Origin of the sequence: Streptomyces sp. TS71-3, from assembly GCF_018327685.1 — a bacterium.
Classification (GTDB): Bacteria; Actinomycetota; Actinomycetes; order Streptomycetales; family Streptomycetaceae; genus Streptomyces.
The window spans coordinates 3,681,542-3,737,427 of record NZ_BNEL01000003.1 but is presented as its reverse complement, the minus strand read 5'-3'; the positions used below and the strand labels follow the sequence as shown (position 1 = coordinate 3,737,427).

Sequence of the window (55,886 nt, the reverse complement as noted above, 5' to 3'; positions counted from 1 at the left end):
CGAAGCCTACCGGGCCATCCTCGGCGGCGGCCTGGTCTCGCGGGCCATGCTGGTCAGCGTCGGCATCACCGTCGTCGGCACCGCGCTCAGCCTGGCCGCGTCGATCTCCCTCGCCTACGGCCTCAGCAGGCCGGGGAGCTGGGGGCACCGGCCGGTCCTGCTGCTGCTCGTCCTTTCGCTGCTGTTCGTGCCCGGTGTGATCCCGAGCTATCTGCTGGTCAAGGAGCTCGGCCTGATCGACAGCTACTGGTCGCTGATCCTGCCCACCATGATCAACGCCTTCAACGTGATCGTGCTGCGGTCGTTCTTCACGAGCCTGCCCGCCGAACTGATCGACGCGGCGCGCATCGACGGCGCCGGCGAGTGGCGGATCCTGACGCGGGTGGTGCTGCCGCTGTCGAAGGCGTCCGTCGCGGTGATCGGACTGTTCTACGCGGTGTCGTACTGGAACGCGTTCTTCAACGCGATGGTCTACATCAACGACTCCGCCAAGTGGCCGATGCAGCTCGTGCTGCGCACCTACGTCGTCAACAACGCCGCGATCAGCCAGGGCCAGACCGCCGACCCGGGGGCCGTCCTCCCGCCGACGGTCTCCCTCCAGGCTGCCATCCTCGTCCTGTCCATCCTCCCGATCGTCGTCATCTACCCCTTCCTCCAGCGGCACATGGGCAAGGGCGTGATGATCGGCGCGGTCAAGGGCTGATCCGCGTCCGGCGGAAGAGTAAGGAGTGCTGGTCCATGGGTGCGTACCTCACCCGCAGAAACCTGCTCGGCGCGGGGCTCGGGGCAGCAGCCGCGGCAGGCCTCGCCTCGTGCGGCGACGGGGGGCCCGCGGTGCCCCTCGCCGACAACAAGGACGTGCGGCTGCCCGACCACGTCCCGTACAGGGGCGTCCACGCCGACCTGCCCGCCACCGACGCGGGCGTGCTCGCCGGGTACTACCACTACCCCCGGGATCCGGTGCCGGCGTCCCCCGGCGGCCCGCCCGCCGAGGGCCCGCCGATCCGGATCATGACGCTGACGTTCCTGCCGGTGCCGCCGCCGGCCGCGAAGAACCCGCTCTGGCGGGGGCTCAACGAGAGCGTGGGCACGGAGCTCGACTACGAGATCGTGCCCGTCGCGGACTACCCCACCAAGTTCTCGCTGACGGTCGCCGGCGGGCAGCTGCCCGACGCCATGCTCGTCCTGCCCACGGCCCCCGAGCAGCCGCCGATGCTCCACGCGCTCTGCGAGGACCTGTCCCCGTACCTGTCAGGCGGCGCGGTGCGCGAGTACCCGTACCTCGCCAACATCCCGCCCGCCTCCTGGCGCACCACCGTCTACGCGGGCGGGCTGTACGGGCTGCCGATGCCGCGGCTCAACAGCGGCTCCGCGATGTTCTACCGGGCCGACATCCTCCGGCAGAAGGGCCTCGACCCGCATCCGGCCGACTTCCGGGAGTTCCTGAAGCTGTGCAAGGACCTCTCCGATCCGCGGCACGCCAGGTACGCCAACGGCGATCCGGTCGTGACCCTGTACTTCGTCCTGGAGATGCTGCACGGCGCCAACCTCTGGCGTGAGCGGGGCGGTCGGTTCACCTGGTGGATGGAGGAGAGCGACATCATGCACCGGGCCCTGGACGCCATGCGCCAGCTGGTCAGGGCCGAGACGGTGCACCCCGACGGCTTCACGACCCAGGGAAAGTTCAAGGACTGGTTCGGCAACGGCCAGATCGCCATCAACTACGACGGCCAGACCGGCTGGAACGGCTACCTGACGCAGTACGGTGCCACCAGCCCTAAGTTCGACGTCGACGCGATGGTCGCGCCGGGCTTCGACGGCGGGCCCGGCAGCCACTGGTCCGGCCTCTCCAACTACGCGATCCTGGCCGTCAAGAAGGCACCCAAGGAGCGGATCGAGCAGATACTCCGCGCGTTCAACCTGCTGGCCTCGCCGTTCGGCACTGACCACTACCTGCTGCGCAAGTTCGGTGTGCGGGGCCACGACTTCGCCTACAAGGGCTCCGACCCGATCCCGACTCCCTCCGGCACCCTCGACTCCGGCCTGCCGACCGCGTTCACCACCGACGCCCCGCAGAGCCTCTACTACCCCCAGGATCCCGGCGTCGTGCGCCGGCAGCACGACTTCCAGAAACGGGCCGTCGCCGTGCTGGTGCCGAACGCCGCCGAGGGCCTCTACTCGGAGACGGACGTCACGCTGGGCGGCACGGCGAAGGACAACCTCATCGAGGGGCCGCTGAAGGGCTACATGCGGGGCAACACGGACTGGGGCGAGTTCCAGGACGCGGTGCGCAACTGGCGGAGGACCGTCGGCGACAAGATGCGTGCCGAGTACGAGAAGTACTGGGAGAGCCTGCACGCGTGAACGCCGGGAGCGCCCGGGCGGTTCGGCGCGTGCAGGTGCCGGTCGCGCCCGGGCTCGCCGCGCCGGTCCGCCGTTCAGGGGCACTTGAGTGCAGGTACGGGGCACGCCAGGACCCCGGCCCGGGTCCGCGGCGGCCGCCGCCTCAGCCGGCACCGGGCCCGGGGCCGGGCGGCTCCGGTGCCGTCGCGGCCAGGCGGGCGAGGGCGGCGGCCTCCGCGCTGCCCTCCTCGGCGCTGAAGACGTGCACGACGAGGCCGGTCTCCCCGGGCGCGACCGGCACGTGCAGGGTCTCGAAGTCCAGGTGCAGCAGCCCGGCCACGGGGTGCCGCAGCCGCTTGCGGCCCGCGCCGCACATCACGACCTCGCCGGTGTCCCAGATCCGCCGGAACTCGGCGCTCCGCGCGGACAGCTCGGTGAGGAGCGCCGCCAGCTCGGCGTCGTCGGGGAAGCGGCCCGCCGAGACCCGCAGCATGCCGACGGCCTCCGCCGCCCTCTCCGGCCAGTCGGGGAACAGGCTCCGGGAGGCAGGGTCGAGGAAGAGGAACCTGGCCTGGTTGGAGTCGCGGCGGACCGGCTCGGTCAGGCCGCCTATCAGCTCGGCGCCCAGCGCGTTCCAGGCCACCACGTCGAGCCGGTGGTTGGTGGCGAACGCGGGCAAGCCCGTCATGGCGGCCATCAGCCGCCGCAGCAGCGGGCTCACGCGGGCGCTGGGCGTGGGGCCGCTGCGGTCGGCGGTCAGCGTGGCGAGGTGCCGGCGCTCGGCCGCGTCCAGTCCGAGCGCCCCGGCCAGTGCCTCCAGCACCTCGTGGGACGGCTGGGTGGCGCGGCCCTGTTCGAGGCGCACGTAGTAGTCCACGCTGATCCCGGCGAGCTGGGCGAGCTCCTCGCGGCGCAGGCCCCGCACCCGCCGGCGGCGGCCGCCCGTGAGCCCCACGTGCTCCGGCGCGACCCGTCCGCGGCGGGCCTTCAGGAAGCTGCCGAGCGCGCGCCGGGCGTCGCCGAACCCGTCGACCGCCGGCGTGCCGCCGTGGCCCGGCGTCCGCGGGGCCCGGTCGTCGGCGCCGGTACTCCCGGTGCCCGCCGCTCCGCCGCCGTCGGCGTTCGGGCCGCGGCCACCCGGGCCTGTCGTGCGTTCGAGGCGGTCCACGGTCTCCATGAGCTCCAGTATGGGTGGTCCGCGCAGTACCAGGATCCGGGTTCCACCGGTCGAACGGGGTTCTGGCTCCCCCCTCGGCGCCCGGGAGAGCGTGACGCCATGACAGAAGCCACACCGAGGAAGAACGTCCTTCTCGTCTCGGTCCACCCGGAACCCCGTTCGCTCAACGCCGCCCTGACCGCCTTCGCCGCCGGCGAACTGCGTGCGGCCGGCCACCAGGTGCAGGTCTCCGACCTGTACGCGATGAAGTGGAAGGCGGCCGTGGACGCCGACGACTTCTCCGGCCACGCCCCGGACCGGCGGCTGGACGTGCTGGCGGCGCAGAGCGCGGCCACCCTGTCCGGGCGGCTGGCGCCGGACATCGCGGCGGAGCAGGAGAAGCTGCTGTGGTCGGACGCGGTGATCCTGCAGTTCCCGATGTGGTGGTTCTCGGTGCCCGCGCTGCTGAAGGGCTGGATCGACCGGGTCTTCACCTTCGGGTTCGCCCACGGTCCGACGCTGCCCCCGCCGTACAGCGAGGGGACGCTGGCCGGTCGGCGCGCCCTGGTGTCGATGACCGCGGGCGCCCGGGGGACCGCGTTCTCCGACCGGGGCATCCACGGCCGGCTCCAGGACCTCCTCCACCCCCTCCAGCACGGCCTGTTCTGGTTCACCGGCATGGCGCCCCTTCAGCCGTTCGTGCTGTACGAGACCGCCGACATGTCCGGCGAGCGATTCGCGGCGGCCAAGGAGGCGTACCGCGCCCGGCTCCAGGGGCTGTTCACCGACGAGCCGGTGCCGTTCCGGCGGCTCGACGGCGGTGACTACGGCCATGACATGCGGCTGCGGGCCGGCGCGGAGACGCCCGGCGCGGCCGGCTCTGACCTCCACCACCGCCCTCGCGACTGACCTGCACGCACCGCCCCTACCGGCCCGTTCCCCGCACCGGCCCCGCCCGCTCCGTCACCGACGCGAGCGGACGGGGCCGGCGCCCGTCCCGGCGCCATCTGCCCGCCCACCGACTCCCGGCCGTCCACCCTGGCGCCTGACGCCGCCAGGGCCCTTCCACCGCCCCCTTCCGGCGGCAAAGGCCGTGCGCACCCCCTTCCCGCCTGAAAGGGCAAATGGTAAGACAGCTAGACGCGCGACAGCAGATCTGGCCGAAAGGAAGGGCAATGCGGACCCGAACGTGCGGCGTGGCCTGCGTTTTCTCTCTTCTGCTCGTGACCGGCTGCGGGGCGGGCGCGGCCGACTCGGGCCAGATCCGAGTGGCCGACGTCTCCTCCCAGGCGGCGCAGAAGGTGTACGACGACATCCAGTCACGACCGCGGGCGCAGCAGCGTGCCAAAGCCGTGCAACTGGCCAAGGACGAGGGGACGCTGAAGGTCTACACATCGCTGACCGACAACGTCGCCGCCGTCGTCCAGAAGAAGTTCCAGAAGCAGTTCGGACTCAAGATCTCGATGTTCCGGGCCAACTCCGAGACGATCCTCCAGCGCATCTTCCAGGAGTCGCAGGCGAGGAAGCTGGACGCCGACGCGGTGGAGAGCGACTTCCTGGAGATGACCGAGCTCGGCGAGCAGAACATCCTGGCCGACTACAGCGGACCGGGCCTCGCCAAGGTCCCCTTCTCGGGCCGCTTCAAGGGCTGGACCGCCGACCGGTTCAACGTCTTCCTGCCGGCCTGGGACACCGACCTCGTCAAGAGCGCCGACATCCCGCACAGCTGGGAGGACCTGGCGGACCCGAAGTACCGGGGCAAGCTCACCCTCGAGCCCACGGACAGCGACTGGTACGAGAACGTCTCGCACTACTGGCTGACGCACGGCAAGTCCCGGCAGCAGGTCGACGCGCTCTGGAAGGGCATCGTCGCCAACGGCAAGGTGACCAAGGGCCACACCACGATCATGTCGCTGCTGGGGGCGGGCCAGACGCCGCTGGACTCGATGAACTACACGTACATCACCCAGCAGGCCGAGGCGAAGGGCGCCCCGGTCTCGTACCGGCTGCCGGACGGCACCAACCCGATCCCCGCCTTCCCGCGCCCCAACGGCGTCGGCATGCTCAAGGGCGCCCAGCACCCGGCGGCCGCCTGGCTGTTCTACGACTGGATGCTGAACGAGGGCCAGAAGGTCCTGGTCTCCCAGCGCATGACGCCGTCGACGAAGGTGCCGGGCGACACCAGCCTCAAGGGCCTCAACCTCGTGCCCTTCGACGTGAAGACCCTCGCCACCTCCAGCGGCTCCTGGGACAAGCGGTACGACGAGCAACTGCGCGGGGTCCTGGCGGACGGCTCGTAACCCGGTTCCCCCCTCCCGCCCCCACGTTCCTTCCGCACGCTCCTGCGCACCCTGAGGTGATCATGTGACCGTCACGACCGACCTGTCCGCCGGGCCCTCGATGCCGGTTCCGGTGTCCGACGAGCCGGCCCGCCTGCGCCGGCTGCTCTCGCCCCAGATCCTCGTCGTGGGCGGTGCCATGCTGGTCGTCGGCTTCCTCGCCCTCGTCCCGCTCGGCTACCTCCTGCACGACACCTTCGTCGGCGACCACGGCCTGTCGCTCAACGCGTTCAGACGCGCATACGGCGGCAACGCCCAGGCCGGCCGGATGATGCTGGACTCCCTGGAATTCGCCGTGGGCGCGGCCGCGTTCGCCCTCGTCGTGGGAACCGTGCTGGCCTACCTCCAGGTCCGCACCGACCTGCCGTTCAAGGGGCTGCTCTTCGCGGCGTCCCTGGTCCCGCTGATCGTGCCGGGCATCCTGTACGCGGCTGCCTGGATCTTCCTCGGCGACCCGTCCATCGGGCTCGTCAACACCCTCTTCTTCAAGCCGCTGTTCGGAGCGAGCCCCTTCGACGTGTACACCGTCTGGGGCATGGTCTGGGTGCAGGGGCTGCATCTCGCCCCGGTGGCGTTCCTGCTGATGGTGGCCGCGTTCCGGGGCATGGACCCCTCCCTGGAGGAGTCCGCCGCGATGTCGGGGGCGTCCCGGCTGACCGTGCTGCGCCGGGTCACCCTGCCGCTGATGCGGCCCGCGCTGATGTCGGCGGCGCTGCTGATGTTCGTGCAGTCCCTGGAGAGCTTCGAGGTGCCGGGCCTGCTCGGGCTCCAGAACGGCATCTACGTGTTCACCAGCCGGATCTACTTCGTGCTGCGGTCGTATCCCATCGACTACGGCAGCGCCGGAGCGTATGCGGTGGGTCTGCTCGCCATCGCGGTCGTCGGGGTGCTGCTGTCGTCGTGGCTGGGGCGCGGCGGGCGCTCGTTCCAGACGGTGACCGGCAAGGCGTTCCGCCCGCAGCCGGTGGCCCTCGGGCGGGCCCGGCCCTGGGTGGGCGCCGGTGTGGTGCTGTACTTCCTGCTGACGGTGGTGCTGCCGGTCGCGGTCCTCGTCTACGCGTCGCTGCTGAAGACGTACACGACCCCGTCGATGAAGGCGCTGCGCGGCATGTCGCTGGAGAACTACTCGACGGTGCTCCACCTGCCGCTCGCCGCCACCGCGCTGAAGAACTCGCTCATCCTCGGCGTCGGCGCGGCCACCATCGTCATGGCGCTGGCCGCCGTGGTCTCCTGGGCCGTGGTGCGCACCCGGATCCCCGGCAGGCGGCTGCTGGACCTGCTGGCGTTCACCCCGATCGTCATCCCCGGACTCGTGCTGGGCCTCGCGCTCGCGTTCGTCTATCTGAGGGTCCCGCTGCCGATCTACGGGACGCTCCTGATCCTGCTGATCTCGTACTGCACCCGCTACCTGCCCTACGGCATGCGGTACGCGACGGCCGCCATGACCCAGATGTCGGGCGAGCTGGAGGAGTCGGCCACCGTGTTCGGCGCGTCGTGGTGGCAGACGTTCCGGCGGATCCTGGTGCCGCTGGCGAGCAGCGGGCTGATCGCCGGATGGATCTACATCCTCGTCGTGTCCTTCCGCGAGCTGTCCAGCACGATCCTGCTGTACAGCCCCGGCACGGAGGTCCTCTCCGTGCTCATCTGGGAGCAGTTCGAGAACGGGCAGCTCACCACGCTCGCGGCGCTCGGCGTCTGCATGGTGCTGATCCTCGTCGTCCTGGTCCTGTTCGCCCAGCGCCTCGGTGCCCGTACGGGCCTGAAGTCCGACACCGCCAACTAGCCCGGAGGAACGGGACATGCTGATCGTGGACAACCTGGTGAAGAGCTACGGCTCCGCCGCGCGCGGACGGCGGGGGTCCGGTACGGAGGGCGCCCGCGTCCACGCGGTCGGGGGCGCGAGTTTCGAGGTGCGGGACGGCGAGCTGTTCACGCTGCTCGGTCCCTCGGGGTGCGGCAAGACCACGACCCTGCGCTCGGTGGCGGGACTGGAGATGCCGGACCGCGGCCGGATCACCCTCTCCGACCGGGTCCTCTTCGATGCGGTGAGACGGGTGAGCGTCCCCGCGAACCGCCGTGCGCTGGGCATGGTGTTCCAGTCGTACGCCATCTGGCCGCACATGACCGTCGCGAAGAACGTGTCGTTCCCGCTGGACGTGCTGCCGCGCGGGCGCAGGCCCGGCCGCTCGGAGATCGGGGAGCGGGTGGCGCGGCTGCTGGAGGTCACGGAGCTGTCGGCCTACGCGTCCCGCCCCGCCACCAAGCTCTCCGGCGGCCAGCAGCAGCGTCTGGCACTCGCCCGGGCGCTGGTCGTGCAGCCGGAACTGCTGCTGCTCGACGAGCCGCTGTCCAACCTCGACGCCAAGCTGCGGGAGAGCATGCGCTTCGAGCTGAAGCGGCTGCAACGCGAACTCGGCCTGACCGCCGTGTACGTCACGCACGACCAGTCCGAGGCGCTGGTGATGTCGAGCCGGATCGCGGTGATGAACGAGGGCGCGATCGAGCAGATCGGCAGCCCGCGGGAGATCTACACCAGGCCGGCGACGAAATTCGTCGCCGAGTTCATCGGCACCTCCAACTTCGTGGCCGGCGTGGTCAGTTCGGTGCGCGGCTACGAGGTGGCCGTGGACACCCCGGACGGCCGGCTGGTCTGCCGGACGGAGAGCGGGACCAGCGGGCCCGCCGTACCACCCGGTTCCGGCACCGACGTGCTGCTGTCCATACGGCCCGAGGCCCTGGACATCGCCACCGAGGAGAGCGCCGAGGCGGTCAACCAGTGGAAGGGCGAGGTGCTGACCCGGGCGTACCTCGGAGACGCCGTCGACCATGTGGTCCGCGTCGGCAAGCGGGAGATGCGCATCCGGTGCCATCCGACGCGCTCCATCGAGCCCGGTACCGCGGTGCATCTGTCGGTGGACCCGTCGAAGGTCACGCTGGTACCGGCCGGGTAGCCCCCGCGCGTGCGGCGGACGGGCGGCCGTGGACCGGCCGCCCGTTCAGCCGCCGGCCCGCACGAGGCCCTCGCCGAACGCGACGGCGTCCGGGTGCCCGAACAGGCCCGCCATGCCGCCGGTGTGGACGAAGACGGTCCGCTCACCGGGGCGGATCGCGCCCTCGCGTACGGCGGCGATCAGGCCCGCCATGGCGCGCCCCGTGTAGATCGGGTCCAGTACGACGCCTTCGGTGCGCGCCGCCAGTTCGAGGGCGGCCTTGACGGGCTCGGTCAGGGTGCCGTAGCCGGCGCCCACCTGGTCGCCCCGTACCCGGATGCGGTCGGGCCCGAGGGGCTCGGAGGTCAGGCCGGCGGCGAAGGACCGGATCACGCCGACCGGGTCGTCGAGGGCTCCGGTGTCGACGCCGAGGACGCGCTCCGTTCCGAGGGAGGCCACCAGTCCGGCCATGGTTCCGCCGGAGCCGACGGCGACGACCGCCGTCCGGGCGTCGGGGACCTGCTCCAGCAGTTCCTGCCCGCAGCGCACGTATCCGCGCGCGCCGAGTGCGCTGGAGCCGCCGAAGGGGATGAGCGCCGGTCGCGCGCCCTCCTCCCGCAGCCGCTCGCAGACGTCCGCGGCGGCCCTGTCGTGGGCTTCCCGGCCGGATGCGCCGGACCAGACGATGCGGGCCCCGAAGAGGCCGTCCAGGACCAGGTTGCCGGACCGGGAGCCGTCCGCGGTCCCGGGGAAGACGAGCACGGAGGCGAGGCCGAGGCGCGCGGCGGCGGCCGCGGTCAGCCGGGCGTGGTTGCTCTGCGGCGCCCCGGTGGTCACCAGCGTGTCGGCGCCGTCGGTGAGCGCGGCGGCCACGGTCCACTCCAGCTTGCGCACCTTGTTGCCTCCCCCGCCGAGGCCGGTGAGGTCGTCACGCTTGACCAGCAGGTCCTCGGGGCCGAGGCCGAGCTCGGCGGCGAGCCTCGGGAGCGGCTCCACGGGCGTCGGCCAGGTGCCGAGCGGTACGCGGGACGGGGATCCGGAGGCGGCGGGTGCGGTGTTCATGGGCGGGGGTCCTTGCCGGTCGGGGCACTCGGTGAACAGTCTGCAACGGCTCCGGGGCGGGCGGCGGGCCGGGGTGCGCGGGGCCGCCAGCCCGGTGGGCGCAGGATGCCGAGGAGCTGGCGGACCAGCTCGTCGACGACCTCGTCGAGCGTGGCCTCCACCCACCCCGCGCTCCAGTCGTGCAGCAGGCCGTTGACGCTGCCGATGAAGGCGGTGGCCGCGAGCCGGTAGTCGCGGGGGGCGGCCTCCCCTTGGGCGGCGGCCTGCTCGGCCGCGGCGCAGATGAGGTCGACCCAGCGGGAGCGGCGCGCCAGGCGGCGGCGCTCCATCCGGGGGCTGACGCCGATGATCTCGACGAAGGTGATGCGGATGCGGCGCGGATCACCCGTGACGTCGGCGGCGTAGGCGCGGAAGACAGCGGCGGCGCGCTCCTGAAGCGGCAGGTCCCCGGCGCCTGCGAGGGCGGCCAGTGCCGCCTGCTCCGCCCAGTCGTTGACCTGGAGGTGCAGCGCGGCGAGCACGTCTTCCAGGGTGCGGAACTGCTCGTAGAACTGCCGGGTCGACAGGCCCGCGGCCTCGCTGAGCGCCGCGACGGTCGTGCCCCGGTAGCCGGGGGCGCTGCCGAAAGGCTGGAGTGCCGCGTCCAGGAAGCGGCGGCGCCGCTCGGCCTGCCGCTCCTCGGCCGACCTGCCGCCGTAGCGGCGGGTCGGCGCCCTGAGTCTGCCCGCCACGGGCCTCCCCCTGTCTGCTCGGCCTTCTCCCCATGCCTCGGTGGCCAATTTTGGCGTGTCCCCGGTCTTGTGGAGCAGGCGGCCCTTCCCTACTTTTCAGTACGTAAATCTGAATGCGTTGCTGTTCAGATTTCTTCACCGCACCTTGACATGTCCCCACCACAGCTGTCACCGAAGAGGAGAGAGCAGTCATGCCTGCCTTCGCCCCCAGGTACCTGTGCTCCATGGCCGCCGCCCTCGTTCTGACCGCCACCGCGCCCGCGACCGCCGCCACGGCCGCCGATGCCCGGCACGCCGCCGGGGACCTCCAGGAGGTGATGTTCGTGGGCAACAACTGGGAAGGCACCGCGGACGTCATCGGGTCCACCGGCGACTTCGCGAAGGTCGGCCGGATCGATGTCGTTCCCGACGAGGAGGAACGCCTCGCGGAGATCCAGGCCGACCCCATCAAGTGGATCTACTTCCAGGCCATCCGGGAGACCGTCGGCGAGGGCCACGACCAGTTCGTCGACGACATGTACTCCACCCCCGACGGCTCCTCGGTGGTCGTCTCCCGGCCGAGCTTCGCCGACGTGGTCTCCATCGACCTGGCCACCGGACGCCTCAACTGGCGCTTTTCCGTGGCGGGTTACCGCGCCGACCACATGGCCCTGTCCCCCGACGGCACCCGGGTCGCCGTCTCGGCCTCCACCGCGAACGAGGTGCAGGTCCTGGACATCGCCACCGGAAAGGAGCTGGGCGAGTTCGCGACCGGCGACAAGCCGCACGAGAACATCTTCACCAGGGACGGGGCGTACCTCTGGAACATGTCCATCGGCGAGGTGAACACCGACCTCGACGCCCCCTGGCTGGACTGGACGAAGGGCGACCGGCACATCACCGTCGTGGACGCCGCCACCTTCCGGCAGGTCAAGGTGATCGACATGCGCGAACGGCTGGACGCCGCCGGGCTGAGCGGCCTCTCGGACGCCGTGCGGCCCGCCGCGTTCTCGCCCGACGAGTCGATGTTCTACTTCCAGGTCTCGTTCTTCAACGGCTTCCTGGAGTACGACGTCGCCAAGGACACCATCACCCGGGTGAAGGCGCTCCCCAAGAACCCGGCCACCAGCGACGACCGCACGACGATGGTCAACGACTCGCGCGACCACGGCATCTCGATGAGCCCGGACGGCGGCAAGCTGTGCGTCGCGGGCACGATGGACGACTACGCGACGGTGGTCGACCGCGGCACCCTCCAGGAGGGCCCGCTCGTCGCAGCGTCCAAGCCCTACTGGGCCACCGTCAGCGGCGACGGCAAGGACTGCGTCATCTCCGAGAGCGGCGCCGACCAGGTCACCGCCATCGATTTCGCCACCGGGCAGAAGCGGGTGTCCGTGCCGGTCGGCGACCACCCGCAGCGCGTGCGGCTGGGCCATGTGCGGGCGGGCTGGACGGGGCCGGCCGGCGGATGAGGCGCCTTCCCGGGCCGGCCGGCGGTACGGCCGGGCGGCCCGGGGCCGGGGCGAAGTGAGCGGTCAGGCCGAGGCCGTCAGGGGGCGGTGGCCGAGCCGCTGCGGGTCAGTTCCTCGGCCATGCGCCGCATGCCCACGCGGTTGGCCCTCAGGATCGCGGCCCTTACGAGCGGGGCCAGCAGGCGGTCGGCGAGCGGGGCCTGAAGCCAGGCGTACTCGAACGAGACACGGCTGCCCCCGGACGGCGACGGCGTGACGCGGTAGGTGCCCCGGGCGCGGCGCCGCCCGCCCGCGCTGGTGTTCCGCTCGACGATGCGGACGGGACGCTCGGCCTCGACGACCTCGATGTCGACGTCGGCCTTCGCACCGGCCAGCGAGGCCGCGACCGTGACGCGCGAGCCCACGCCGCTCGCCGGGCCTTCGTACCGCCAGCGGGTCAGGTAGTGGTCGGTGAAGCGCTCGTGGTTGGCCATGACGTCGAGGAAGTCATAGACCGCCTCGGGCGCCTGCGGTACGTCGATCGACACGGTGACGGGCCTCATGAACCACACGGTACACCCGCCGTGAACCAGTTGGTACAGTCACGGCGTGACGCAAGCACGCGAGGAGAACGGGGGCGGGAACGGCAAGGGCTCCCGGCCCGAGGCCCCAGGACGCGAGCGGGTCCCGCAGGAGCGGCGCGGCGAGCCCGGCCCGGGGCGCGAGCGGGAGGTCCGGGGCGGCGGCGAGGGCGCCGACCGCCGGAGTGAACTGCTGGAGGCGGCCACCGACTACGTGGCCGAGCACGGCATCGCGGAGCTGAGCCTGCGACGCCTGGGGGCGGCGATCGGCACCAGCCACCGGATGCTGATCCACCACTTCGGCTCGAAGGAGCGGCTGTTCGTCGAGATCGTGCGGGCCGCCGAGGAGCGCCAGCGCGACCTGCTGGCGCGGCTGCGGAGCGATCCGGACCTCTCCCCCACCGATGCGGCCCGCCGCCTGTGGCAGCGGCTCGCCGACCCCGGACTGGCGGCCCAGGAGCGACTGTTCTTCGAGATCTGCGGGCAGGCCCTGCAAGGACGACCGGAGGCGGTGCCGGTACTCGACGGGATCGTCACCGACTGGCTGGAGCCGCCGGCCGCGGTGGATGCGGCGCACGGCACCGACCCCGCAACGGCCCGCGCCCGCGCCCGACTCGGGCTCGCCGTCGTACGGGGACTGCTGCTGGACCTCCTCGCCACGGGCGACCGGGCCGGAGTCGACGCCGCGCTGGAGGAGTTCCTGCACCTTCAGCAGGAGCCGAGTCCGCCCGCATCGCACGAGCCGGCGCCGGACGCTCGCACGTGAGGCGGTCCGCGACGCGATCAGAAAAGACTGCATGGATGTACAGTCCCCCGTATGGATATCCGCCGTGTGTCCTTCGCTCACCCCGACGCCGTCGCGCTGAACGACCGCGTGCAGCGCGAGTACGCCGTGCGGTACGGGGACGAGGGTGATGTCACGCCGCTCGAACCGGCCATGTTCGAGCCGCCGTCGGGCCTGTACCTGATCGTCTACGACGACCTGGGCACCCCGCTCTCCACCGGCGGCTGGCGCGCGCAGGACGCGAACGCCGAGGGGTACACCGACGGCGACGCCGAGGTCAAACGCATGTACGTGGTCCCCGAGGCGCGCCGCCGTGGCCTGTCCCGGCTGGTCCTGGCCGCGCTGGAGGACGACGCCCGCACGGCCGGCCGTACCCGCATGGTGCTGGAGACCGGCGTCAGGCTGCCAGAGGCCATCGCCCTGTATGTCTCCAGCGGCTACCAGCTGTGCGCCAGGTTCGGGCCCTACCGCTTCGACGAGCTCAGCCGCTGCTACGCGAAGCCCCTCGTGACCGCCGCGGTGCCCGGGCCGACTACGGCACCCGCCACCACGACGCCCGCCACCACGGCCCCCGGCCCGGATGCCCGGCGCGGGACCGCCACGCGCTGAAACCGCGGGAGCCGCCGGGGCGGTTGCTACGCGGTCGGGGCCGGCGGCGGGCCGGAGATGTTCTTCAGGCCGAGGCTGTGCAGCCTCCGCACCTGCGGGGCGTCGAACTCGGTCCAGAGCCCGGCGGGCACCAGCAGCCAGCCCACGACGGGCGGCCGCGAGTCGGGCTCGGCCACCGTTTCCGGGTCTTGTGGCGACAGGCCTCTACCGGTCGCTGTTTCCGGCTCCTCAGCCGGCGGGGCCACCCCGGCCGGCACGGCGGCCGAAGCGGGGCGCGACCGGCGCGGCGCGGAGGACGGTGAGGCGGGCGGAAGCGCCCTGGCTCCGGCGGACGCGCCTCTCCTCGGGGAATCCCGTCGGTCCGAAGGCGTGGAGGTCCGCGCGGGCACGAGGGCGCGCCCGGATGTGCCGGTGTGCCGCCCTGCTGCGGCCTGGCGGCAGGCCGGGGCGATGCGCGCGATCGCCGCGGGGTGGGGCTGCTGGCGCGAGGGGTGGGATGTATGTGGTGATGACATGATTCCTCCCCGTGCGACCGTGCCGGCCGGCGGTTCACCGGGGCGGCGGACGGGCCGCTGGCCTGCCAGTGTGCGCCGGTGTCCTGGTAGGACGCTCCATTACCGTCACAGTGCTGGCAAGTCAGCGGCCCCACCCTTCGCGCGCGGCCTCCGGTTCCCGGCACGCCGCACGCACGATCACCGCACCACCGGCGCCGCGCCCCGACGCCCCCTTCAGCGCCCCGGCGCCGCGTCAGGCGCCCCTATCGCCATGCCTGGCAGCCCCCTGGCCGCGGCGAGCGCCCTCTCCGGCGTCTGCTCCGAGCACCTTCTCCGGCTGCCCGCGTCCGCGCACGCTTCGGGTGCCGGCGGCCCCGTACGCACCGCCCGGGCGTACGGGGCCAGATGCGGGCCCGCCTCCCCAGGAAGGCCCGCGCCCCGCCGACCTGACCGGTCCGTCGGCCCTGTTGCCGTCAGCCGGCCAGGTCGCCGTACTGGAAGCCGCCACCGTTCGCGTCGACACATGCACCCGCCCGTAGACCCGAGGGTCACTGGTTGTGGAGGCGCCGGTCCAACCCCACTGGCAGGCGACCTCGTTGATGCGCGGCCAGGCCGTGCCGACGTCGCCGGAGCGGTGGATGGCGCGCATCCCGACGCTCTTGGCGCTGGAGTAGAGCGGGATATGCCGCGCCCGGGGCAGCCTTGCCGAATCCGATGGAGTCTGCGGCATCGACGCCCTTGGCCTCGGTGAACGTGGCACCGCGTCGGTCGAGTGCCACAGGCCGTAGGTAAGGACTTCTTCGCATGGGCCCCTTCTCCTCTCCTGCCACCCGAACCCGCACAGTCTTCAGACCAATTAATATGGGAGCGCTCCCATATTATCGACAGCTCGGATGCTAACGGCTCGACGAGGACATGGAAACCCATCACGCGTTGCATGCCTGAACCACCAGGTTGCGCGGGGATTTCGGAGCCGTTGACGCGCGGCGGACGTGCCTCCGTCCGGGCAGATCCGGCCCGACCGCCCGGCGTCGGGGCCATCGAATTCGACATCGAATCGACGTATTGGTCAGGCCACTTTCTCCGGAGCATCCCCAGGGCGTGCACCGGGTCGACGGGCGAGGGACCCGTTCGCGGCGGGGAGAGGGAGGATGATTGGCGATATACCGGGCCGGCGAGGCAGACTCGGGGATGGAAGGATCCCCTCTCCTCTTGCGGTGTCCATGGACCACTCCAGCGACGGCAGCGAACACGCGGCGGCGGGCGTGCGCGCCCTGACGGACGTGGTCGGGCAAGCCCGTGCGGACACGGAACGGCTCATCGCGTCCCTGACGCGGGTGTGGGACAACGTCGTGGAGACCTCGGCGATGGCCGCGGACGACGACGAGCACGATCCGGAAGGGCAGACGGTCGCGTTCGAGCGCGCGCAGCTCCGTGACGCGCTGACGCGGGCACGCTCCGAGCTCGCCGACCTGGACCTCGCAGCAGAGCGGATCCGCGCGGGCACGTACTTCACCTGCGAGCGCTGCGGAGGTCCCATCTCCGCGGAGCGGCTCGCCGCCCGCCTCAGCACCCGGATCTGCATCGCCTGCGCGAGCACCCCCACCAGGTGACCCGTTCCACCGGTGCGGGTACGGCCGGTGGCGGCTACGAGGGGTCACCGGTCCGGTGCGCGGGTGCATGTGACCGGCGTACGGGTGAGAGGCGCGCGGGCGCTCTCCGCGGCGTTTCGGCGGAGCCGCCGAAGGGCACTCGCCGGTGCCGGCACGAGGGCGCCGGGGACGGCACATGCCTGAGCAGCGCTCCGGCCGCCCGGCCACGGAGGGAGGCAGTATGAGGATCGGCATCATCGGGGCGGGGCGCATCGGCGCCACCCTCGCCCGGCATTTCGCCCGGATCGGCCACGAGGTGGCCATCAGCAACTCACGCGGCCCCGAGACGCTCGAGGATCTGGCGGCCCGCATGGGCGGGTCCGTGCAGGCGATGACGCCGCGAGAGGCGGCCGAGTTCGGCCAGGTCGTCGTCGTGTCGATCCCGTACGGCCGCTACCGGGAACTGCCCGCCGCGCAGCTCCGCGGCAAGCTCGTCATCGACACCGTCAACTACTACCCCGAGCGGGACGGGCACGACTCCGACCTGGACGGCGAGGCCACCACGTCCAGCGAGAAGATCAGGGAGTACACCGGCGCGAACCTGGTGAAGGCGTTCAACGCGATCTACTGGGACACCCTGCGCGACGCCGTCCGCCCGAAGGGCGACCCCGAGCGGCTGGCGATCCCCGTCGCCGGCACCGACTCCGAGGCCAAGGCGGTGGTGTCCGGGCTGATCCGGGACATCGGGTTCGACCCGGTGGACGTGGGCGACCTCGGCGAGGGCGGCCGCAAGTACCAGCCGGGCACCAACGTCTACGCGGTCCCGCTGCACGCGGATGAGCTGAGCGGCCTGCTGCACGTGTGAGGAAGCCCCCGGCCGGGTCGCGCCACGGATGTGCCTTAGGGCTTCGCCAGATCCGGTCCAGCCTGCCGCTTGCGGTACGAGCCCGGCCAACCACCGGTGGGGGGCCGTTCGCGCAGTTCCCCGCGCCCCTCGACGCGGGGTCAGCCCGATCCGCCCCCCGGCCCCTTCACAGGCAGGCGGGCAGCGCCGGGGCCCCGGCCCCCCACCGGTCCATGGCCGGGGCCCCGGCCGTCACCGAACGGTGCCGCCTTTCGCACCGGTGGCCGAGAGCGACGTCGCCGCGTCAGGGTCCGAGGGAGCGGCGCCGGTGGAGTCCTCGCTCACCGCGATCGCGATGGCGCTCTCCTCCTCGGGGACCACGAAGACCGGGTCGCCGTGCGCGAGGCCGATCTTCTCCCGGTACATGCGCGAGCGCAGCAGGGTGTCGCCGACGCGCACGTGGTAGTCCCAGCAGTCGCCGTGGTAGATGCTGAACTCGACGGTGCCCTTCCAGCCGCGACCCGACGGGTCCTTGCGGGAGAGCACCAGGCTCTCCGGGCGCAGGAAGACGTTGACGCTAGTGCCCTCGCTCAGCGTGCCCGTGGGCAGGCAGCTCAGCCTGCCCTGAGGGAGGTCGATCTCGACGGTCTTGCCGCCCAGGGACAGGACCGTGCCGGGCAGGCTGTTGGAGATCCCCATGAAGCGCGCGGTGAACTCCTCGCGGGGCGCGGCGTAGATCTCCTGGGCCGCGCCGCGCTCCACGATCCGGCCGCGGTCCATGACGATCACCTCGTCGGAGACCGCGAGCGCCTCGTCCTGGTCGTGGGTGACGAAGACGGTGGTGATGCCGAGGCGCTGCTGCACCCCCCGGATCTCGTCGCGGACCCGGTCACGGAGGCCGGCGTCCAGGTTGCTCAGCGGCTCGTCCAGCAGCAGGACCTCGGGCTCTCTGGTCAGGGCGCGGGCCAGGGAGATGCGCTGCTGCTGGCCGCCGGAGAGCGCGGGCGACGGCCGGTCGGCGAGGTCGGCGAGGCCGACCAGGTCGAGGGCCTCCATGGCACGGCGGCGCGCCTCGGCGCGCGGCAGCCGCTTCTGCCCGGACCGCAGCGGGAACATCACGTTCTCGATGGCGGTCATATGGGGCCAGACCGCGTACGACTGGAAGACCACGCCGATGGGCCGCTGGTGCGCGCCCACGAACACCCCCTCCTCGGGCGCGCACACCAGCTTGCCGCCGATGGTGATCCGGCCCGCGTCGGGCCGTTCCAGCCCGGCGATCAGACGCAGGGTGGTGGTCTTGCCGCAGCCGCTCGGGCCGAGCAAGGTGACGAGTTTTCCCTCGGGGACCTCCAGGTCGATACCGTCGACGGCGTTGCGTGACACCGCCCGTCCCTCGAAACGCTTGACCAGGCCGCGTACCTCGATCACGACACTCTCCTTTGAGTACTCAGGCTCATTGACGGTTCAGCCCGGTCCTGCTGCCCAGCAGGCGGACCAGTGCGACGATCACGGCGAGGAAGACGACGATGGCGACGCCGAGGGCGGCCACGATCGGGTAACTGCCGTTGGACCACTCCTGGTAGATCGTCACCGACACCACTTGGGTGTCCTGGGTGTAGAGGAAGATGGCGGCCGAGATCTCGCGGAACGCGACGATGACCGTGTACAGGAAGGCGGCCAGCAGCGAGGGCACCAGCAGCGGCACGTAGATGCGCCGGAAGGTGCGCAGCCACGTCGCGCCGCTGGCGGCCGCGGCCTCCTCCAACTCGTCCTTGATCTGGGACATGCCGGGCACGATGTACCGCAGCCCGTAGGGCAGCCCGATCGTCACGAAGGCGATCACCAGGATCGTCAGCGTGCCGTACATCTGGAAGGGCATCGGGACGGTCAGGTACCAGTACAGGATGCCGACGCCCATCACGACGCTGGGCACCGCGAGCGGGACCGTGGCGAGCGCGTCGAGCACGCCCCTGCCGCGCACCTTGGTCTTGACGGTGATGTAGGCGACGAGCGAGCTGAGCACGGTGACGATGGCACCGGCGAGCACGGCGGTGATCAGGCTGTTGCGGACCGAGGAGGTGAGGGCGGGGGTGTCGAGGAGCTCACGGTAGTTGGCCAGGGTGAGGTGGTGCAGCGCCGACAGCGACGGCGGCTCGTAGCCGGGCAGCAGCGACGACCAGAGCAGCATCAGCAGCGGCAGCACCACGGCCGCGATGAAGAACAGCACGAAGATGGCGAAGCCCAGCCACCGCCACCGGCCGAGGTCGGTCACGGTGGGCCTGAAGCCCTTGCCGGTGATGGTCTGCGCGGCGGCGCCCGACCCGCTCATCCGCCGCGAGAGCCACAGCCCGAGGGTGGCCACGACGAGGATGAAGATGCCGATGACACCGACGGTTCCGTAGTCGGTCGGGAAGGTCTGCAGGGCCTTGTAGATCCGGCTGACGAACACGAACGTGTGCCCGGGAACGCCGATGAGCTGCGGCACCTCGAACGTCGAGATGGTCTGCACGAACATCAGCAGGGCCGCCGACATGATGGCCGGCCTGATGAGCCGGGCGGTGATGGTGCGGAAGACGCGGAAGGGCGGTGCTCCCGAGCTCAGGGCGGCCTCCTCCAGGGAGGAGTCCATGGAGGTGAAGGCAGCGGTGCCCATCAGGAAGGCCACGGGCGTGACGTGCATGGACTGCACCAGCACCATGCCGGCCAGCGAGTAGATGTCGAACGTCGGCAGGTGCAGGTCGCGCAGCAGAACGTTCAGCGCGCCGGTGTTCGGTGCGAACAGCAGGGCCCAGGCGACGGTGTTGAGGATGCCCGGGATGATCAGCGGGACCAGCGCGGCGACCTGGGCGAAGAACTTCGCCGGGGTGTTGGTCCGGGTCACCAGGTAGGCGAGCCCGAAGCCGATGACGGTGCACAGGACGGCCGTGGCCGCGGCATAGGCGAAGGAGTTGCCCACCAGCACCCAGAAGTCGGAGCTGCCCAGCGTCTCCGTGTAGTGGCGCAGGGTCCACTCGACCGGCCCGGTGTTGAGGAAGGACGACTGGAGGCTGGCGACCAGCATGGTGGCGGCCGGCACCAGTGCCAGGTAGGCGACCACGAGGGCCACCAGGGCCAGCAGGATGTGGCGGGGGTCGCGGAACCACTCCAGGGCGGTGCTCAGTCGGGTGGTGCGGGCGGGGCGCAGCGGGGCTCGGGCCGGTGGTGCACCGGGGCGGGAGCGGCTGATCAGGCTCATGGCGTGGCCGTCCTGGGAGGTCGGTGGGTAGGGCTGGTGTCAGGGCGGGGGTGACGGGGCGAGTCGGGAACGGGAGTGAAGGGGGTGTGCCCGGCGCGGCGGGCCGTGTGGTGGGTGCCGCCGCGTGGGCACGTCAGGCGGCGTGCAGCGCCTTCTGGTACTCGTCCAGGTAGCGGTCGTACGTGTCCGCGGGGATGACCGGCGTCGACCACGCGGGCTTCCACTTGCCCGGGTTCCACACCGAGTCGTCGTTGTGCTCCTGGTCGCTCAGCGACACGTGGTTGCTGATGCTCACGACCTGCTGCTGGCCGGCCTTCGACATGATCCAGTCGATGAAGAGCTTGGCCGCGGCCGGGTGCGGCGGTTTGTTCGCCATCTCCGCGAGGACCGCGGCCGACGGGAGCGGGTCCGTGTTGGCGAACGCGATCCGATCGGGCGTCTTCTTGGCCAGCTTCGCGGCCTTGTAGCCGTAGGCGTTGGCCACGGCGGCCGGTTCGCCCGACTGGACCTCCGTCAGGGACTGGGTGTGGCTCTCCACCAGCCGGGGCGCGTTGTCGCCGAGCTTCTTCACCAGGGCGAGGGCCTTGTCGTGGCCCATGGCCGTGATCAGGCCCTCGTACCAGTTGATGGCGTTGGGGTCGATCGAGAAGCGGCCCTTCCACACCGGCTTGGTGAGGTCCTCGATGGAGCTGGGGACCGGCAGGTGCTGGGAGGCAACCGACTTCGGGTTGTATGCGATGGCGCTGGTGTTGACGTACACGACGTTGCCGTAGCCGTCCGGGAGGCTCTTCAGCTCCTTGGGCAGGTCGGGCGTCTCCGGAACGCGGTACGGGGCGAGCGTGCCCACCTTGATGAGCTGGTAGACGGGCTCGCTGTCCGCGGTGATGACGTCCGCGTTGTACTTGCCGCCGCGCTGCTCGGTGACCAGGCGGGAGGGGAGCTTGTCGGCGCTCAGCCGCAGCGCCTCCACCTTGACCTTCGGGTACTTCTTCTGGAAGGCGGCGATCATGCCGTCCACGTCGTCGTCGGCGAAGGTGGTGTACCAGAGGACCTTGCCCTCCTCGGACGCCTTGGGCAGCAGGTTCTCGGGTTGCTGGGCCGGGGCCACCTCGGTGGTGGTGGCGGCCAGACCGCTGGAACAGGCGGTCAGCATCACGGCCAGCAGCGCCGCTCCCGCCGACTTGGCCGGAATGCGCCGTCTGCGGCGGGCGCCCGGGTGCCGTGACCCGTGCGGCTCCCGCTGTTCCTGCCGCTGGTACTGCTCTTGCGCTTCACGCTCATGGTGCATGCGGTCAACTTCCGGTAGAGGCCCACGGGGAAGACCGGGCAGTGGCTGATATCGATGGGTTACCGCCGCGAAAAATCCCTGTCATTCTGGGCTGACGGTATGACCATTGCAATAGAAGCGGCACGCTTTTCTTCAACACTCCTGCGATTACGGAGCGTATGCGTCCGCACGGGGCACGGCGGGAGGTGTGCCGGGAGTGGTACGACGTGGTGCCACCGCTATGGCGCCCCGCGGGAACCGGCGCTTACATCCCCACGCTGACGTGCAGGGCGTGCACGCCGGTGCGTCCAGCCGCGGTGCGCAGCGCCAAGTCGGTCTCGGCCACCGGGAAGTGATGGGTCGTCAGGAGGTGCAGCGGGTAGCGCCCGGACCTGATGATGTCGAGCGCGCGCTCCACCGACCGGTGGTCGTGCCCCTGCGCGCCGACGAGGCGCAGCTCGCGCCGCACCACGGTCTCGTAGGGGAAGCCGGCCGCCGGCCGGCCCACGTCCGGCGCCGCAAGCACGACCGCGCCACGGGCGGCGGACATCGCGACGGCGTCGGCGACGGTGCCGGCCTCGGGCATGAGGTGCACGACGATGTCCGCGCCGCGCCCGCCGGTCAGCTCCAGCACACCGTCCACCGCGTCCTCCTCGTCGCAGAAGACCACGTGGCCGGCGCCGAGATGCTTGGCGAGGTGGAGCTGCTGCCAGTGGGCGGCCGGGCCCACCGCGACGACGGTGCCGGCGCCCGCGTCATGGGCGGCCAGCACGCACCCCAGGCCCCGCCTGCCCGTGCCGGCGACCACGACGGTGTCCCCGGCGCGCAGCCGCGCCTGCCGCCTGACCCAGCGGATACCGCTCGACAGCGGCGCGAAGAGGGTGGCCGCACGGGCGTCGACGGCATCGCCCACCGGGTGCACGACGGCGCGCGGATGCAGGTAGAGGTACTCACTGAAACCGCCGTACAGGCCGGGCCGGGCGTCCACCGGTGTGCGGCCGTAGCCCGGGGGCGGGGGTGCTCCGCCCTCGCCGGCGGCCCGGCACAGCCGGTAGTCGCCCCGGCGGCAGGGGCGGCAGGCGCCGCACGGCAGGAACTCCTCCACGGCGACCCGGTCGCCGACCGCCACCCCCCAGCGCTCGGCGGCCCGCTCCCCCAGCGCCGACACCCTCCCGACCGTCTCGTGGCCGAGGATGACACCACCCGGCCCGCGGAGGTAGCTCTCCCAGTCGGCCGCGCAGACACCGGTGGCCTCCACCTTCAGCAGGCCCTCGTCCGCCCCGGGCCTGGGCAGCGGGAGATCGCGCAGCCGTGTCGTGCAGGGCTCCTCGGCCACCGCGGCACGGGCTCGCTCGGGCAGTCCTTCGTCCACGCTGGCACCTCGTCGGGGGATCGCCGATACTTACCCACCGCCGGGTGGCGACCGCGGCCGGAGGCCGGGCCGCAGCGCCGCAGCGGCTGCCGCGGGTTTCCCTGTTCTCGCGCGCGCACGCGCGCGTGGATGTCACTGTGGGGACGAGTCGGCCGGCGGGCGGAGGGTAGAACACACCCAGGGACTATTGGTCATACCCTATTCCGCTAAGCTAGACTCGTCAACGCGTAACGAAAGGACCCTTTTATGCCGCCCCGCCGAGCCTCCGCGAACAGTGCGGACGGCCAGTCCGGCCGCCTGCTGAGTCCCGTGAACGACCGGCGGATCTCCGCGCTGATCGTGGACCAGGTGCGCACGCTCATCCACGAGGGCAAGCTCTCACCGGGCGACCGCCTCCCCCCGGAGCGCGAGATGTGCGAGCGGTTCGGGGTCAGCCGAGTCACCGTGCGCGAGGCCCTGCGGGTCCTGGAGGCCGGCGGCCTCGTGGAGATCCGCGTCGGCGCCCACGGCGGCGCCTTCGTCACCCAGCCCACCAGCGACCGGGTGGGCGCCAGCATCGTCGACCTGCTCACCCTGTCGTCGGTGACGGCCACCGAGGTCACCGAGGTACGCCTGGTGCTGGAGGTCGGCATCATCCCGAACCTCTGCGCCCACGCGGACGAGGCGGACATCGCCGCCCTGACGTCCATCTGCGACCGCCAGGAGGCGGCCCTGGCCAGCGGGGAGTACGACGTGTCGCTCTCCGCCGAGTTCCACACCCGGCTCGCCGCGGCCACGCACAACACCGCGTTCGAGATGCTGGTGCGCTCCTTCCACGGCCCGCTGCTGATGTCGCTGCGCACGGCGAAGAGCACGGCCCCCGAGATGGGCCACCGGGGTCTGGAGGAGCACCGCGCGATCCTGGCGGCCATCAAGTCCGGTGACGCGGAGAGCGGTGCGCGGATCATGCGGGAGCACCTGACGCGCACGGCCGACCGGCTCTGCCTGGACGAGCCGGAGCAGGGCGCTGAAGTCGCCGACACCGTGACCCGGGGCTGACCATCCCGCGGGCTGACCGTCCCGTCGCGCTGGGCGTCCCCTCGCGTCGGCGTGCCCACGCTCCGGTGCCCCGGACGGGACCGGGACAGCCCCTTCCGCCGGTGACAACCTGGCGGCCTCGTCAGGGCTTGTCGCGCCGACGCGGCGGAGTCGCATATCGGCCCAGCTCCGCGCCCCTGAAGGGCGGGGCTGGGCCCGGTCAAGGGGCGCGGGGAACTGCGCGCGCAACCCACCACCTGCCGGTGATCCGCACCTGCCGGTGGTCCGAAGACGGCAGAGACTGCCGCTATCGGCCGGTGGCGACCCGCAGGTCGCGTCGTGGCTGGGCGCGCCGTTCCCCGCGCCCCTTCAAGACGGGGCTCCGCCCCGATCAGTCCGGGGGCGCCGGCGTCAGTAGCCCTGCGGGCGCAGCACCAGGCAGCAGCCGAGGGACACCACGACCGAGAAGAACAGCACGCCGAAGCCGGCCGTGTAGGAGCCGGTGGCCGTCAGCAGGGTGCCCATCAGGCCGGGGAGCGCGGCGCCGACCAGGTTGGTCAGCGAGGAGAAGACACTGCTGGAGTACTCGGACTGGCGCGTCGGCATCAGGCTGTGCAGCAGCGTCCAGTTGGTGACGACGCACCAGGCGTTGCCGGCGAGGCCGAGGAAGATGAAGAAGCTGTCGACGCCGGCGTTGCCGAACAGCGCCGTGCCCGCGATCCCGATGCCCTCGATGGCGAACCCCCATGCTGCCCAGCCCGCACGCTTCACCTTCCGGTCGGAGGCGCGGCCCACCAGGACCATCACGATGATCGAGAGCACGTTGGCCACCGTCAGCAGCAGCCCGATGTCGCCCAGGTCGACGTGGCGCTCGTCGCGCAGGTACAGCGGCACCCAGGTCACCAGTCCGTAGAACGGGGCGTTGGTGCCGATGTACATCAGCATGGTGAGCCAGTACCGGTAGTTGCGGAACGGTGACTCGGGGCCCCGCTTCGGGATGACCGTCGTCGACTCGAAACGGCCCTCGACGATGTGCTTCACCTCCTCCTCGCTCACCCCCTGCGAGGAGTCCGGGCGGTCCTGGAGGAGTACCAGCACCACGCAGAAGGCGAACAGTGCGGCCACCACCGCCTGCACGAAGAAGGTGGCGCGCCACCCGGCGGAGGAGAGCATGGTGGTGGTCAGGGAGCTGCCGAGGGCCGACCCCACGAAGATCCCGGACAGCCAGGAGGCGTTGGCGCGGGCCCGTTCGTGCATCGGGAACCAGCGCGCGGTGAGCGTGTGCGCGACCGGATAGAAACAGGCCTCGCCGATGGCGAGCAGGATCCTGGTCCCGTACAGCTGGTTGAGGGTGTTCACGAACGGCGGCAGGGCGAGCGCGACCACCCAGATCGCGGTGCCTATGAGCATCGACTTGCGCGGCCCGATGCGCTTGAGCACGAATCCCCAGAGGAACAGCGCGACCCCGTACGCGTACAGGAAGAGGCTGGTCAGCCAGCCCACCGAGCCGGGGTGCTTGTCCAGGCCGAACTGGTGGCTGAAGGGGCCGTCGGCGACGATGACGCCGATGGAGGACTTGCTCAACTGGGCGACCGAGAAGGCGATCAGCAGGGGCAGGCTGACGTGCAGCCACCTGTGCAGGTGCCGGCCGCGCAGCGCGCGGCGCGGGCCGTGGTCCCGGCCGGTGCCCGGTTCGATGTCGATGGTCATGGTGATCCTTGCGCGGCTCTTGCGGGTGGTGCGGCCGGGCGGCCCGGCGGCGTGAACAGGGCGGTCGCCGGCGGAAAAGGGCCGGCAGGCCTCGCGGGGGGTGAGGGCGGTGAGCACCGGCGGATCTTCCGGCGGGTGCGGCACCTGCGGACGGTGGGGCCGGGTGGGGCCCTGCCCGACGGCCCGTCCGGCGCCGGGTTGAGGTGTGCCGCTGCGCCGTCCGGTGATCCGGGCGCGGGGAGGCCGGCTGTTCGGGGTGCGCGGGCCGGTGGAACGGTGGCCGCCGGCCGCGGGGTGGGGGCCGGTGCGGCGGTGGGGCGGGCGTGCCGGGTCGGTGGCGAGGGCCGGCATGCCCGCCGGTTGCTCAGGCCGGCGGTGTCCGGCCCACGAACAGGCAGGTGTAGAAGGCCTTCCAGGCGATGTCCGCCTCGCTCACCCCGGCGGCGCGGTAGCCGTCGACGTGGTCGCGGACGGTCGGCAGCGGCCCGTCGTGGTGGTGGGCGGTGGCCGAGGGCCGGGGCGGTGTGAAGCGGGTGCGCACCGTCCTGTAGCGGCGGTCCCACACCGCGTCGTCCGGCGCGATGTGGTCGAGGTTGATCAGCCAGCCGCCCGGCCGGAGCAGCCCGGCCGCCTCGCGGTAGAAGCCGTGCAGTTCCTCGCGGCCCAGGTGGTGGCTGGCGCGTGAGGACAGCACGGCACCGGCGCCCTCGGGGACGCCCGCGGCGCGCAGCTGCGTCATGTCGCCGATCCGGAAGTCGACCCGCTCGCCGAACCGTGCGAGGTCCGTCTTGGCACGGTCGAGCATGGTGTCGGAGGCGTCCAGCAAGACTCCCCGGGCCGAGGGGAAGGCGTCGAGCAGGACGGCGAGGAACTTGCCCGCGCCTCCCGCGACATCGACGATCAGCCCCGGCTCCGGCGTGGTCTCGGCGACCAGGGCGGCCGCGATCCCGCGGGGTAGTTCGAGCAGGTCGGCAGCGCCCTGCGGGTCGGCCCCGAGCCAGGCTCGGGCGAAGTCCGGATCGGACCAGACGGCTGCTGCGGTTCGGCTCTGTTCCGGCATCTCGCTCCTCGCTGGCTTCGGGGCCCCTCGTGACTGCGGTGGAACCGGCGGCCGGGAACGGGCGGGTGCCCGCCGGCCGCCTCGCGGTGCTACGCCTGGGCGTCGTACTCGGGGGCGTTCTCCAGGTAGACCACGTTGTCGTAGCCGAGCTGCTTGAACAGCCGGTTCTGACCGGAGATCAGCACCAGCGGCTCGCCGTCGGCGGAGAAGTGCTGCGCGACGGTGTTCTGCGGGACGTAGAGGGTGTCCCCCGGCTTGATCTCGTGCCGGGTGGGCTCCTTGGCGACGCGCGCGTAGTACTTCTCGGCGATCTCCGCCTCCACCTCCCAGTGCAGGCTGTAGCCGGAACCGGAGCGCACGTAGAGCACCTCGTCGGCCATGTGCCAGCGCTTGCCGGACCGGCTGCCCGCGGGGATGTCCAGCACGAAGGCGTCGACGCTGAAGGTGCGCACGTCGTCGCCGGGGCCCGACAGCCTGCGGACCCGGCCGAGCGGCGTGGTCTCCCAGGTGGTGTCCGCGGACTTCACGACCTTGCGGCGCTTCTCCACGTCCGGAGTCCAGATCTGCGACCAGTCCTCGCGGGGACCGAAGCGGTCCTCGTCCTCCACCGGGCCGCTGCGGCCCTGCTGGATCAGGCCGGCGTACATCCACATCGACTTGCCCTTGAAGATCAGGCAGCGGGCCGTCTCGTCATAGGGGTTGAAGTGCCGGTGCACCGAGTCGGTGTGGACGATCACGAGGTCGTCCTTCTCCCACTCGTAGCGCTGGTCGTCGTGGATCTCGTAGCCACGGCCCTCGAGGATGTAGAAGGCGGCCTCGTTCTGGTGGCCGTGGCCGTGGTTGGACGACTGCGGGGGCAGCTCCACGAAGTGGACCTGGAGGGTCTGGGTGAGGAAGGGGTCGTCACCGGGGCCGATGCGCCACCAGGTGCGGGACTTCTCCGAGTCGCCCGAGTGGGCGACCTTCGCGTCGTCGACCACCACCGAGTCGTCGCGGACCCGCGGGGCGTCGAGCTGCTGACGCCGGAACTCCTTCAGCCCGTACGTCTCCGAGGTGATCCCCCTGAGAAAGACCCGGCCCTTTTTGCCGCTCATACAGTTCTGCTCCTCCTGGTCTCGGCGCCGGCCCGGGCCGGCGTTCGCAGTCGACCGTCGGTGTTCCGGTGTGCCGCGCGGGTTCCTCTGTGTCAGCGGGCGCGGCACGCTCCCGGCGGGCGGGCCCGCCGCGTGGCGGGGCGCCCGGGGGTACGCGGTGCGATATTCGATGGGCTTCGCTTCCGGGAAGTGCTGACGGCCGGAAGCCGTCCGCCGCCCGGCGGGGTGACGCGGGCGCGGCGAGCGTGCCCTGTGCTCGAACTGCCGTCTTGTCCACGGTGGTTGACCTGTACGGAACAGACATAACCACCTTCATCCCTAATGGCCTAACCGTTATATCAACGGACCCCTGGACCGTCAACGGATCCACCGGGAGATCCATGCGCCGGTCACCCAGCGTTCCGCGCCCCGCACACCCCCCTCCCGGGCGCCCCCCTGCGCACTCTTTCCGGACACCAGACCCTGATGGTTTAATGGTCCTACATTAATAGCTCTGAGTCAGAGAGATTTGCCGATGCTACGCACAGATCAGCGTCCGGGCCCAGAGCGGGCGACCGCGTCCGGGCCGTCCCCGCACCCCCTGTGCGGCCCGGTGGGCCGGCAGAGGGACCGTATGGCTCGACGCGCTGAGCGGAGGACACGATGAGCGGCGGCACACTGATCGTCGGAGCCAGCCAGGCGGGCCTCCAGCTCTCCGTGTCGCTGCGCGAGCTCGGCGACACGGAGCCGATCACCCTGGTCGGAGAGGAATCCCAGCCGCCCTACCAGCGGCCTCCGCTCTCCAAGGAGTTCCTGACCGGCGAGGCAGAAGCGGAGGCGCTGGCCTTCCGCTCCCCCTCCTTCTACCGGGAGACGGGGATCGAGCTTGTCTCCGGCGAGCGGGTGACCGGGGTGCGGCTCACCGGATCGGGCCCCGCGGGCTCGGGAGTGGCCACCACCGACCAGGACCGGCAGCTCCCCTTCGACCGGCTGGCGCTCACCGTCGGCGCCGCACCCCGGCGGCTCGACGTGCCGGGCGCGGACCTGGACGGTGTCTGCTACCTGCGCGACCACGACGACGCGGCCCGGCTGCGCGGCCTGCTGGCCGGCGGGCCCCGGGTCGCCGTGGTCGGCGGGGGCTTCATCGGCCTGGAGGCCGCGGCGGCGGGGCGCTCCTTCGGGGCGCAGGTGACGGTGCTGGAGGCCGCGGACCGGCTGATGGGCAGGGCCGTGGCCCCCGTCGTCTCGGACTTCTACGCGGCGGCCCACCGGCGGCGCGGCAGCGAGATACGGCTCTCCGCGGGCGTTGCCGGCTTCGAGGGCACCGGTGGCCGGGTGACCGGCGTCCGGCTAAAGGACGGGGTGCTGGTGCCCGCCGACGTGGTGCTGGTCGGCGTGGGCGCGGCGCCGCGCACCGAACTCGCCGAGCAGCTCGGCCTGACCTGCGAGGGCGGCATCGTCGTGGATGCCGCCGCGCGCACCAGCAACCCGGCAGTGGTCGCGGCCGGCGACTGCACCGTGCAACCGCATCCGGTGACGGGGCGGGGCACGGTGCGGCTTGAGTCCGTGCACAATGCCGTGGCACAGGCCCAGGTGGCGGCGGCGAGCCTGCTCGACCGCGAGCCCGCCGGCTCGCCGCAGGTGCCGTGGTTCTGGTCGTTCCAGGGCGACCTGCGGCTCCAGATCGCCGGGCTCTCCCAGGGCCATGACGCGTACGTCCTCCGCGGTGACCCCGAGGACGAGCGGTTCTCGGTGCTCTACTACCGGCAGGGCCGCCTGATCGCGGCCGACGCCGTGAACCGCCCGGCGGACTACATGGCCGTGCGCAGGGCCCTCGACAAGGGCGCCACCATTCCCGCCGACCTCGCCCGTGACTCCGGCACCTCCCTCAAGTCCCTCATCACCGCCCCGTCCGGGGACCCGGCACACGTGGTCTGACCACGCCCCGCAGAACGGCGCCCCCGCTCCCGGTGAACAGACCCGGGGGCGGGGGCACGGCGGTCGGCGGTCGGCGGTCCGCGGTCGGCAACGGCAACGCAACGGCAACGCAACGGCAACGGCAACGGCAACGATGGTGATCGGGAGCGCCGTCGGGCGCACGGCAGGGGCTCCGCCCGTTGGGCGAGAACCCGGTTCCGCCCGTTCGGGGTCACACCCTTCGGCCTTGTTCCCCTGGCCGCCGACGCCGGCCCTGCCCTCAGGCGCCGGGCGCCTGCCGGGACAGCGGGTCCGCGCTGAACACGAGGGACTTGATGGTGACAGGCACGGTGTTGGACGGGTGGCGGAGCTTGCCGATGTCGATGTAGTCGAAGTCGTGCAGGCTCAGCCCGTCGATGACGAGGAGGTCGTTCGTGACTCCGAGTTCCTCGCGGAGCAGCCGGCCGAGCGTCATGGCCACGTCTCCGTCGAGCATCAGGTACACCGGCCGGCCGGCCGAGATCCGCTCGGCGAGGGCGTCCCGGATGCCGCGCGCGAACGCGCTCAGCCGGTCGTATCCGGGCAGTCCGGTGAAGGTCAGGGCGACGGCGACCTCCGCGCCGTCGGGACCGGCGTCCAGGGCGGCCAGGTGGGTGCGCACGGCGGCCGTCAGGGCCCCGGGGTCGACCGTCTCCCCCAGCTCGTACTCGGGCCTGACGACCTGGAGGTTGCGGCGCGGCAGCAGGGCGTCGGGGGCGGTGATGCATCCGGTGTTCCCGCTGAGCTGCACGCTGTACTCGGAGGCGCCCAGCGCCGTGGCGCGGATGCACTCTCCGGCCGGCAGCAGCGGGAAGGGCAGCGCGCCCGAGTCCACCCGGCGGCGCAGCGCGCGCCCGAGCGGCGCGCCGAGGTCGCCGAAGGAGCGCGGCTGGAGGCCGTAGACGTACTCGGCGACGCCGCCCGAGAACATCACTCCGTCGATCGGCCCGAGCGGCGTGAGCGGCTCGGTGAGGTACAGCTTCTCGACCTCGGCGGGCAGCGGCGTGGCGGTGAGGGCGGTGATCAGGGCGTCCGCCATGGTCTCCGCGACGCTCTGAAGTTCCCCGGGGCCGGCCGTGTCGCCGAGCCCCCAGTGGAATCCGGCGCGCTCGGCGTGGTCCCGGCCGGCCGGGTCCAGGCGGACGATCGTGCCCTGATCGTCGACGACCTGGAGCCGGCCGCCGATGTGCAGGGCGGCCGTGCCGGCGACGCGGCCGGCTTCCAGCACGGCCAGCTTGGTGGTGCCGCCTCCGATGTCGACGACGAGGATGCGCCGCCCGGTGTCGTAGGAGGCCTTCGCCGCACCGGAGCCGTAGGCGGCGAGCATGGCCTCCATGTGGTGGCCGGCGGTGGCGTTGACCAGCTCGCCGCCGCGCTCGGCCAGCACCCGGGCGATCGCCTCGGCGTTCCGGCGGCGCAGCGCCTCGCCCGTGAGGATCACCACGCCGGTGTCCACGGCGGAGGGGTCGACCCGGGCCGCGCCGTAGGCCCGGTCGACGATCGAGCCGAGCGCGCGGGCGTCGATGAGCTCGGCGTCGGCGTAGGGGGTGAGCTCGACCGGCGAGCGGTACTCGGTCCGCCGGTCGACGACGATGTAGCGGCTGGTCAGGTCCTCGCTGATCCTGCGCAGGTGCAGCCGCGAGAAGACCACCTGGGTGCCCGAGGAGCCGATGTCGATGCCGACGCTGTGCAGGGTGACGTTGTCCTGCTGCCAGATCGGGTTCTCCTCCAACGGGCTGAGCGCCTCGTCGTCGTGCACGTGGTCGTGGTCGGGGACGTGGGCGGCGTAGACGGTACGCGGCCGGTCGTCACCGGGGTGCTGGGGGTGGTGGTGGGAGTGCGCCCCGTGGGGGTGGTGGTCGGCGGTGTGCGTCACGGGCGTGCTCCTCGTCGTGGTTCGGGGCCGCAGGGGCGGGTGCCGGCTGCCCGGTCGGTCACCCTGCCGGACCGACCGGACCGGACCCGGCCGGTTCCGGGAACGCCGCGTGCGGCCCGCCGGGGAGTAGGCGGGCCGCACGGGCGGCCGTACCGGGGCCGGGCGCTCCGGCTACGGCCTGGGCGGGAGCGTTTCGAGCTCCGCGGCGTAGACGCCGTCCATCTGGGGCTTCATACCGTGCTCGGCCAGCGCCTCGGCGAACAGCTCGCGCACCACGGCCGCCTCGTCGGCGTAGTCGATCTGGTCGCCGCCGATCCGCTGGCTGATCCACGCCTTCGGCACGCCCTGGGCGTTGCGGATGGACACGCCCTCGTGCTTGAACGCGAGGTAGCGGCCGGGCTCGGGACCGGTGTTGAAGTGCTGGTGGTACCACATGTTCGGCGGGACGATCAGGCTGCCGGGGCCCCACTCGTAGCGGCGCGGCTCCTCGCCCTCCGGCCACATCAGGCTGTAGCCGGTGCCGCTGAGGATGATGACGTGCGCGCCGGGACCGTGCCGGTGCCCCTTCTTGTACGTCGCCGTGGGGAACTGCGAGATGTGGCTGTTCATCGAGCCCTTGGCCATCGCGAAGCGGATGTGGCCGCCGCCCGCGCCGCGCTCCTTGGCCTCGACCAGCGGCAGGTTCGCCGCGTCGGCCACGAAGTTGGTGTCGAGCAGCAGGCCCTTCTGCTCACCCTTGGGCGCGAAATAGTCCGGCTCCCCGTCGAAGCGGGCCGGGAAGTCCCGTGCCGTGCCGAAGACGAAGTCGGCGTCGTCGTAGAGGTTGAGGACGGGCGGCAGGTTCGTCGAGGAGACGAAGCGCGCCGTCTTCTGGCCCGAGCCGTTGAAGTGCTGGTGGTTGGTGTTGAGCGGGATCGCGAAGAGCGAGTGCGGCCCCCACTCGAAGGTCACCTCGGCGCCGGAGTCGTTCCACACCTTCGTCGAGCCGTGCCCGTCGAGGACGAGGATCATCTCCTCGAAGAGCTGCCGCTGGGGCGCGAGCCGGCCGCCGGCCGGGATCTCGCACACGTAGCAGTCGTTCGAGGTGCGGGTGGCCTCGTGGTTGACGAAGACACCGCGTCCGCCGCGGCGCTCCCACGGCTTCAGCTCCACGGTGCGCAGGTCGGGCACGTAGTGGGCGGCGATGATGTCGAGCCCCTCGTCGGCCACCCAGCGCGTGTACGGGGAGTCCTTCTCGGTGGCGAACTTCGCCGCCAGGCTGTCGTTGACGATTGCGTCCTTGGCCATGCAGCGGCCCTTCCTGCTCGGACTTGGCGGGGGCCCACACCGGGCCGGCACGGCCGCGGACCGGTCCTTGCGCGGCAGCCCGGCCGGACGGCGGGGGCCGGAAGTGGCGGGCGGCGGGTCGGACGCGGGAAGACCGCGGCGGCACATTGGTAGGACCCTAAGTCCATGAATTTCCCCCTGTCAACGGCACGGGCGTCGTCGCATCCGACGTCACCGGCACCTGCCACGCCCGTCCGCGTGCGGGAGGCGGAGCCGCGCACGCCGTTCCGAGACCGCCAGGCGTCACAGCGGTCGCCGGGCGTCACCGCCGCCCGCGCACGGAGCCCTCCGGGCGCCTGTGGCCCTCCTCGGCCACGGCCGCGGCGCGCCGGGCGGCGATCTCGGGCTCCAGGTACCGGCCGCCGCGCACCAGCGGCACCAGGTCGTCGTCGAGGTCGTAGCGCAGCGGCATGCCGGTGGGGATGTCGAGGGTCATGATCTCGGCATGGTCGAGCCCATCGAGGTGGGCGGCGAGGGCCCGCAGGGAGTTGCTGTGCGCGACCACGAGCACCCGCCGTCCGGTGCGCAGCGCGGGCGCGAGGACGCCGCGCCAGCACGGCTGCAGCCGGGCCGTGACGTCCGCGAGGGACTCGGTGCGCGGCAGCCGTCCCGCCAGCTCGGCATAGCGCGGGTCGTCCGCGAGGGCGCGCTGCTCGGCGGGGTCGATGGGCGGCGGGGTGCCGTCGTAGGAGCGGCGCCAGTGCCGGTAGCGCCGTTCGCCGTAGCGGGCGAGCACCGCGGCGCGGTCCCGGCCCTGGAGCGCGCCGTAGTGGCGTTCGTTCAGCCGCCAGTGCGTGGTGACCGGGACATCCGCCGCCTCCGCCGCCGCCAGCACGAGGCCCGCGCTGCGCACCGCGCGGGTGAGCACCGAGGTGTGCACCTCGTCGGGCAGCAGACCGGCGGCGCGGAGCAGCCGGCCGGCGTGGCGCGCCTGCTCCTCACCCACGCCGGTCAGGCCGATGTCGGCCCATCCGGCGAACAGGTTCCGGGAGTTCCACTCGCTCTCGCCGTGACGGAGGAGGATCAGCGTCTTCATGGCCGCATCCTGACCCACCGAGATAGCGCCGGGCCGCCCAGGGGCTGCCCCGAGGGGCGAAACCGCAGGTCAGCGATGGCGCCTCGGAGGGTCGCGGTAAAGGGTCACGCGGCATGTGCCGCGATCCGGTGCGTACGCGGATGCTTGTTGTCTCCGGAACCGTCTGGTCTAATGGACATACCAACGGACGTCGCTCAGGTGAGCGACATGTCCGCTGCTCCGGGGACCGTCCCAACCGTGAGAGGACATGAGGATCTTGTCCAAAGTGATCTTCATCGGCAGCGCCGGCCGTACGTACACCGTCGATGCCAACGACGGCGAGTCGGTCATGTCGGCCGCGGTCAAGAACGGCGTCCCCGGAATCGTCGCGGAGTGCGGTGGCAACTGCTCCTGTGCGACCTGCCATGTCTGGGTGGGCGAGGAGTTCGCGCCACTCGTCGGCCCTCCGGGGGACATGGAGGAGGACCTGCTCGACATGGCGGTCTCCGAGCGGCGCGACACCAGCCGGCTCGCCTGCCAGATCCGGGTCAGCGAGGCCCTGGAGGGGCTGACCGTCGAGATACCTCCCGAGCAGCCCTGACCTCCGTGCCGCGGGCGGCGCCCGGCTCGGACCGCGCCCGCCCCGCCGGGCCACAGCCCGTCGAACCCCCTGCGCCGACGGGTCATCACGTGAAAGGGAAACGGCCGTGCTGAGAAAAGACATCAATGAGCTGTTGACGCAGACCGGTCCCGGTACGCCGATGGGTGAACTCTTCCGGCAGTACTGGATACCGGCCATGCTCGCCGAGGAGCTTCCCGAGAACGACTCCCCGCCGGTGCGGGTGAAGCTGCTCTCCGAGCGCATGCTCGCCTTCCGCGACAGCGAGGGGCGGTACGGCCTGATCGACGAGTTCTGCGCGCACCGCGGCGCGTCCCTGTGGTTCGGCCGCAACGAGCAGGCCGGGCTGCGCTGCCCCTACCACGGCTGGAAGTACGACTACACGGGGCAGTGCATCGAGGTCCCCTCCGAGGCCGACAACAGCAGCTTCTGCCAGAACGTGAAGCTGACCGCGTACCCGCTGGTCAAGATCGGCGACCTGCTCTGGACCTACATGGGCGACCCGGCGAAGCAGCCCCCGCTGCCGGAGTTCGAGTTCGTGCATGTGCCGGCGGAGCAGACCTACACCTCCAAGCGCTGGCAGCAGTGCAACTGGATGCAGGCCTTCGAGGGCGGCATCGACTCCAGCCACGTGACCTTCCTGCACTCCGGCGGGCTGAAGACGGACCCGCTCTTCAAGGGCGCCAAGGGCAACGAGTACAACATGAAGGACACCAAGCCGTTCTTCGAGGTCGCGGACAGCGAGGGCGGGCTCTTCGTGGGCGCGCGCCGCAACGCCGAGGAGGGCACCTACTACTGGCGTATCACGCCCTGGGTGATGCCCGCCTTCACGATGGTGCCGCCGCGCGGCGACCACCCGGTGCACGGCCACTTCTGGGTGCCGATCGACGACGAGAACTGCTGGACCTACTCGTTCGACTACCACCCCGTGCGCGCCCTCACCGAGACCGAGCGGCAGGCCATGATCGACGGACACGGGGTGCACAGCAAGAACATCCCGGGCACCTACCGGCCGGCGGCCAACATGGACAACGACTACCTGATCGACCGCGAGGCGCAGAAGCGCGGCGAGACCTACTCCGGCGTGGCGGGCATCGCCATGCAGGACGCCTCGCTCCAGGAGAGCATGGGGCCGATCGTCGACCGCAGCAAGGAGCGTCTGGTGCCCGCGGACAGCGGGATCATCAAGGCCCGCCAGAAGCTGCGGAAGGCGGCCGTCGCCCTGCGGGACGAGGGCGTCACCCCGCCCGGTGTCGACCCGGAGCACCACCGCGTGCGCTCGGCGGCGGTGGTGCTGCCGCAGGCCGAGTCCTTCCTGGACTCGTGCCGTGACGCGGTCAGGGCGACCCCCGGCGTCCCGCAGTCCTCGGTCTGACATGGCGGGCACCGACATGCGCGCGCCGTCCGCCTACCCCAGCGAGTGCGCCCGCGCGACCGCTCCCGGCGAGTCGCGGTTCCGGATCGACGTGCCGATCCGGCCGGCCCGCAACGCGCGGGTGATCGGCCTGGACGAGCGGGCCACGGCGATCGCCCAGCGGGTCGCGCACCGGTCCTGGGCGAAGGCGACGTTCTACACCTGCCAGGCCGCCTCTGACGCCGGTACGGGCGACGCACGGATCGTGCTGCACCGGCTGGACGGCCGGCCGGTGCTGCTCGGCGAGGTGCTGACCGGTACCGACGTGGTGGTCGTGCTGGCGACCGAGGACGCCGGCCGGCAGTGGGCGGCGGCCATCGGCCGGCTGTGCGGCGCGGACGGCATCACCACCGCGGGCATCGTGCTCGGGGAGGACTTCGAGGCGGACGACGCGGTGGCCGCGCTGCGCCCGTACGCCCGGGTGCTGCTGCTGTCCGCCGACGAGAGCGATGTGACCGAGTTGCTCACCGCGCTCAGGGTCTAGCCGGTCCCTCCGGCCGTGCCCCACCGCACCCGCGGTGGGGCACGGCCGGAGGCGGTGTGTGGAACGGGATCGAGCGGTTCGAGGAGAGGCGAGAGGCAATGCCCGACAAGGTCAGCGTGCGCGGCCTGCAACGGATGAAGGACGACGGCGAGAAGATCGTCGGCGTGGTGGCCTGGGACTACCAGATCGCCCGCATCGTGGACCGGGCCGGCGTGGACATCGTCTCGGTCGGCGACACCGTCGGCGTGAACCTCTGGGGGCACTCGAACCCCTTCGAGGTGACGATGGACGAGATGGTCACGGTCACCAGGGCGGTGCGGCGCGGGGTGCGCCGGGCACTGCTCAGCGCGGACTTCCCGTTCGGGCCGCTCCAGGAGGGCACGGACAGCGCGGTGCGCGCGGCCATCAGGTTCGTCAAGGAGGCCGGCGTCGACATGGTCAAGGTCGACGCGGCCCCCGACTTCCCGGAGGCCGTCGAGGCGATCACCCGGGCCGGCATTCCGGTCTTCGCGCAGTTCGGGATCACCCCGCAGACCGCGCTGCGGTACGGCGTGGAGTACAACGCGGTCCCGTCGGCCGCCGACCAGGTGCCGGTGGAGATGCGCGACGCGCTGATCGCCGAGGCCAAGCGGCTTGAGGACGCGGGCGCGGTGCTGCTGAACTTCACCAACTCGGGTCCCGTGGTGGGCGCGGCCGTGGCCGGGGCTGTCTCGATACCGGTCGTCGGCGGCTTCGGCGGCGGACCCTGGCTCGACGGGCGGATGCGGATGGCCCACGCGGCCATCGGGTACGCGGCGACCGCGATCGACGATCCGCCGGACACCTACGCCAACGTCGCGCGGATCACCCTCGACGCGATCAGCTCGTACACCGAGGACGTCCGCGCCGGGCGGCAGGTCGCCGGCGGCGTGCCGGTGCCGCCGGCCGCCGCGGACTGAGCAGTGCCGCCGTCAGCCGTCACCCGGCGCCCGGACGTGTTCCACCGTCACCCGCGTTCCAGTAGCACCGAGGAGAGGAGCAGCCAATGCCCACCGCCGTCATCGACGGGTTGGTGACCCGTTACGAGGTGGCGGGTGAGGGGCCGCCGCTGCTGATGTTCTCGCCCGGCGGCTTCGACGCCACCCTGGAGGGCTGGCGTACCGTCGGTGTCTACCGGAGGCTGGGCCTGCTCGACCGGCTCACCCGGGACTACACCTGCGTCACCTTCGACCGGCGCGAGTCGGGCGGCTCGGGCGGGCGGCTCGAACGGGTCTCGTGGGCCGACTACGTCCGCCAGGGCGTGGGCCTGCTCGACCACCTCGGCATCGAACGGGCCCATCTGATGGGCGGCTGCGTCGGCTGCTCCACCGCGGCCGCCCTCGCGGTGGCCCACCCCGAGCGGGTGCTGAGCATGGTGCTCTACTCCCCCGCGGGCGGCGCCCGGTACCGGATGAAGCAGCACGCCCGCTTCACCCGCCACCTCGTCTACGCGGACGCGGAGGGGCTGGAGCAGGTGGTGGCGCTGGCCCGCGGCAGCGACGCCGGCTTCACCGCCGATCCGCGTCTTGGCCCCTGGGTCAACGTGATCCGGCGGGACCCCGAGTTCGCGGACCGCTACGCACGCACCGCCTCCGATCGTTACTACACGATGGTGTCCGGCATGGTGCGGCTGCTCTTCGACCGCGACACCGTCCCCGGGCCCGAGCCGGAGGACCTGATCGGTCTTGACGTGCCCGCGCTGATCGTGCCGGGCCAGGACGACTCGCACGCGACGTCCGCCGCCCGCTTCCTCCAGGAGTGCCTCGGGCACGCCGAGTACTGGGACGTGCCGGTGGCGGAGCAGACCGCCGAGACGGCGCCGGCACGGATCGCCGCGTTCCTGGGCGGGGTGCCGGCCGCGGAGTAGGCAAATCGGCGTCGCCACGCGGGACCCGGGCCCGCCCTTCGGGGTGCGGCCACGGGTCCCGCGTGCGTTCGGCCTGGGTGCGTTCGGCCCGTGCGTGCTGGCCTGGGTGCGTTCGGCCCGTGCGTGTTCGGCCCGCCTGGAGGCCCGTCCGGCCCGCCCCCGCCGCGGGAGAAGGACCCGGCCGGGGCGGGCCGGGTGCGCGATGGTTCAGGCGAGCCCGGCGCCCCGCTCCAGTTCGGCTATCTGCTCCAGGCGCCGCTGGTGGACACCGCCCTTGAAAGCGGTCTCCAGCCAGGCCGCCACGATCTCCTCCGCGGTCTCGGGCGACAGCACCTTGGCGGCCAGGACGAGGACGTTGGAGTCGTTGTTGCCGCGGGAGATGCCGGCGCTCCACACGTCGTGGCAGAGGCCGGCGCGGATGCCGCGGATCTTGTTGCAGGCGACGGTCTCGCCGAGACCGCTGCCGCCGAGCACGATTCCCCGGTCCGCCGTGCCCCCGGTCACCTGCCGGCAGACCGCGGCGCACAGCGGCGGATAGTCCACGGTCCCCGAGCCCTCGTGGGCGCCGAGGTCCTCGACCCGGTGGCCGTGCTCCGTCAGCCAGAGCGTCAGCCGGGCCTTGAGCTCGATGCCGTTGTGGTCACCGGCGAGTGCGATGCGCATGCCGCCTCCTCCGTCCTTCTCGCCCCGTCCGTCTCTTCCGTTCCCCACTCACGCCGTCAGGTCGTGGGTGTCCTCGGCGAACAGTTCCTCCAGCGCCGGGGCGCGGGTGAGGATCTTCTGGTCCACGGCGCTGTCCAGCAGCGTCTGGAGGGTCTGGCGGTTGGGCTCGATCCCGTACGGCAGCGGATCCGCGCCGCCGGTCAGTTCCAGGACGCGCCGGTACATGCGGTCGGCCGGGCCGGGGTCGGCGATGTCGCCGGCGCGCAGCCGCTCGACGTACTGCAGCTTGGCACGCGCGAAGGCGTCGAAGACGTCCGCGCCGAGGCCCGGGTGCTCCTTCAGCAGCTCGTCCTTGACCACCACCAGATGGTTGATGGGGTACAGGCGGCGCTCGCGGAGGGCTGCGAAGCCGGCTTCCTCGGGGCCGGGGATCAGCGGGGCGAGGTCGGGGGTGTCGTAGCCCGCGCCGATCACCGCCGCCAGGTCCCCGGAGGCCATCAGCTCCTCCAGGGTGCGGCCGGGCTCGATGGACTCCACGTTGGCGGGCGGGCGGTAGGTGCTCACGTGCTCGTCGCCGGAGAGCACCCAGGTGATCCGGCTGAGGTCGACGCCGTGCTCCTCCTGGAGCACCATGCGCGCCCACACGCCGGTGGTGACGGTGTAGCCGCGGCTCACGCCGACCCTGCGGCCTTCGAGGTCCTTGGGGCTCCGGATGCCGGAGGACGGGTCGAAGCGGATCGCCCCGTGGTGGAAGCCGCGGACGAGGAAGGCAGGCACGGCGGTGAAGGGGGCCCCGTGCTCCTTGGCGACCAGGTAGGTGGTGAGCGCCATCTCGCTGATGTCGAACTCGAGGCCGCGCACCATCCGCCGGAAGGCCTGCACCAGCACGGGCACCTCCTCGAAGGCGAAGCGGAAGCCGTGCGGCGTGACCGTTCCGTCCTTCAGTGCGGCGTTGTCGCCCTGCGTGCGGGTCACGGTGGTGAGCCGCGGTACGGAGGTGTCGTGCGGTTCGGCCATGGCGGAAGCCGTCTCCCTTGTGTCGGTGCGGCGGTGCCGGTGGGCGCGTGGTTTTCGGGGCGGCCGGCCGGCCCGGATGGAAGCGGATCGTAGGTGATCGAACGGGATCGAAGCAGCTCGTGGGCGGAAAGGTAGCATGGTCAGTCCATAAGGCCATAGGGTAGGGTGCTGCCTCGCAGACAGCGCCGAGGTGAGGAGAGGTTCATGGCGGAGCAGGTGCTGGCGGCGGTGCGGACGGCGCCGGGTACGACGGAGCTGCGCGAGTTCCCGATGCCGGACATACCCGACGACGGGGCCCTGCTCAAGGTCGAGGTGGCCGGAATCTGCGGCACCGATGTGAAGATGTACGGCAAGCCGCCGTTCGAGGCCCCAGTGATCATGGGCCACGAGAACGTCGGCGTCATCGCGAAGGCCGGCCGTACCTTCACCGAGCGCAAGGGGCTCGCGGAGGGCGACAGGATCTTCGTCGAGCACTACGTGGGCTGCTACCGCTGCGAGTGGTGCCACCAGGGCGAGTACCGCCACTGCGAGGCCACCGACTGGCGCACCAACCCGGACGCCCGGCGCTACGGATACACCTCCGCGGACAACCCGTACCACCTGTGGGGCGGCTTCGCGCAGTACCTGTACCTGCCGTGGAACTCGGTGACCCACCGGGTGCCCGACGGCGTCTCGGCCGAGCTGGCCGGCCTCGTCACCCCGCTGTCGAACGGCATCGAGTGGGCGCTGGTCACCGCGGGCGTCGGCTACGCCTCCACGGTGCTGATCCAGGGCCCGGGGCAGCAGGGCCTCTCGCAGGTGGTGGCCTGCAAGCAGGCGGGCGCGTCCTGCATCATCGTCACCGGCACCACCCGTGACACCGCCCGCCTCGCGCTCGCCAAGGAGCTGGGCGCCGACCACGTCATCGACGTGAGGCAGGAGGACGCCCTGACCCGGGTCCTCGACATCACCGGCGGCCGGGGCGTCGACGTCGTACTGGACTGCACCGCGGGCGCGGGCACGGCACCGGTGCTGCTCGGCGTGGACGCGCTCAAGCGCCGCGAGGGCACGATGGTGGTGCAGGGCGAGGTGGCCGCCTTCCCCGACTTCCCGCTGAAGAAGCTCACCGAGAAATGCATCAGCCTCAAGAGCGCACGCGGGCACAGCTACCGCTCCTGCGAACTCGCCCTGGAGCAGCTCGCCTCGGGCCGCTTCCCGCTGGAGAAGCTCGGCACGCACACCTTCAGCCTGAAGGACGTCGACCGTGCCATCCGCACCGTCGGCGGCGAGAGCGGCGAGGACGCCGTGCACGTGTCCCTGCTGCCCTGGGGGGAGGCGGCATGAGCATCGTCGTCCGCAACCCCCCTCGTACCGATCTGGCCACGGTGGACGCGCTCGGCGCGTTCGGCGTCGCCACCGTCCACGAGGCGCAGGGCCGCACGGGACTGCTCGACCCCGCGCTGCGGCCCGTCTACTCCGGAGCGCGCGTCGCGGGCACCGCCGTCACGGTGAGCGTGCCGCCAGGCGACAACTGGATGATCCACGTGGCGGTCGAACAGTGCCGTGCGGGCGACGTCCTCGTGATTGCCCCCACCTCGCCCTCCGAGGCGGGCTACTTCGGCGACCTGCTGGCCACCTCGGTCGCGTCCCGAGGGGTGCGCGGCGTGGTGATCGACGCGGGCTGCCGGGACATCGCCGAGCTGAAGGCGATGGGCTTTCCCGTCTGGGCCCGGCACGTCTCGGCGTTCGGCACGGTCAAGGAGACGCTCGGCGACGTCAATACCCCGCTGGTCTGCGGCGGACAGCTGATCATGCCCGGCGACGTGGTCGTCGCGGACGACGACGGCGTGGTGACCGTGCCCCGCCCGGCGGCGGCCGAGGTCCTGGAGGCGTCCCGGGCCAGGGAGGCGAGGGAGGCTGGCCTGCGCGAGCGCTATGCGAGCGGCGAACTCGGCCTGGACGTCAACGCGATGCGGGAACGGCTGGCGGACAAGGGGCTCACCTACGTCGACGCCCCGGACGGCGGGTGAGCCGGCCGCGGCACTCGCCGCCGGCCCGCACCCGGGACACTGCCCGGCTCCGTGCATGCCCGCACCGCCCGCCACGCCCAGCAAGGACCCTGCATTCATGATCATCGACTGCCACGGCCACTACACCACCGCGCCGGCGCAGCACCAGGCGTTCCGCGAGGCGCAGCTCGCCCGGCTCGCGGGCGCCTCGCGTCCGATGCCCGAACAGGCTCCCATCAGCGACGACGAGATCCGCGAGAGCGTCGAGAACAACCAGTTGCGGCTGCTGCGCGAGCGCGGCGGCGACCTGATGCTGTTCTCCCCCAAGGCGTCGGGGATGGCCCACCACGTGCCCGACCCGGCCACCGCCCGCGCCTGGGCGGCGGTCTGCAACGACCTGGTGCACCGGGTGACCGAGCTGTTCCCGCGGAACTTCGCGCCGGTCTGCCAGCTGCCGCAGACGCCCGGCGGGGAGCTAGACGACTGCGTCGCCGAACTGCGCCGGTGCGTCGAGCAGCTCGGCTTCGTGGGCTGCAACCTCAACCCCGACCCCTCCGGCGGCCACTGGACGTCCCCGCCGCTCACCGACCCGTACTGGTTCCCCCTCTACGAGACGATGGTGGAGCTGGACGTGCCGGCGATGGTGCACGTCTCGGCGTCCTGCAACCCGAACTTCCACGCGCTCGGCGCCCACTACCTGAACGCGGACACCTCCGCGTTCATGCAGTTCGTCGAGACGGACCTGTTCGACAGGTTCCCCGGGCTGCGGTTCGTGCTGCCGCACGGCGGCGGAGCGGTGCCCTACCACTGGGGCCGGTACCGGGGGCTCGCCACCCGGCTCGGCCGTCCTGACCCGGCCGAGCACCTGATGGACAACGTCTTCTTCGACACCTGCGTCTACCATCAGCCCGGCATCGACCTGCTGCACGAGGTCGTACCGGCCGACAACATCCTGTTCGCCTCGGAGATGCTGGGCGCGGTGCGGGGCACCAACCCGGACACCTCGCGCGCGTGGGACGACACCAAGTACTACATCGACCGGCTGCCGCTCGGTGAGGAGCAGCGCAGCAAGGTGTTCGAGACCAACGCCCGGCGGGTCTACCCGCGCCTGGACGCACGACTGACTTCGGAAGGCAGGTAGCACACCGTGGCCCCACTGCACCTCACCTTCGCCTGCGGCGACTACGACCGCACGCGTGCCCTCCAGGAGGGCACGGTGCGTCCCGACGGCATCGACCTGACGTACCTGCGGCTGCCGGTGGAGGAGACCTTCTTCCGGATGATGCGCCACCAGGAGTTCGAGGTGGCGGAGCTGTCGCTGTCCTCCTACGTGGTGTCATTGCAGCAGGATCCGTCGCCGTTCGTGGCGCTGCCCGTGTTCACCTCGCGGATGTTCCGGCACGGGTCGATGTACCTCAACTCCGCTGCCGGCATCGAGAAGCCGGAGGACCTGCGCGGCAAGGTGGTCGGCACGCCGGAGTTCCAGCTCACCGCCTGCGTGTGGCTGCGGGGCATCCTCGGCGACGAGTACGGGGTGCCGTTCGACTCCGTCAGCTACGTCACCGGCGGCCAGGAGAGCACGGGCCGGGTGGAGAAGGCCGCCCTGAAGCTGCCCGAGTCGGTCCGGATCAGCCGCGCCCCCGAGGACAGGACGCTCTCCCAGATGCTGGCCGACGGGGAGATAGACGCGCTGTGCACGCCCCGCGTGCCGAGCCCGTTCGCCGCCCGCGACCCGCGGGTGCGCCGCCTCTTCCCGGACGTGGTGGCCAGCGAGAAGGAGTACTACGCGGCCACCGGGATCTTCCCCATCATGCACGTGGTGGTGATCCGGCGGGACGTCTACGAGCGCCACCCGTGGGTCGCCCAGTCCCTCTACAAGGCGCTGCTGGCGGCCAAGAACGAGGCGTACGGCACCATCTACGACAGCTCGGCGCTGCGCTTCATGCTGCCCTGGCTGATCCAGGGGGTCGAGGAGGCCCGCGACCTCCTCGGCGGCGACTACTGGAGCTACGGACTCGACGCCAACCGCAAGACTCTTGAGACGTTCCTGCGCTACCACCACGAGCAGGGGCTGTCCGACCGGCTGCGGACCCCGGAGGAGCTGTTCGCGCCCGAGTCGACGGAGGCCGCGGTCATCTGACGGGCCGGCCCGCTGGTCCGACGGGCCGGTGTGCTGACGGACCCGGTCGTCCGGGGCCATCCGTGTCGCGGGCGAACCGCGCACGACGGCAAAGTACTTAACTTCCAATATCGCGTCATACGGGGGATTCAGAGGCCTGACGGAGGGGCCGCGGGGAAGCGAGAGCTCCCGGCGGCTCCTCTTTGTTACACGAGAAATCTCCGCGATGAGCTGGGAGAACAGAGAGGTCTCACGGATCCGTGGAGGGGCATGGCGATGTCCGGAATATTGACACAGGGAAATCCAATGGATTTCATTCAGCGGTACCAGAGGCGTTGGTGACACGCACTCAGGTGAACCGCCCGCCCCGGGGCGGGCCCCTGTGTCAAGCGTCCTTCATTCCCCCACGAGATCGGACGGATCCATGCGCCCTTCACGCTCCACCGTCCTCGCCGCGGCCGCCGCATCGGCGGCGCTCGCCCTCGCCGGCACCTCCACGGCCCACGGCGCCGGTTCGCCCGCCGCGGCCGCCGCCTGCATAGGTTCCGGCAACCAGAACGCCATCAACTCCGCACTCCAGGGCCAGGGCGCGAAGGCCGTGCTCTGCCCCGGCGCCGTCTTCACCCTGGACAGCCCCGTCACGTTCACCGCGCCCAACCAGGTGCTGGAGACCCAGGGCCTGCCGACCGACGGCACCCGCGCCACGCTCCGCGTGAACGGCAGCAACGGCACCGCGATCAACGGCAACGGCCAGAGCGGCGTGGTCGTGCACAACATCCAGGCCGACGGCCGCTTCCCCGAGCTGCCGAGGATCGGTGGCGGCGCGCTGATCGAGATGGGCAACAAGGGCAGCAACCAGACCGTGCAGCACATCTACGCGCACGACACCCGCACCTGGTCCACCCTGCACTTCACCGAGGGCACGGTCACCAACAACACGCCCCAGTGCACGGGCGGGCAGATCCTCGACAACCAGCTCGGTCCCGCCGGCCTCGCGCAGACCAACATGTGGAGCGACGGCATCTCGCTGGCGTGCGCCAGGACCGAGGTGCGCGGCAACACCATCACCGACGCCACCGACGGGGCCATCGTGCTCTTCGGCGCCACCGGGTCCCATGTCGAGAACAACACCGTCGTCGCCAGGACCCGCAACCTGCTCGGCGGGATCAACCTCGTCGACTACGCCCCAGTCAACGGCAACTACAACGGCTCCGTCGTGCAGAACAACACCATCAACGCGCAGAGCGCCCTGATCAAGGTCGGCATCGCGATGGGCCCGGCGGTGTGGACGTGCTCGACGAACATCGTCTACGGCGCGAAGGTCGCCAACAACACCCTCACCGGCGGCCACATGGGCTACGGCTTCCCCGTCAACGGCGTCAAGGACTTCACGGTCACCGGCAACGTCGACAAGTCGACGCACGTCGGCACGCCGGTGGCCGGCTGCGGAGGGCTGCCGGCCAGGCCCGCCGGGTTCCAGGTGGCGCAGCAGACGGCCAGCACGCTCCAGTCCCAGTACGTCAACACCAGCCCGCTCACCTACCTGCTGGGCCTTACAGCCTGACCGCTCCCGCCTTTGGCGACGTGCCCTCGGGGCCGGTGGACGGCCGGGCGCCAGGCCGCCCCCTCCGTCAGCCCGGGTGGCCGGCCGCGCCCGCACCGGCCACCGAGCCCGGCGGCACCGGCCACCGCCACGCCAGCCGGCGCAGGGCCGCGCCGCACAGGCAGAGCCAGGCGAGGGCGAAGAACCAGCCACCGACGACATCGGTGAACCAGTGCACGCCGAGGTAGATCCGGGTCGCCGCGACCGCCACCGCCCAGCAGCCGAGGAAGGCCACCAGCGCGGCACGGCCGGGCGGTGAGCGCAGCAGGACGGCGCTGATCAGCACCCCGGCCACCATGGCGGAGGTGGCGGTGTGGCCCGACGGGAACGACCAGTTCGTCGCGTGGGTCGCCCAGTCGCCCAGGGGCGGCCGGGGACGGGCTATCAGGCTCAGCACGCCGCTGCGCAGTCCCTGGCCGGCACTCAGGAACGCCAGGCAGCAGGCCGCGGCCCACAGCCGACCGCGGGTGTCCCGTCCCATCAGCAGCCCGCCCAGCACCACCAGCGTGTACGGCCACGCGCCCGTGCCGGTGCCGGTGACCACGCGGGCCACCGCGGCCGCGCCGGAAGGCCGGTGCCGCACGCTCCACAGGTGGCTGGAGGCGTCCAGGAGGAGCGGTCGGCCCGAGGCCAGCACGACCGCGGTGGCCAGCCCCGCGAAGAGGACCAGCGCGGCCAGCCCCACCAGCAGGAGCAGGCCGGGGCGCGCGCCGAGCGGGCCCGCCGGGCGTGGGAGCGACGGCGTTTCGGGGACGGTCGGGCCTGCCCGATCGTCGGCGCCGTCAGCGTGGTCGTCGGCTACGTCACCGGGGTTCCGCTCGCTGCCGTCGCCGCCGCCGGACCGGCCGACCCCGTCGGCGCGGAACCGGCCCTGGGACGTCATCGTGTCTTGCCGCCCTCCTGCGCCCGCCGGCGGGACCGCAGCACCTCGGCGCCCAGCGGCAGCAGCGAGAGCACGACGATCAGGACGACGACCGGCAGCAGGTAGCGATCCACGTTCGGCACGGACGACCCGAGCCCGTACCCGGCGAGCACCAGCCCGACCGACCACACGAGGCCGCCCGCGACCTGCCAGAGGGTGAACGTCCGCACCGGCACGTGCAGCGCCCCGGCCAGCGGGTTCAGGACCGTCCTGACCACGGGGACGAAGCGGGCGAGCACGATGGCCTTGGCGTGGCCGTACCGGGCGAGCAGTTCCTCGGCGCGCTCCGCGCCCTCCTTCAGCCGGCGGGAGCGGGTCCGCTCCAGCAGGGCGCCGCCCGCGCGCCGCCCGATCCAGTAGCCGCACTGGGCGCCGATCAGGGCGCCAGCCGCGGAGGCGAGCAGCACCTGGGGCAGCGACAGGACGGTGCCTTGGCCCGCGTGCGCCGTGCACAGCAGGCCCGCCGTGAAGAGCAGGGAGTCGCCGGGGAGGAAGAACCCGATCAGCAGCCCGGTCTCGGCGAACATCACCAGGGCGATGCCCAGCACGCCAAAGGCGGACAGCAGGGACTGGGCGTCCAGGATGTTCACGGCGAGCGTGTCCGCGGCGAACAGGGGTGCGGCCATGGTCGGGGCCCTCTTCATAATGGGGGGCGGGGCAGCGGGTGTGTGCCCCGATGGTTTGCATCGGTCTGTCGTCTACAGCAGTGTAGACAATAGCGCGGAGCACGAGAGGAGGCTCACCGTGTCCGACACGGGTGCGGAGCGACGAGCGGCGGGTGAGCTCGAGGCGAGCGTACTGGCGGCGCTCTGGGCGGCAGGCGGTCCTCGCACGGCCGCCCAGGTGCAGGAGAGCCTCCCGATGCCGCTGGCCAGGACCACCGTCGCCACCATCCTGGCGCGGCTGCACGAGAAGGGCGCGGTGCTCAGGGAGCGCGCCGGCCGCGGCTACGCCTACTCCCCCGCGCAGGACGCGCACGGCCTCACCGCCCGCCGTATGCACCACGAGCTCGACAAGGACAGCGACCGCGAGGTGGTGCTGGCCCGCTTCGTCTCGCAGCTCAGTCCCGACGACGAGCAGGTGCTCAGAGGGCTGCTGGAGGCAGGTGGCCAGTGATCGCGCTGCTCGTCGTCCCGCTGCTCGTGCCGTTCGCCGCCCCGCTGCTCGCGGCGCGGCTGGCCGGCTCGCGCCACCCGATGGCCGCGCTGTGGTCGCTCACGGTCGCCGGCGTCGTCCTCGCCGCGAGCACGCTCGTCTCGCTGGGCGGCCTGCTGCTGTCCGGGGTCCTCGGGCTGCCGCCGGGCGCCGAGCTGGGCGAGCTGGTCCAGCCGCTGGCGGTCGGGCCCGGAGGGCTGCTGTTCCCGGCGATGCTGTTCTCGGCGGGCGCCCTGGCCGTCTGGGGGTGGGCCACCGTGCGTTCCGTCACCCGGCAGTGGCGGCTGTACCGGCTCGCGCGCGCCGCGGTCGACGGCCGGCACGCCGCCGGCGATCTGAGCATCGTCGACGACGCGCGGCCCGACGCCTACGCGCTGCCGGGGCGGCCGGGCAGGGTCGTGGTCACCAGCGGCATGCTGCGCTGCCTCACCCCGCACGAGCACAGCGCGCTCTTCGCCCATGAGCGCGCCCATCTGGCGGGCCGTCACCATCTGTTCCTGGCCGCCGCCGAGCTGTGCGCGCGCTGCCACCCGGGACTGCGTCCGCTGCGCGGCGCCGTGGCCCTTGCCGCCGAGCGGGCCGCGGACGAGGTGGCGGCGCGTGTCACCGGGGACCGGCGGCTGACGGCACAGGCCATCGGTCGGGCCGCGCTGGCGGCCCGTGCCGTCCCCGGTGCCCGCCCGGCGTTCCTGCCCTCGGCCACCACAGGCCCCGTGCCCCAGCGGGTGGCCGCCCTGCTGCGCCACCCGGTGGGGCCCCGCCGGCCGGTGGTGACGCTCGCCGTCCTGCTGCTGCTCTGTGCGGGGATCTCGTTCGCGACGGCCGCCGCCGGGGCCGTCGTACTGCACCACGGCGTCGAGGTGGCGCAGGGGGAATGGCCGCGCTGACCCGCCGGCACGGACACCCGGGAGCGAGCGCCGCCCCAACGGTGGCCGTTCGTTGCCTGACTGGCTCCCCTGGTCGAGGACGCGACCGACCGTCCCGCCCGTCAGCCCAGCACTCCCGTGGCCAGCAGGCCGAGCAGGAGCACCCCGACGACGACGCGGTACACCACGAAGGCGTTGAAGGAGTGCTTCGCCACGAAGCGCAGCAGCCAGGCGATCGAGGCGTAGGCGACGACGAACGAGACCACGGTGCCGGCAGCGAGGGGCGCGACCCCCACACCGGTGCCGAGGGCGTCCTTGAGCTCGTAGAGGCCCGCTCCGGTGAGCGCGGGTATGCCGAGGAAGAACGAGAGCCGGGTGGCCGCCACCCGGTCCAGGTCGAGCACCAGGGCCGTGGACATGGTCGCCCCGGAGCGGGAGAAGCCGGGGAAGAGCAGCGCGAGGATCTGCGAGCAGCCCACCAGCATCGAGTCCCTGAAGGTGACGTCGTCCTCGCCGCGCCTGTGCCGGCCCATCTGGTCCGCCGCCCACATCGCCCCGCTGCCGACGATCAGGGACGTGGCGACCACCCACAGCGACGCCAGCGGCCCCTCGATGAGCGGCTTGGCGACCAGGCCCACGGCCACGATCGGGATCGTGGCCCATATCACCCACCAGGCGAACCGGTAGTCGTGGTGGTACCGCTGGTCCTTGTGGGCCAGGCCGCGGACCCAGGCGGCCACGATCCGTACGATGTCGCGGAAGAAGTAGACCAGCACGGCGGCGATGGCCCCGACCTGGATCACCGCGGAGAAGCCGACCACCGCGTTGTCGTCGACGGGTATGCCCATCAGGCCCTCGGTGATCTTCAGGTGTCCGGTGGAGGAGACCGGCAGGAACTCGGTCACGCCCTCCACGGCCCCGAGTATCACGGCCTGGCCGACGTTGATCACGCTCATCGGTTCTCTTTCGTGCGGTGTGCGGGGGCGGGGAAGCGCGGCTTGCGAGCGGGGGTCCTGGTTCCGTACGGGCGGCCACGGAGGCACCGGGAGACAGACGGCCCACTTCTCGTCTACAGCACTGTAGACGATAGCGGGTGAGGTCAGGAAACGCCCAGCCGGAGCCCGGGCGCGGGGGCAGAGGCCAGAGGCCGGGGGCGGGGCCCGAGGGACGGGCCCGGCAGGGATGCGTCAGCGCTGCGGAGGGCCGCCCACCGCCGGATGCCGCCCTGCGGGCTCCCGGGTGTGGTCGCCGATGTCGCCGGTGGGTGCACGGCCCCCGGTGGTGGGGATGCGGACGAGGCTGCCCTCCTCGGCCAGGTGCTCGTGGACGAGCCGGATCGCCATGGCACCCTCGCCGGCCGCCGAGGCGACACGCTTGACGGAGCCGGACCTGACGTCGCCCGCCGCGAACACGCCCGGCAGCGTGGTCTCCAGCATCATCGGCGAGCGCGCCCGATCCGCCCAGGTGTCCGGGTCGGCCGCCGCCTGCGCGTCGGCTCCCGTCAGCACGAAACCGCTCCGGTCCGTCACCAGGGCACCGGCCAGCCAGTCCGTGTGCGGGCGGGCCCCGATGAAGACGAACAGGGCCCTGGCCGGGACCTCGTGGACGCGGCCGGTGGTGCCGTCCCTGACGGCCACCGAGCGCAGGACGTCGTCGCCGAGCGCCTCGTGCACCTCGTGGTGGAGCAGCACCTGGATGCCCCGGTGGCGATCCACCTGGTCCGCCAGGTACCTCGACATGTTCGCGCCGAGGTCGTCGCCGCGCACGATCAGGTGCACCTGGGGCGTGTACTCGGCGAGGAACAGGGCGGCCTGGCCTCCGGCGTTGCCGCCGCCGACCACGGCCACCGGGTCCTCGCCGCACTGCTGCGCCTCGTGCAGCGTGGCGGCGTAGAAGACGTTGGTGCCCTCGAAGCGGGCGATGCCGGGCGCGTCGAGCTTGCGGTACGACACGCCCGGGGCGAGGACGACGGTGCGGGCCTCGGCGACGCTGCCGTCGGTGAAGCGGACGGCGTAGTGGTCGTCGCGGCGTTCGAGGCCCGCGGCCTGGAGCGGCACGATCATCCGCGCGCCGAACTTGCGGGCCTGGATGACGGCCCGCTCGATGAGCTCGCCGCCGGATATCCCGGAGGGAAAGCCCAGGTAGTTCTCGATCCGCGAGGAGGCCCCGGCCTGGCCGCCGGTGGCGATGGCGTCCACGATCACCGTGTCGAGCCCGTCGGACGCCCCGTACACGGCGCTCGCGAGGCCGGCGGGACCGGCGCCGACCACCACCAGGTCGCTGTCGGCGACGTCGGGCGTGGGCGCGGGCAGGCCGGCGAGCCTGGCGAGGTCCGTGGGGCTGGGGTTGCGCAGCACCTCGCGGCCCTTCCAGATGACGACGGGCGTCTCCTCCGGCCGGATGGAGAACCTCTGCAGCAGCTCCTCGGCCTGCCGGTCCCTCTCCAGGTCGATCCACCGGTGCGGCAGCCGGTTGCGCGCCGCGAACTCGCGCAGCCGCCGGGTCGCCGGCGAGTAGTAGGAGCCCAGGATCCGGAATCCGGCGCCGACCCCGATGAGCAGCGAGCGCCGCCCGAGGTAGGCCCGGAGCACCAGGTCGCCGAGTATCTGGTCGCCCGCGACCAGGTCCCGCTGCTCCTCCCACGGCACCGCGAGCACCTCGCCGGGCTCGCTCACGATGGCCGTGTTGAACGCGGCCTCCCCCTCCAGCAGGCCCAGCTCGCCCAGGAAGCGCCCCGGGCCGTGCACGGCCACGGTGCGCTGCTCCACGTCGCCCAGGTCGTGCACGATCTCCACGACGCAGCTGAGGAGGACGATGAACTCCTCGCACCGCTCCCCCTCGCGGAACAGCACCTCTCCCGCCTCGACCCGGCGGCGCTCGCCGTGCTCGGCCAGGACGTCGAGCTGCTCCTGCGCCAGCCGGGGGAAGGCGCCGCGCCGGTCGGGGGTCTCGGTCAGGCGGCTTCGACCGCGGGGGCCGTCGGGTGCCGTCACACCATCTCCTCGTCGACGAAGCACCACCGCCAGTCCTCGCCCGGCTCGTAGGACTGGACGATGGGGTGCTCGGTGGTGGCCGCGTGCCGCCGGGCGTGCCGGTTCGGTGAGGAGTCGCAGCACCCCACGTGGCCGCAGGTGAGGCACATCCTCAGGTGCACCCAGCCGGATCCCTGGGCCAGGCACTCCTCACAGCCCTCCGGGGTGTTCGGGGTCACCTGGCGCACCATCGACAGGTGCGGGTCGGGTTGCATCGTCATCGTGTCCGTCCCTTCGTCGTCGGGTCATCCTCGTGTCGTGGCGCCGCTCCACGGCGGCCGGCCATGGTCTCCTCGACCCACCGGCGCAGGGTGTCGGCGGGCGCTGCACCCGCCTGCCGGCCGATCTCCTCGCCCCGGTCGAGCAGGAGCAGGGTCGGCACCGCCTGCACCCCGAACTGCTGGGTCAGGCGCGGCGAGGCGTCGACGTCGACCTTGACGAGCTTGATCCGGCCCGCCATCTGCCGGGCGACCTCCTCCAGCGCGGGGCTGACCTTGCGGCAGGGGCCGCACCAGGTGGCCCACAGGTCCACGAGGACGACCGGTTCGGCCGCCTCGGCGATCTCCGCGAAGTCCCCGTCGCCGGCCTCGGCGATCCAGGGCAGCTCCGTGCCGCAGTCCCCGCAGCGCGGGCGCCCCTCGCCCGCCGCTCGGACCCGGTTCCTCCGGCCGCAGTTCTGGCAGGCCACCACCCTGCCCGGTTCGTCGGCCACCGCTCTCACGCTGCCTTTCCGACGTGGGCCCGCCGCTCGGGCCCGTCATAGGTGACGGTCAGTTCTCCGTCCCGGACATCCACCCGGATCGCCGCGCCGTCCTGCACGTCACCGCGGATCAGGGCGCGTCCGATGAGCGTCTCGACCTCGTGCGAGATGTACCGGCGCAGCGGCCGGGCACCGTAGACGGGGTCGAAGCCCTGCTGGGCGATGTGCTCGCGGGCGTCGTCGGTGAGGTCGACGGTGATCTGCCGCTCGGCCAGGCGCTGCCGCAGGTCGTCGAACTGCAACTCGACGATCCGCTTGATCTGGTCCATGGCGAGCGGCTTGAACAGCACGATGTCGTCGATGCGGTTGAGGAACTCGGGCCGGAAGTGGCTCTGCAGCTCTCCCATCACCAGGGCGCGGGCGTCCGCCTTGAGCTCGCCGTCCGCGGTCGCACCGTCGAGCAGATGGGTGGAGCCGATGTTGGAGGTCATGATGAGGACCGTGTTGCGGAAGTCGACCGTGCGGCCCTGGGCGTCGGTGATGCGGCCGTCGTCGAGCACCTGGAGCAGGGTGTTGAACACGTCGGCGTGCGCCTTCTCGATCTCGTCGAAGAGGACCACGGAGTAGGGCCCCCGGCGCACCGCCTCGGTGAGCTGTCCGCCCTCCTCGTAACCGACGTATCCGGGCGGGGCGCCGACCAGCCTGCTGACGGTGTGCCGCTCCTGGTACTCGCTCATGTCCAGGCGCACGATGCTCTCCTCGCTGTCGAACAGCGCGGCGGCGAGCGCCTTGGCCAGCTCGGTCTTCCCGACGCCGGTGGGGCCGAGGAAGATGAACGAGCCGATGGGCCTCGCCGGGTCGCGGATGCCGGAGCGCGCCCGGATGATGGCGTCGCTGACCAGAGCGACGGCCTCCTCCTGGCCGATCACCCGCTCGGCGAGGATCTCGTCGAGGCGCAGCAGCTTCTCCCGCTCGCCCTCCTGCAGCCGGGTCACGGGGATACCGGTCCAGGCCGCCACGATCTCGGCGATCTCGTCCTCCGTGACCACCTCGTGCAGCAGCCGCGTCTCGCCCTGCTTGCCGGCGAGGGCCTCCTCCTCGGCCTCCAGGCGGCGCTGCAACTCCGCGATCCTGCCGTAGCGGAGTTCGGCCGCCCGGTTGAGGTCGTAGCGCCGCTCGGCCTCCTCGGCCTCCTGGCGCACCTGCTCCAGCTCCTGGCGCAGCTCCTGGACACGCCGGATGGCCTGGCGCTCGGCGTCCCACTGGGCGTGCATGGCGTCGGCCTCGGCGCGCAGGTCGGCCAACTCGCGCCTGAGGTCGTCGAGGCGCTGGCGGCTGGCCGGGGCGTCCTCCTTCGCCAGGGCCGCCTCCTCGATCTCCATACGGGTCACCCGGCGGGTGATCTCGTCGAGTTCGGCGGGCATGGAGTCGATCTCGGTGCGCATCCGGGCGCAGGCCTCGTCCACGAGGTCGATGGCCTTGTCCGGGAGGAACCGGTCGGAGATGTAGCGGTGGCTGAGGGTGGCCGCGGCGACCAGAGCGGTGTCCTGGATGCGCACGCCGTGGAACACCTCCAGGCGCTCGCGCAGGCCGCGCAGGATGGAGACGGTGTCCTCGACTCCGGGCTCGTCCACCATCACCTGCTGGAAGCGGCGTTCGAGGGCGGCGTCGGACTCGACGTGCTTGCGGTACTCATCGAGCGTGGTGGCGCCGATCATGTGCAGCTCACCGCGGGCGAGCATGGGCTTGAGCATGTTCCCCGCGTCCATCGCGCCCTCGGGCCCGCCTCCCGCGCCGACGACCGTGTGGAGCTCGTCGATGAAGAGCAGGATCCTGCCCTGCGCCCCCTTGACCTCGCCGAGCACGGCCTGCATGCGCTCCTCGAACTCGCCCCGGTACTTGGCGCCGGCCACCAGGGAGCTCATGTCGAGCGCGAAGACGGTCTTGTCGCGCAGCCCGTCCGGCACGTCGCCGCGGACGATGCGCTGGGCGAGGCCCTCCACGATGGCCGTCTTGCCGACGCCCGGGTCGCCGATCAGCACGGGGTTGTTCTTGGTCTTCCGGCTGAGGATCTGCACCACCCGCCGGATCTCGGCGTCCCGGCCGACCACCGGGTCCGTCCTGCCGGCCTGCGCCTCGGCCACCAGGTCGCGGCCGTACTTCTCCAGCGCCTCGTAGGCGGCCTCGGGGGTCGACGAGGTGACGCGCTGGTTGCCGCGGACCCGGGTCAGGGCGTTCAGGAACGCTTCCTTGGTGAGGCCGTACTCCTTGAGCAGGCGGCCGGCCGCGGTGCGCGAGCCCTCGTCGGCGAGGGCCAGGACGAGGTGTTCGACGGACACGTACTCGTCCTTGAGCCGCCTGGCCTCCTGCTCCGCCGCGTCCAGCACCCCGGCGAGCCGCTGGGTGATGTACACCTGCCCGGGCGCCGCGCCCGGCCCGGTCGTCCCGGGCCGGCGGGCGAGGTCCGCGGACACCGCGGTGCGCAGCCCCTCGGTGTCGACGCCCGCCTGCACGGCCAGCCGGGGCACGAGCCCCTCCGGCTGTTCGAGGAGCGCGAGCAGCAGGTGCTCCCCGTCGACCTCGGACTGGTCGAGCCGACCCGCGACGGTCTGCGCGTCCTGGAGCGCCTGTTGGGACTTGTGGGTGAGGCGGTTCATATCCACGATTCATCACTCCTGCAGCCGGCGTCGCTGCGCCTCAGCTCGGCCTCCAACTCGCCGATCCGCTCCAGCAGGTCCATCACCACCCCGACGGCCGCGTAGTTGAGGTGCAGTCCGGCACGCAGCCGCTGGGCCCGGGCGAGGGCGGCGGGGGCGTCGGGGCTGAACCACAGCCGGCCGCCGGCGTCGCGCGCGGCGTCCACGACACCGAGTGCCGCCATCCGCCGCACGAGGTCCGGATGCAGGCCGGAGCGCCTGGCGGTGACGTCCAGGCTGAGCCGGTCCAGGGGTACGAGGGCGTACCTGCGCACGAGGACGTCCGGTGGGCGTGTGCGCTCTCGCGCCGGCGCCGCGGGCCGCCCGCGGGCGGATGCGGCGGCGCGCCGCGGGTCGTCGGTCATCCTGTCCCCCTCGGGTCGAAGGTGGAGACGGCCGCCAGCTCCTCGAAGAGCTCACGCTCCCGGTCGCTCGGCTCGGGCGGCGCCATGATGCGGACCTCGGCGTACAGGTCGCCGTCGCGGCCGCGCGGGCTGGGCACCCCCTCGCCGCGCAGCCGCAGCCGGCGGCCGCTGGAGGAGCCGGCGGGCACGTTGAGCTTGACGGGGCCGCCCGGGGTGCGCACGGGCACCGTGGCACCGAGCGCCGCCTCCCAGGGGCTCACCGGGACGGCGACGTGGATGTCCCGGCCGTCGAGGCGGTAGCGCGGGTCGGGCTTGATCCGCACCCGCAGGTAGAGGTCGCCCGGCGGGGCGTCGCCGCTGCCCCGGCCGCCCTCTCCGGCGAGCCGGATGCGCTGCCCGTCGATCACCCCGCGCGGCACGTTGACCCCGTAGGTGCGCTCCCCCTCAGGGCCGGAGAGGGTGACGGAGCGCCGGCCGCCGCGGTAGGCGTCCTCGACGCCGAGTGGCAGCTCGGCCTCCTGGTCGGCGCCCGGCACGGGACCCCAGGCCCCGCCCC

Annotated in this window: 51 protein-coding genes and 1 pseudogene (2 of these 52 running past the window's edge); 25 read left to right on the top strand and 27 right to left on the bottom strand. The window is 72.1% G+C overall.

All coding sequences use genetic code 11. From position 1 onward, the window contains the following. Together Sm713_RS39805 and Sm713_RS39800 are read left to right on the top strand one after the other, a co-directional pair. Positions 1 to 703, top strand: partial view of a carbohydrate ABC transporter permease gene (locus tag Sm713_RS39805; RefSeq protein WP_212914787.1) — the 3' portion only. It extends 236 nt beyond the left edge of the window; the window shows 703 of its 939 coding nt (coding positions 237-939); its start codon lies beyond the left edge, outside the window; the stop codon is at positions 701 to 703. Positions 704 to 738: 35 nt separating this feature from the next. Next, a complete protein-coding gene (locus tag Sm713_RS39800; protein ID WP_212914786.1) occupies positions 739 to 2,364 on the top strand; it encodes an ABC transporter substrate-binding protein in 1,626 nt (541 codons plus the stop codon). Between the two features lie 142 nt (positions 2,365 to 2,506). On the opposite strand, the gene Sm713_RS39795 is transcribed toward Sm713_RS39800, so the two are convergent. Next, positions 2,507 to 3,520 (bottom strand): helix-turn-helix domain-containing protein, encoded by a 1,014-nt coding sequence (locus Sm713_RS39795; RefSeq protein ID WP_212914785.1) that lies wholly within the window; start codon positions 3,518 to 3,520, stop codon positions 2,507 to 2,509. 99 nt (positions 3,521 to 3,619) lie between these two features. Between Sm713_RS39795 and Sm713_RS39790 the strand changes: the two genes are divergently transcribed. The 4 genes from Sm713_RS39790 (at position 3,620) to Sm713_RS39775 (ending at position 8,789) form a co-directional block, all read left to right on the top strand. Further along, complete coding sequence (locus tag Sm713_RS39790; protein ID WP_212914784.1) at positions 3,620 to 4,408, top strand: NAD(P)H-dependent oxidoreductase; 789 nt, start codon at positions 3,620 to 3,622, stop codon at positions 4,406 to 4,408. 266 nt (positions 4,409 to 4,674) lie between these two features. Next, positions 4,675 to 5,799: an ABC transporter substrate-binding protein gene (locus Sm713_RS39785; RefSeq protein ID WP_212914783.1), complete on the top strand. Its 1,125-nt coding sequence runs from the start codon at positions 4,675 to 4,677 to the stop codon at positions 5,797 to 5,799. Positions 5,800 to 5,863: 64 nt separating this feature from the next. Continuing rightward, entirely contained in the window at positions 5,864 to 7,621 is a 1,758-nt protein-coding gene (locus Sm713_RS39780; protein ID WP_249416976.1) for an iron ABC transporter permease, read from the top strand. 16 nt (positions 7,622 to 7,637) lie between these two features. Continuing rightward, the gene (locus tag Sm713_RS39775; protein WP_212914782.1) at positions 7,638 to 8,789 is read left to right on the top strand and encodes an ABC transporter ATP-binding protein; all 1,152 of its coding nucleotides are present in this window, start codon (positions 7,638 to 7,640) and stop codon (positions 8,787 to 8,789) included. Positions 8,790 to 8,834: 45 nt separating this feature from the next. Here the strand turns inward: Sm713_RS39775 and Sm713_RS39770 are convergent, their stop codons facing one another. Next, on the bottom strand, positions 8,835 to 9,830 hold the full coding sequence (locus Sm713_RS39770) for a pyridoxal-phosphate dependent enzyme (protein WP_212914781.1): 996 nt from the start codon (positions 9,828 to 9,830) through the stop codon (positions 8,835 to 8,837). Then, entirely contained in the window at positions 9,827 to 10,561 is a 735-nt protein-coding gene (locus Sm713_RS39765; RefSeq protein ID WP_212914780.1) for a TetR/AcrR family transcriptional regulator, read from the bottom strand. The genes Sm713_RS39770 and Sm713_RS39765 overlap by 4 nt, the downstream gene beginning before the upstream one ends. 191 nt (positions 10,562 to 10,752) lie before the next feature. Between Sm713_RS39765 and Sm713_RS39760 the strand changes: the two genes are divergently transcribed. Continuing rightward, the gene (locus tag Sm713_RS39760) at positions 10,753 to 12,012 is read left to right on the top strand and encodes a PQQ-binding-like beta-propeller repeat protein (RefSeq protein WP_212914779.1); all 1,260 of its coding nucleotides are present in this window, start codon (positions 10,753 to 10,755) and stop codon (positions 12,010 to 12,012) included. Positions 12,013 to 12,089: 77 nt separating this feature from the next. On the opposite strand, the gene Sm713_RS39755 is transcribed toward Sm713_RS39760, so the two are convergent. After that, positions 12,090 to 12,554, bottom strand: a complete 465-nt coding sequence (locus Sm713_RS39755; RefSeq protein WP_212914778.1) for an SRPBCC family protein — start codon at positions 12,552 to 12,554, stop codon at positions 12,090 to 12,092. A 46-nt stretch (positions 12,555 to 12,600) separates the two neighbouring features. Between Sm713_RS39755 and Sm713_RS39750 the strand changes: the two genes are divergently transcribed. After that, positions 12,601 to 13,338, top strand: coding sequence for a TetR/AcrR family transcriptional regulator (locus tag Sm713_RS39750; protein WP_249416975.1), 738 nt, complete (start codon positions 12,601 to 12,603; stop codon positions 13,336 to 13,338). A gap of 51 nt (positions 13,339 to 13,389) precedes the next feature. Further along, positions 13,390 to 13,965, top strand: a complete 576-nt coding sequence (locus Sm713_RS39745; RefSeq protein ID WP_212914777.1) for a GNAT family N-acetyltransferase — start codon at positions 13,390 to 13,392, stop codon at positions 13,963 to 13,965. Positions 13,966 to 13,991: 26 nt separating this feature from the next. Here the strand turns inward: Sm713_RS39745 and Sm713_RS39740 are convergent, their stop codons facing one another. Continuing rightward, positions 13,992 to 14,141, bottom strand: a complete 150-nt coding sequence (locus Sm713_RS39740) for a hypothetical protein (RefSeq protein WP_212914776.1) — start codon at positions 14,139 to 14,141, stop codon at positions 13,992 to 13,994. Between the two features lie 791 nt (positions 14,142 to 14,932). Further along, positions 14,933 to 15,246, bottom strand: a pseudogene (locus Sm713_RS41120) (xyloglucanase); the annotation flags it as partial. A 436-nt stretch (positions 15,247 to 15,682) separates the two neighbouring features. Here Sm713_RS41120 and Sm713_RS39735 point away from each other — a divergent pair. Then, complete coding sequence (locus Sm713_RS39735) at positions 15,683 to 16,072, top strand: TraR/DksA C4-type zinc finger protein (protein WP_283249859.1); 390 nt, start codon at positions 15,683 to 15,685, stop codon at positions 16,070 to 16,072. 220 nt (positions 16,073 to 16,292) lie between these two features. Beyond that, positions 16,293 to 16,916 carry an NADPH-dependent F420 reductase gene (locus Sm713_RS39730; protein ID WP_249416974.1) on the top strand — a complete coding sequence of 208 codons (624 nt, stop codon included), beginning with the start codon at positions 16,293 to 16,295 and terminating at the stop codon, positions 16,914 to 16,916. A gap of 231 nt (positions 16,917 to 17,147) precedes the next feature. Here the strand turns inward: Sm713_RS39730 and Sm713_RS39725 are convergent, their stop codons facing one another. The 4 genes from Sm713_RS39725 to Sm713_RS39710 form a co-directional block, all read right to left on the bottom strand. Next, a complete protein-coding gene (locus Sm713_RS39725; RefSeq protein WP_212914773.1) occupies positions 17,148 to 18,323 on the bottom strand; it encodes an ABC transporter ATP-binding protein in 1,176 nt (391 codons plus the stop codon). A 25-nt stretch (positions 18,324 to 18,348) separates the two neighbouring features. Beyond that, positions 18,349 to 20,130 carry an iron ABC transporter permease gene (locus tag Sm713_RS39720; RefSeq protein ID WP_212914772.1) on the bottom strand — a complete coding sequence of 594 codons (1,782 nt, stop codon included), beginning with the start codon at positions 20,128 to 20,130 and terminating at the stop codon, positions 18,349 to 18,351. 133 nt (positions 20,131 to 20,263) lie between these two features. Then, on the bottom strand, positions 20,264 to 21,418 hold the full coding sequence (locus tag Sm713_RS39715) for an ABC transporter substrate-binding protein (protein WP_212914771.1): 1,155 nt from the start codon (positions 21,416 to 21,418) through the stop codon (positions 20,264 to 20,266). A 244-nt stretch (positions 21,419 to 21,662) separates the two neighbouring features. Further along, the gene (locus Sm713_RS39710; protein ID WP_212914770.1) at positions 21,663 to 22,769 is read right to left on the bottom strand and encodes a zinc-binding dehydrogenase; all 1,107 of its coding nucleotides are present in this window, start codon (positions 22,767 to 22,769) and stop codon (positions 21,663 to 21,665) included. 246 nt (positions 22,770 to 23,015) lie between these two features. Between Sm713_RS39710 and Sm713_RS39705 the strand changes: the two genes are divergently transcribed. Continuing rightward, on the top strand, positions 23,016 to 23,807 hold the full coding sequence (locus tag Sm713_RS39705) for a FadR/GntR family transcriptional regulator (RefSeq protein ID WP_212914769.1): 792 nt from the start codon (positions 23,016 to 23,018) through the stop codon (positions 23,805 to 23,807). A gap of 390 nt (positions 23,808 to 24,197) precedes the next feature. Here the strand turns inward: Sm713_RS39705 and Sm713_RS39700 are convergent, their stop codons facing one another. From Sm713_RS39700 to Sm713_RS39690, 3 genes are all read right to left on the bottom strand, one after another. Then, entirely contained in the window at positions 24,198 to 25,496 is a 1,299-nt protein-coding gene (locus Sm713_RS39700; protein ID WP_212914768.1) for an MFS transporter, read from the bottom strand. Between the two features lie 364 nt (positions 25,497 to 25,860). After that, positions 25,861 to 26,556: a trans-aconitate 2-methyltransferase gene (locus tag Sm713_RS39695; RefSeq protein WP_212914767.1), complete on the bottom strand. Its 696-nt coding sequence runs from the start codon at positions 26,554 to 26,556 to the stop codon at positions 25,861 to 25,863. A gap of 89 nt (positions 26,557 to 26,645) precedes the next feature. Further along, on the bottom strand, positions 26,646 to 27,650 hold the full coding sequence (locus Sm713_RS39690) for a cupin domain-containing protein (protein ID WP_212914766.1): 1,005 nt from the start codon (positions 27,648 to 27,650) through the stop codon (positions 26,646 to 26,648). A 642-nt stretch (positions 27,651 to 28,292) separates the two neighbouring features. On the opposite strand from Sm713_RS39690, the gene Sm713_RS39685 reads away from it, so the two are divergent. After that, positions 28,293 to 29,567, top strand: coding sequence for an NAD(P)/FAD-dependent oxidoreductase (locus tag Sm713_RS39685; RefSeq protein WP_212914765.1), 1,275 nt, complete (start codon positions 28,293 to 28,295; stop codon positions 29,565 to 29,567). Positions 29,568 to 29,826: 259 nt separating this feature from the next. Here the strand turns inward: Sm713_RS39685 and Sm713_RS39680 are convergent, their stop codons facing one another. From Sm713_RS39680 to Sm713_RS39670, 3 genes are all read right to left on the bottom strand, one after another. Next, the gene (locus Sm713_RS39680) at positions 29,827 to 31,461 is read right to left on the bottom strand and encodes an ethanolamine ammonia-lyase reactivating factor EutA (RefSeq protein ID WP_212914764.1); all 1,635 of its coding nucleotides are present in this window, start codon (positions 31,459 to 31,461) and stop codon (positions 29,827 to 29,829) included. Positions 31,462 to 31,632: 171 nt separating this feature from the next. Beyond that, the gene (locus Sm713_RS39675) at positions 31,633 to 32,748 is read right to left on the bottom strand and encodes an ethanolamine ammonia lyase-activating protein (protein WP_212914763.1); all 1,116 of its coding nucleotides are present in this window, start codon (positions 32,746 to 32,748) and stop codon (positions 31,633 to 31,635) included. A gap of 301 nt (positions 32,749 to 33,049) precedes the next feature. Then, positions 33,050 to 33,823, bottom strand: coding sequence for a 2,3-diphosphoglycerate-dependent phosphoglycerate mutase (locus Sm713_RS39670; RefSeq protein WP_212914762.1), 774 nt, complete (start codon positions 33,821 to 33,823; stop codon positions 33,050 to 33,052). Between the two features lie 247 nt (positions 33,824 to 34,070). Here Sm713_RS39670 and Sm713_RS39665 point away from each other — a divergent pair, with 247 nt between their 5' ends. The 5 genes from Sm713_RS39665 (at position 34,071) to Sm713_RS39645 (ending at position 38,204) form a co-directional block, all read left to right on the top strand. Further along, positions 34,071 to 34,403 (top strand): 2Fe-2S iron-sulfur cluster-binding protein, encoded by a 333-nt coding sequence (locus tag Sm713_RS39665; RefSeq protein ID WP_249416973.1) that lies wholly within the window; start codon positions 34,071 to 34,073, stop codon positions 34,401 to 34,403. Positions 34,404 to 34,509: 106 nt separating this feature from the next. Continuing rightward, a complete protein-coding gene (locus Sm713_RS39660) occupies positions 34,510 to 35,796 on the top strand; it encodes an aromatic ring-hydroxylating dioxygenase subunit alpha (RefSeq protein WP_212914761.1) in 1,287 nt (428 codons plus the stop codon). Between the two features lies 1 nt (position 35,797). Further along, a complete protein-coding gene (locus Sm713_RS39655; RefSeq protein WP_249416971.1) occupies positions 35,798 to 36,319 on the top strand; it encodes a 3-methyl-2-oxobutanoate hydroxymethyltransferase in 522 nt (173 codons plus the stop codon). A 98-nt stretch (positions 36,320 to 36,417) separates the two neighbouring features. Then, positions 36,418 to 37,257: a 3-methyl-2-oxobutanoate hydroxymethyltransferase gene (locus Sm713_RS39650; RefSeq protein WP_212914760.1), complete on the top strand. Its 840-nt coding sequence runs from the start codon at positions 36,418 to 36,420 to the stop codon at positions 37,255 to 37,257. An 86-nt stretch (positions 37,258 to 37,343) separates the two neighbouring features. Continuing rightward, positions 37,344 to 38,204: an alpha/beta fold hydrolase gene (locus Sm713_RS39645; RefSeq protein WP_212914759.1), complete on the top strand. Its 861-nt coding sequence runs from the start codon at positions 37,344 to 37,346 to the stop codon at positions 38,202 to 38,204. 207 nt (positions 38,205 to 38,411) lie between these two features. Here the strand turns inward: Sm713_RS39645 and Sm713_RS39640 are convergent, their stop codons facing one another. Beyond that, positions 38,412 to 38,867 carry an RpiB/LacA/LacB family sugar-phosphate isomerase gene (locus Sm713_RS39640; RefSeq protein WP_212914758.1) on the bottom strand — a complete coding sequence of 152 codons (456 nt, stop codon included), beginning with the start codon at positions 38,865 to 38,867 and terminating at the stop codon, positions 38,412 to 38,414. 48 nt (positions 38,868 to 38,915) lie between these two features. Further along, positions 38,916 to 39,884 carry an ABC transporter substrate-binding protein gene (locus tag Sm713_RS39635; protein WP_212914757.1) on the bottom strand — a complete coding sequence of 323 codons (969 nt, stop codon included), beginning with the start codon at positions 39,882 to 39,884 and terminating at the stop codon, positions 38,916 to 38,918. Positions 39,885 to 40,088: 204 nt separating this feature from the next. Here Sm713_RS39635 and Sm713_RS39630 point away from each other — a divergent pair, with 204 nt between their 5' ends. The 5 genes from Sm713_RS39630 (at position 40,089) to Sm713_RS39610 (ending at position 45,555) form a co-directional block, all read left to right on the top strand. Next, on the top strand, positions 40,089 to 41,207 hold the full coding sequence (locus Sm713_RS39630) for a zinc-binding dehydrogenase (protein WP_212914756.1): 1,119 nt from the start codon (positions 40,089 to 40,091) through the stop codon (positions 41,205 to 41,207). Beyond that, positions 41,204 to 41,893, top strand: coding sequence for a 4-carboxy-4-hydroxy-2-oxoadipate aldolase/oxaloacetate decarboxylase (locus tag Sm713_RS39625; RefSeq protein ID WP_212914755.1), 690 nt, complete (start codon positions 41,204 to 41,206; stop codon positions 41,891 to 41,893). The genes Sm713_RS39630 and Sm713_RS39625 overlap by 4 nt, the downstream gene beginning before the upstream one ends. 97 nt (positions 41,894 to 41,990) lie before the next feature. Continuing rightward, a complete protein-coding gene (locus Sm713_RS39620) occupies positions 41,991 to 43,013 on the top strand; it encodes an amidohydrolase family protein (protein WP_212914754.1) in 1,023 nt (340 codons plus the stop codon). A gap of 6 nt (positions 43,014 to 43,019) precedes the next feature. Further along, positions 43,020 to 44,012, top strand: coding sequence for an ABC transporter substrate-binding protein (locus tag Sm713_RS39615; RefSeq protein ID WP_212914753.1), 993 nt, complete (start codon positions 43,020 to 43,022; stop codon positions 44,010 to 44,012). A 403-nt stretch (positions 44,013 to 44,415) separates the two neighbouring features. Further along, on the top strand, positions 44,416 to 45,555 hold the full coding sequence (locus tag Sm713_RS39610; protein WP_212914752.1) for a right-handed parallel beta-helix repeat-containing protein: 1,140 nt from the start codon (positions 44,416 to 44,418) through the stop codon (positions 45,553 to 45,555). 67 nt (positions 45,556 to 45,622) lie between these two features. Here the strand turns inward: Sm713_RS39610 and Sm713_RS39605 are convergent, their stop codons facing one another. Beyond that, on the bottom strand, positions 45,623 to 46,477 hold the full coding sequence (locus Sm713_RS39605) for a phosphatase PAP2 family protein (RefSeq protein WP_212914751.1): 855 nt from the start codon (positions 46,475 to 46,477) through the stop codon (positions 45,623 to 45,625). Next, positions 46,474 to 47,142, bottom strand: coding sequence for a DedA family protein (locus tag Sm713_RS39600; protein WP_212914750.1), 669 nt, complete (start codon positions 47,140 to 47,142; stop codon positions 46,474 to 46,476). Before Sm713_RS39600 ends, Sm713_RS39605 begins: the two co-directional genes overlap by 4 nt. Positions 47,143 to 47,260: 118 nt before the next feature. Between Sm713_RS39600 and Sm713_RS39595 the strand changes: the two genes are divergently transcribed. Both Sm713_RS39595 and Sm713_RS39590 read left to right on the top strand, forming a co-directional pair. Beyond that, complete coding sequence (locus Sm713_RS39595; protein WP_212914749.1) at positions 47,261 to 47,632, top strand: BlaI/MecI/CopY family transcriptional regulator; 372 nt, start codon at positions 47,261 to 47,263, stop codon at positions 47,630 to 47,632. Then, positions 47,629 to 48,558 (top strand): M56 family metallopeptidase, encoded by a 930-nt coding sequence (locus Sm713_RS39590; protein ID WP_212914748.1) that lies wholly within the window; start codon positions 47,629 to 47,631, stop codon positions 48,556 to 48,558. Before Sm713_RS39595 ends, Sm713_RS39590 begins: the two co-directional genes overlap by 4 nt. A 101-nt stretch (positions 48,559 to 48,659) precedes the next feature. On the opposite strand, the gene Sm713_RS39585 is transcribed toward Sm713_RS39590, so the two are convergent. From Sm713_RS39585 to Sm713_RS39555, 7 genes are all read right to left on the bottom strand, one after another. Then, positions 48,660 to 49,493 carry an undecaprenyl-diphosphate phosphatase gene (locus Sm713_RS39585; RefSeq protein ID WP_212914747.1) on the bottom strand — a complete coding sequence of 278 codons (834 nt, stop codon included), beginning with the start codon at positions 49,491 to 49,493 and terminating at the stop codon, positions 48,660 to 48,662. A 231-nt stretch (positions 49,494 to 49,724) separates the two neighbouring features. Beyond that, a complete protein-coding gene (locus Sm713_RS39580) occupies positions 49,725 to 51,530 on the bottom strand; it encodes an FAD-dependent oxidoreductase (protein WP_212914746.1) in 1,806 nt (601 codons plus the stop codon). After that, complete coding sequence (locus Sm713_RS39575; RefSeq protein WP_212914745.1) at positions 51,527 to 51,790, bottom strand: UBP-type zinc finger domain-containing protein; 264 nt, start codon at positions 51,788 to 51,790, stop codon at positions 51,527 to 51,529. Before Sm713_RS39575 ends, Sm713_RS39580 begins: the two co-directional genes overlap by 4 nt. Beyond that, on the bottom strand, positions 51,787 to 52,281 hold the full coding sequence (gene trxA, locus Sm713_RS39570) for a thioredoxin (protein ID WP_212914744.1): 495 nt from the start codon (positions 52,279 to 52,281) through the stop codon (positions 51,787 to 51,789). Before trxA ends, Sm713_RS39575 begins: the two co-directional genes overlap by 4 nt. A gap of 5 nt (positions 52,282 to 52,286) precedes the next feature. Then, positions 52,287 to 54,932, bottom strand: coding sequence for an ATP-dependent chaperone ClpB (gene clpB / locus Sm713_RS39565; protein WP_212914743.1), 2,646 nt, complete (start codon positions 54,930 to 54,932; stop codon positions 52,287 to 52,289). Continuing rightward, the gene (locus Sm713_RS39560; protein ID WP_212914742.1) at positions 54,923 to 55,330 is read right to left on the bottom strand and encodes a chaperone modulator CbpM; all 408 of its coding nucleotides are present in this window, start codon (positions 55,328 to 55,330) and stop codon (positions 54,923 to 54,925) included. Before Sm713_RS39560 ends, clpB begins: the two co-directional genes overlap by 10 nt. After that, a protein-coding gene (locus Sm713_RS39555) for a DnaJ C-terminal domain-containing protein (RefSeq protein WP_212914741.1) crosses the window boundary here: on the bottom strand, positions 55,327 to 55,886 show its 3' portion. 370 nt of this gene lie beyond the right edge of the window; the window shows 560 of its 930 coding nt (coding positions 371-930); its start codon lies beyond the right edge, outside the window — the gene reads right to left on this strand; the stop codon is at positions 55,327 to 55,329. The genes Sm713_RS39560 and Sm713_RS39555 overlap by 4 nt, the downstream gene beginning before the upstream one ends.

Coding starts and splice junctions, on each gene's coding strand:
- Sm713_RS39675 (WP_212914763.1), bottom strand. CDS start 32,748: ATGGCCAAGGACGCAATCGTCAACGACAGCCTGGCGGCGAAGTTCGCC.
- Sm713_RS39620 (WP_212914754.1), top strand. CDS start 41,991: ATGATCATCGACTGCCACGGCCACTACACCACCGCGCCGGCGCAGCAC.
- Sm713_RS39755 (WP_212914778.1), bottom strand. CDS start 12,554: ATGAGGCCCGTCACCGTGTCGATCGACGTACCGCAGGCGCCCGAGGCG.
- Sm713_RS39795 (WP_212914785.1), bottom strand. CDS start 3,520: ATGGAGACCGTGGACCGCCTCGAACGCACGACAGGCCCGGGTGGCCGC.
- Sm713_RS39655 (WP_249416971.1), top strand. CDS start 35,798: ATGGCGGGCACCGACATGCGCGCGCCGTCCGCCTACCCCAGCGAGTGC.
- Sm713_RS39735 (WP_283249859.1), top strand. CDS start 15,683: ATGGACCACTCCAGCGACGGCAGCGAACACGCGGCGGCGGGCGTGCGC.
- Sm713_RS39605 (WP_212914751.1), bottom strand. CDS start 46,477: ATGACGTCCCAGGGCCGGTTCCGCGCCGACGGGGTCGGCCGGTCCGGC.
- Sm713_RS39635 (WP_212914757.1), bottom strand. CDS start 39,884: ATGGCCGAACCGCACGACACCTCCGTACCGCGGCTCACCACCGTGACC.
- Sm713_RS39700 (WP_212914768.1), bottom strand. CDS start 25,496: ATGACCATCGACATCGAACCGGGCACCGGCCGGGACCACGGCCCGCGC.
- Sm713_RS39775 (WP_212914782.1), top strand. CDS start 7,638: ATGCTGATCGTGGACAACCTGGTGAAGAGCTACGGCTCCGCCGCGCGC.
- Sm713_RS39720 (WP_212914772.1), bottom strand. CDS start 20,130: ATGAGCCTGATCAGCCGCTCCCGCCCCGGTGCACCACCGGCCCGAGCC.
- Sm713_RS39645 (WP_212914759.1), top strand. CDS start 37,344: ATGCCCACCGCCGTCATCGACGGGTTGGTGACCCGTTACGAGGTGGCG.
- Sm713_RS39650 (WP_212914760.1), top strand. CDS start 36,418: ATGCCCGACAAGGTCAGCGTGCGCGGCCTGCAACGGATGAAGGACGAC.
- Sm713_RS39800 (WP_212914786.1), top strand. CDS start 739: ATGGGTGCGTACCTCACCCGCAGAAACCTGCTCGGCGCGGGGCTCGGG.
- Sm713_RS39705 (WP_212914769.1), top strand. CDS start 23,016: ATGCCGCCCCGCCGAGCCTCCGCGAACAGTGCGGACGGCCAGTCCGGC.
- Sm713_RS39770 (WP_212914781.1), bottom strand. CDS start 9,830: ATGAACACCGCACCCGCCGCCTCCGGATCCCCGTCCCGCGTACCGCTC.
- Sm713_RS39610 (WP_212914752.1), top strand. CDS start 44,416: ATGCGCCCTTCACGCTCCACCGTCCTCGCCGCGGCCGCCGCATCGGCG.
- Sm713_RS39585 (WP_212914747.1), bottom strand. CDS start 49,493: ATGAGCGTGATCAACGTCGGCCAGGCCGTGATACTCGGGGCCGTGGAG.
- Sm713_RS39745 (WP_212914777.1), top strand. CDS start 13,390: ATGGATATCCGCCGTGTGTCCTTCGCTCACCCCGACGCCGTCGCGCTG.
- Sm713_RS39600 (WP_212914750.1), bottom strand. CDS start 47,142: ATGGCCGCACCCCTGTTCGCCGCGGACACGCTCGCCGTGAACATCCTG.
- Sm713_RS39695 (WP_212914767.1), bottom strand. CDS start 26,556: ATGCCGGAACAGAGCCGAACCGCAGCAGCCGTCTGGTCCGATCCGGAC.
- Sm713_RS39785 (WP_212914783.1), top strand. CDS start 4,675: ATGCGGACCCGAACGTGCGGCGTGGCCTGCGTTTTCTCTCTTCTGCTC.
- Sm713_RS39560 (WP_212914742.1), bottom strand. CDS start 55,330: ATGACCGACGACCCGCGGCGCGCCGCCGCATCCGCCCGCGGGCGGCCC.
- Sm713_RS39690 (WP_212914766.1), bottom strand. CDS start 27,650: ATGAGCGGCAAAAAGGGCCGGGTCTTTCTCAGGGGGATCACCTCGGAG.
- Sm713_RS39640 (WP_212914758.1), bottom strand. CDS start 38,867: ATGCGCATCGCACTCGCCGGTGACCACAACGGCATCGAGCTCAAGGCC.
- Sm713_RS39630 (WP_212914756.1), top strand. CDS start 40,089: ATGGCGGAGCAGGTGCTGGCGGCGGTGCGGACGGCGCCGGGTACGACG.
- Sm713_RS39665 (WP_249416973.1), top strand. CDS start 34,071: ATGAGGATCTTGTCCAAAGTGATCTTCATCGGCAGCGCCGGCCGTACG.
- Sm713_RS39715 (WP_212914771.1), bottom strand. CDS start 21,418: ATGCACCATGAGCGTGAAGCGCAAGAGCAGTACCAGCGGCAGGAACAG.
- Sm713_RS39790 (WP_212914784.1), top strand. CDS start 3,620: ATGACAGAAGCCACACCGAGGAAGAACGTCCTTCTCGTCTCGGTCCAC.
- Sm713_RS39685 (WP_212914765.1), top strand. CDS start 28,293: ATGAGCGGCGGCACACTGATCGTCGGAGCCAGCCAGGCGGGCCTCCAG.
- Sm713_RS39625 (WP_212914755.1), top strand. CDS start 41,204: ATGAGCATCGTCGTCCGCAACCCCCCTCGTACCGATCTGGCCACGGTG.
- Sm713_RS39575 (WP_212914745.1), bottom strand. CDS start 51,790: ATGACGATGCAACCCGACCCGCACCTGTCGATGGTGCGCCAGGTGACC.
- Sm713_RS39730 (WP_249416974.1), top strand. CDS start 16,293: ATGAGGATCGGCATCATCGGGGCGGGGCGCATCGGCGCCACCCTCGCC.
- Sm713_RS39760 (WP_212914779.1), top strand. CDS start 10,753: ATGCCTGCCTTCGCCCCCAGGTACCTGTGCTCCATGGCCGCCGCCCTC.
- Sm713_RS39670 (WP_212914762.1), bottom strand. CDS start 33,823: ATGAAGACGCTGATCCTCCTCCGTCACGGCGAGAGCGAGTGGAACTCC.